57 protein-coding genes (1 of these 57 running past the window's edge) are annotated in these 57,350 nt (G+C 55.2%); 40 read left to right on the top strand and 17 right to left on the bottom strand.

Annotated elements, in window-relative coordinates; all coding sequences use genetic code 11:
- Positions 1-222: the 5' end (the start) of an oxygen-insensitive NADPH nitroreductase gene (nfsA, locus tag ABH899_RS24985; RefSeq protein WP_370001356.1), read on the bottom strand. The gene continues 513 nt to the left of window position 1, outside the view; only the first 222 of its 735 coding nucleotides appear in the window; the start codon lies at positions 220-222; the stop codon falls past the left edge of the window.
- A 212-nt stretch (positions 223-434) separates the two neighbouring features.
- Here nfsA and ABH899_RS24980 point away from each other — a divergent pair, with 212 nt between their 5' ends.
- The 3 genes from ABH899_RS24980 (at position 435) to ABH899_RS24970 (ending at position 3,142) form a co-directional block, all read left to right on the top strand.
- Positions 435-989, top strand: coding sequence for a hypothetical protein (locus ABH899_RS24980; protein ID WP_370001355.1), 555 nt, complete (start codon positions 435-437; stop codon positions 987-989).
- A gap of 202 nt (positions 990-1,191) precedes the next feature.
- A complete protein-coding gene (locus ABH899_RS24975) occupies positions 1,192-1,743 on the top strand; it encodes an RNA polymerase sigma factor (RefSeq protein ID WP_370001354.1) in 552 nt (183 codons plus the stop codon).
- Positions 1,730-3,142: an SH3 domain-containing protein gene (locus ABH899_RS24970; protein WP_370001353.1), complete on the top strand. Its 1,413-nt coding sequence runs from the start codon at positions 1,730-1,732 to the stop codon at positions 3,140-3,142. Before ABH899_RS24975 ends, ABH899_RS24970 begins: the two co-directional genes overlap by 14 nt.
- A 104-nt stretch (positions 3,143-3,246) precedes the next feature.
- On the opposite strand, the gene ABH899_RS24965 is transcribed toward ABH899_RS24970, so the two are convergent.
- Complete coding sequence (locus ABH899_RS24965; protein WP_370001352.1) at positions 3,247-3,888, bottom strand: cell wall hydrolase; 642 nt, start codon at positions 3,886-3,888, stop codon at positions 3,247-3,249.
- Positions 3,889-4,359: 471 nt separating this feature from the next.
- On the opposite strand from ABH899_RS24965, the gene ABH899_RS24960 reads away from it, so the two are divergent.
- On the top strand, positions 4,360-6,696 hold the full coding sequence (locus tag ABH899_RS24960; RefSeq protein ID WP_370001351.1) for an ATP-dependent helicase: 2,337 nt from the start codon (positions 4,360-4,362) through the stop codon (positions 6,694-6,696).
- Between the two features lie 245 nt (positions 6,697-6,941).
- Here ABH899_RS24960 and ABH899_RS24955 read toward each other — a convergent pair whose 3' ends face one another.
- Positions 6,942-7,448 carry a cupin domain-containing protein gene (locus ABH899_RS24955; RefSeq protein WP_218231448.1) on the bottom strand — a complete coding sequence of 169 codons (507 nt, stop codon included), beginning with the start codon at positions 7,446-7,448 and terminating at the stop codon, positions 6,942-6,944.
- Between the two features lie 219 nt (positions 7,449-7,667).
- Positions 7,668-8,387, bottom strand: coding sequence for a 3-ketoacyl-ACP reductase (locus ABH899_RS24950; RefSeq protein WP_370001350.1), 720 nt, complete (start codon positions 8,385-8,387; stop codon positions 7,668-7,670).
- 218 nt (positions 8,388-8,605) lie between these two features.
- On the opposite strand from ABH899_RS24950, the gene ABH899_RS24945 reads away from it, so the two are divergent.
- Entirely contained in the window at positions 8,606-9,451 is an 846-nt protein-coding gene (locus ABH899_RS24945) for a glycosyltransferase family 2 protein (RefSeq protein ID WP_370001349.1), read from the top strand.
- A gap of 78 nt (positions 9,452-9,529) precedes the next feature.
- Positions 9,530-12,682, top strand: coding sequence for an NTTRR-F1 domain (locus ABH899_RS24940; protein WP_370001348.1), 3,153 nt, complete (start codon positions 9,530-9,532; stop codon positions 12,680-12,682).
- Between the two features lie 153 nt (positions 12,683-12,835).
- On the opposite strand, the gene ABH899_RS24935 is transcribed toward ABH899_RS24940, so the two are convergent.
- Positions 12,836-14,233 (bottom strand): hypothetical protein, encoded by a 1,398-nt coding sequence (locus ABH899_RS24935; RefSeq protein ID WP_370001347.1) that lies wholly within the window; start codon positions 14,231-14,233, stop codon positions 12,836-12,838.
- A gap of 187 nt (positions 14,234-14,420) precedes the next feature.
- On the opposite strand from ABH899_RS24935, the gene gcvH reads away from it, so the two are divergent.
- Positions 14,421-14,813, top strand: a complete 393-nt coding sequence (gene gcvH / locus ABH899_RS24930; RefSeq protein ID WP_009673270.1) for a glycine cleavage system protein GcvH — start codon at positions 14,421-14,423, stop codon at positions 14,811-14,813.
- Between the two features lie 191 nt (positions 14,814-15,004).
- Here the strand turns inward: gcvH and ABH899_RS24925 are convergent, their stop codons facing one another.
- Positions 15,005-15,448, bottom strand: a complete 444-nt coding sequence (locus tag ABH899_RS24925; RefSeq protein WP_370001346.1) for a helix-hairpin-helix domain-containing protein — start codon at positions 15,446-15,448, stop codon at positions 15,005-15,007.
- 329 nt (positions 15,449-15,777) lie between these two features.
- Positions 15,778-16,941, bottom strand: coding sequence for a glycosyltransferase family 4 protein (locus ABH899_RS24920; RefSeq protein ID WP_370001345.1), 1,164 nt, complete (start codon positions 16,939-16,941; stop codon positions 15,778-15,780).
- 311 nt (positions 16,942-17,252) lie between these two features.
- On the opposite strand from ABH899_RS24920, the gene ABH899_RS24915 reads away from it, so the two are divergent.
- Together ABH899_RS24915 and panD are read left to right on the top strand one after the other, a co-directional pair.
- A complete protein-coding gene (locus ABH899_RS24915) occupies positions 17,253-17,996 on the top strand; it encodes a YheC/YheD family protein (RefSeq protein ID WP_370001344.1) in 744 nt (247 codons plus the stop codon).
- A gap of 25 nt (positions 17,997-18,021) precedes the next feature.
- A complete protein-coding gene (gene panD, locus ABH899_RS24910; RefSeq protein WP_370001343.1) occupies positions 18,022-18,414 on the top strand; it encodes an aspartate 1-decarboxylase in 393 nt (130 codons plus the stop codon).
- 82 nt (positions 18,415-18,496) lie between these two features.
- On the opposite strand, the gene ABH899_RS24905 is transcribed toward panD, so the two are convergent.
- Positions 18,497-19,396, bottom strand: coding sequence for a manganese catalase family protein (locus ABH899_RS24905; RefSeq protein ID WP_370001342.1), 900 nt, complete (start codon positions 19,394-19,396; stop codon positions 18,497-18,499).
- A gap of 158 nt (positions 19,397-19,554) precedes the next feature.
- Here ABH899_RS24905 and solA point away from each other — a divergent pair, with 158 nt between their 5' ends.
- From solA to hisJ, 4 genes are all read left to right on the top strand, one after another.
- Positions 19,555-20,685 (top strand): N-methyl-L-tryptophan oxidase, encoded by a 1,131-nt coding sequence (gene solA, locus ABH899_RS24900; protein WP_370001341.1) that lies wholly within the window; start codon positions 19,555-19,557, stop codon positions 20,683-20,685.
- Positions 20,686-20,812: 127 nt separating this feature from the next.
- The gene (locus ABH899_RS24895; protein ID WP_009673287.1) at positions 20,813-20,998 is read left to right on the top strand and encodes a KGG domain-containing protein; all 186 of its coding nucleotides are present in this window, start codon (positions 20,813-20,815) and stop codon (positions 20,996-20,998) included.
- Between the two features lie 234 nt (positions 20,999-21,232).
- Positions 21,233-21,724, top strand: a complete 492-nt coding sequence (locus ABH899_RS24890) for a FixH family protein (protein ID WP_370001340.1) — start codon at positions 21,233-21,235, stop codon at positions 21,722-21,724.
- Positions 21,725-21,886: 162 nt separating this feature from the next.
- The gene (hisJ, locus tag ABH899_RS24885; RefSeq protein ID WP_218231459.1) at positions 21,887-22,723 is read left to right on the top strand and encodes a histidinol-phosphatase HisJ; all 837 of its coding nucleotides are present in this window, start codon (positions 21,887-21,889) and stop codon (positions 22,721-22,723) included.
- 251 nt (positions 22,724-22,974) lie between these two features.
- Here the strand turns inward: hisJ and ABH899_RS24880 are convergent, their stop codons facing one another.
- Positions 22,975-23,316 (bottom strand): LSm family protein, encoded by a 342-nt coding sequence (locus ABH899_RS24880; RefSeq protein ID WP_370001339.1) that lies wholly within the window; start codon positions 23,314-23,316, stop codon positions 22,975-22,977.
- A gap of 328 nt (positions 23,317-23,644) precedes the next feature.
- Between ABH899_RS24880 and ABH899_RS24875 the strand changes: the two genes are divergently transcribed.
- Positions 23,645-24,190: a GNAT family N-acetyltransferase gene (locus ABH899_RS24875; RefSeq protein ID WP_218231461.1), complete on the top strand. Its 546-nt coding sequence runs from the start codon at positions 23,645-23,647 to the stop codon at positions 24,188-24,190.
- 103 nt (positions 24,191-24,293) lie between these two features.
- On the top strand, positions 24,294-24,983 hold the full coding sequence (locus ABH899_RS24870; RefSeq protein WP_009673288.1) for a copper homeostasis protein CutC: 690 nt from the start codon (positions 24,294-24,296) through the stop codon (positions 24,981-24,983).
- Between the two features lie 642 nt (positions 24,984-25,625).
- On the opposite strand, the gene ABH899_RS24865 is transcribed toward ABH899_RS24870, so the two are convergent.
- On the bottom strand, positions 25,626-26,798 hold the full coding sequence (locus ABH899_RS24865) for a glycosyltransferase family 2 protein (protein ID WP_370001338.1): 1,173 nt from the start codon (positions 26,796-26,798) through the stop codon (positions 25,626-25,628).
- Between the two features lie 283 nt (positions 26,799-27,081).
- Here ABH899_RS24865 and yyaC point away from each other — a divergent pair, with 283 nt between their 5' ends.
- The 6 genes from yyaC (at position 27,082) to ABH899_RS24835 (ending at position 33,001) form a co-directional block, all read left to right on the top strand.
- On the top strand, positions 27,082-27,660 hold the full coding sequence (gene yyaC / locus ABH899_RS24860) for a spore protease YyaC (RefSeq protein ID WP_218231463.1): 579 nt from the start codon (positions 27,082-27,084) through the stop codon (positions 27,658-27,660).
- Positions 27,661-27,995: 335 nt separating this feature from the next.
- A complete protein-coding gene (locus ABH899_RS24855) occupies positions 27,996-29,816 on the top strand; it encodes an ABC transporter ATP-binding protein (protein ID WP_370001337.1) in 1,821 nt (606 codons plus the stop codon).
- A gap of 90 nt (positions 29,817-29,906) precedes the next feature.
- Positions 29,907-30,362: a hypothetical protein gene (locus ABH899_RS24850; protein WP_009673267.1), complete on the top strand. Its 456-nt coding sequence runs from the start codon at positions 29,907-29,909 to the stop codon at positions 30,360-30,362.
- Between the two features lie 119 nt (positions 30,363-30,481).
- Positions 30,482-30,766, top strand: coding sequence for a hypothetical protein (locus tag ABH899_RS24845; RefSeq protein WP_218231466.1), 285 nt, complete (start codon positions 30,482-30,484; stop codon positions 30,764-30,766).
- Positions 30,767-30,935: 169 nt separating this feature from the next.
- Positions 30,936-31,997: a copper amine oxidase N-terminal domain-containing protein gene (locus ABH899_RS24840; RefSeq protein ID WP_370001336.1), complete on the top strand. Its 1,062-nt coding sequence runs from the start codon at positions 30,936-30,938 to the stop codon at positions 31,995-31,997.
- Between the two features lie 290 nt (positions 31,998-32,287).
- Complete coding sequence (locus ABH899_RS24835) at positions 32,288-33,001, top strand: winged helix-turn-helix domain-containing protein (protein ID WP_370001335.1); 714 nt, start codon at positions 32,288-32,290, stop codon at positions 32,999-33,001.
- A 74-nt stretch (positions 33,002-33,075) separates the two neighbouring features.
- Here ABH899_RS24835 and ABH899_RS24830 read toward each other — a convergent pair whose 3' ends face one another.
- Positions 33,076-34,209 (bottom strand): amidase domain-containing protein, encoded by a 1,134-nt coding sequence (locus ABH899_RS24830; RefSeq protein ID WP_370001334.1) that lies wholly within the window; start codon positions 34,207-34,209, stop codon positions 33,076-33,078.
- 332 nt (positions 34,210-34,541) lie between these two features.
- Positions 34,542-35,783 carry a DUF2167 domain-containing protein gene (locus ABH899_RS24825; RefSeq protein WP_370001333.1) on the bottom strand — a complete coding sequence of 414 codons (1,242 nt, stop codon included), beginning with the start codon at positions 35,781-35,783 and terminating at the stop codon, positions 34,542-34,544.
- Between the two features lie 178 nt (positions 35,784-35,961).
- Between ABH899_RS24825 and ABH899_RS24820 the strand changes: the two genes are divergently transcribed.
- Both ABH899_RS24820 and ABH899_RS24815 read left to right on the top strand, forming a co-directional pair.
- Positions 35,962-36,243: an antibiotic biosynthesis monooxygenase family protein gene (locus tag ABH899_RS24820; protein WP_009673274.1), complete on the top strand. Its 282-nt coding sequence runs from the start codon at positions 35,962-35,964 to the stop codon at positions 36,241-36,243.
- A gap of 187 nt (positions 36,244-36,430) precedes the next feature.
- The gene (locus ABH899_RS24815; RefSeq protein ID WP_370001332.1) at positions 36,431-37,090 is read left to right on the top strand and encodes an NAD(P)H-binding protein; all 660 of its coding nucleotides are present in this window, start codon (positions 36,431-36,433) and stop codon (positions 37,088-37,090) included.
- Between the two features lie 77 nt (positions 37,091-37,167).
- Here ABH899_RS24815 and ABH899_RS24810 read toward each other — a convergent pair whose 3' ends face one another.
- The 4 genes from ABH899_RS24810 to ABH899_RS24795 form a co-directional block, all read right to left on the bottom strand.
- Positions 37,168-37,935 (bottom strand): TSUP family transporter, encoded by a 768-nt coding sequence (locus tag ABH899_RS24810; protein ID WP_370001331.1) that lies wholly within the window; start codon positions 37,933-37,935, stop codon positions 37,168-37,170.
- Between the two features lie 90 nt (positions 37,936-38,025).
- A complete protein-coding gene (locus tag ABH899_RS24805) occupies positions 38,026-38,958 on the bottom strand; it encodes a polysaccharide deacetylase family protein (RefSeq protein ID WP_370001330.1) in 933 nt (310 codons plus the stop codon).
- Positions 38,959-39,091: 133 nt separating this feature from the next.
- Positions 39,092-39,406 carry a hypothetical protein gene (locus tag ABH899_RS24800; RefSeq protein ID WP_009673285.1) on the bottom strand — a complete coding sequence of 105 codons (315 nt, stop codon included), beginning with the start codon at positions 39,404-39,406 and terminating at the stop codon, positions 39,092-39,094.
- A gap of 181 nt (positions 39,407-39,587) precedes the next feature.
- Complete coding sequence (locus tag ABH899_RS24795) at positions 39,588-40,043, bottom strand: cupredoxin domain-containing protein (RefSeq protein WP_370001329.1); 456 nt, start codon at positions 40,041-40,043, stop codon at positions 39,588-39,590.
- A 348-nt stretch (positions 40,044-40,391) separates the two neighbouring features.
- Between ABH899_RS24795 and uptA the strand changes: the two genes are divergently transcribed.
- From uptA to ABH899_RS24715, 16 genes are all read left to right on the top strand, one after another.
- The gene (uptA, locus tag ABH899_RS24790) at positions 40,392-40,985 is read left to right on the top strand and encodes an undecaprenyl phosphate transporter UptA (RefSeq protein ID WP_016423572.1); all 594 of its coding nucleotides are present in this window, start codon (positions 40,392-40,394) and stop codon (positions 40,983-40,985) included.
- A 32-nt stretch (positions 40,986-41,017) separates the two neighbouring features.
- Positions 41,018-41,584 (top strand): thioredoxin family protein, encoded by a 567-nt coding sequence (locus ABH899_RS24785; protein WP_009671385.1) that lies wholly within the window; start codon positions 41,018-41,020, stop codon positions 41,582-41,584.
- A 14-nt stretch (positions 41,585-41,598) separates the two neighbouring features.
- Positions 41,599-42,222: an MBL fold metallo-hydrolase gene (locus ABH899_RS24780; RefSeq protein WP_370001328.1), complete on the top strand. Its 624-nt coding sequence runs from the start codon at positions 41,599-41,601 to the stop codon at positions 42,220-42,222.
- A gap of 296 nt (positions 42,223-42,518) precedes the next feature.
- Entirely contained in the window at positions 42,519-42,893 is a 375-nt protein-coding gene (locus ABH899_RS24775; RefSeq protein ID WP_370001327.1) for a hypothetical protein, read from the top strand.
- Positions 42,894-43,419: 526 nt separating this feature from the next.
- Positions 43,420-44,616 (top strand): M24 family metallopeptidase, encoded by a 1,197-nt coding sequence (locus ABH899_RS24770; protein ID WP_370001326.1) that lies wholly within the window; start codon positions 43,420-43,422, stop codon positions 44,614-44,616.
- A 222-nt stretch (positions 44,617-44,838) separates the two neighbouring features.
- A complete protein-coding gene (locus tag ABH899_RS24765; RefSeq protein WP_009671386.1) occupies positions 44,839-45,216 on the top strand; it encodes a hypothetical protein in 378 nt (125 codons plus the stop codon).
- A gap of 251 nt (positions 45,217-45,467) precedes the next feature.
- On the top strand, positions 45,468-45,755 hold the full coding sequence (gene gatC, locus ABH899_RS24760) for an Asp-tRNA(Asn)/Glu-tRNA(Gln) amidotransferase subunit GatC (RefSeq protein ID WP_042234499.1): 288 nt from the start codon (positions 45,468-45,470) through the stop codon (positions 45,753-45,755).
- A 66-nt stretch (positions 45,756-45,821) separates the two neighbouring features.
- A complete protein-coding gene (gene gatA / locus ABH899_RS24755) occupies positions 45,822-47,279 on the top strand; it encodes an Asp-tRNA(Asn)/Glu-tRNA(Gln) amidotransferase subunit GatA (RefSeq protein WP_009671389.1) in 1,458 nt (485 codons plus the stop codon).
- Between the two features lie 21 nt (positions 47,280-47,300).
- Positions 47,301-48,749 carry an Asp-tRNA(Asn)/Glu-tRNA(Gln) amidotransferase subunit GatB gene (gene gatB / locus ABH899_RS24750; protein ID WP_370001325.1) on the top strand — a complete coding sequence of 483 codons (1,449 nt, stop codon included), beginning with the start codon at positions 47,301-47,303 and terminating at the stop codon, positions 48,747-48,749.
- 105 nt (positions 48,750-48,854) lie between these two features.
- Entirely contained in the window at positions 48,855-49,331 is a 477-nt protein-coding gene (locus tag ABH899_RS24745; RefSeq protein WP_370001324.1) for a GNAT family N-acetyltransferase, read from the top strand.
- 54 nt (positions 49,332-49,385) lie between these two features.
- Complete coding sequence (locus ABH899_RS24740; protein WP_370001323.1) at positions 49,386-50,078, top strand: MgtC/SapB family protein; 693 nt, start codon at positions 49,386-49,388, stop codon at positions 50,076-50,078.
- Positions 50,079-50,229: 151 nt separating this feature from the next.
- Positions 50,230-50,841 (top strand): RNA polymerase sigma factor, encoded by a 612-nt coding sequence (locus ABH899_RS24735; RefSeq protein WP_009671396.1) that lies wholly within the window; start codon positions 50,230-50,232, stop codon positions 50,839-50,841.
- 320 nt (positions 50,842-51,161) lie between these two features.
- Positions 51,162-51,791 (top strand): hypothetical protein, encoded by a 630-nt coding sequence (locus ABH899_RS24730; RefSeq protein WP_016423569.1) that lies wholly within the window; start codon positions 51,162-51,164, stop codon positions 51,789-51,791.
- A gap of 5 nt (positions 51,792-51,796) precedes the next feature.
- Positions 51,797-53,026, top strand: coding sequence for a DUF4097 family beta strand repeat-containing protein (locus ABH899_RS24725; RefSeq protein ID WP_370001322.1), 1,230 nt, complete (start codon positions 51,797-51,799; stop codon positions 53,024-53,026).
- A gap of 121 nt (positions 53,027-53,147) precedes the next feature.
- Positions 53,148-53,582, top strand: coding sequence for a Fur family transcriptional regulator (locus ABH899_RS24720; protein ID WP_370001321.1), 435 nt, complete (start codon positions 53,148-53,150; stop codon positions 53,580-53,582).
- A gap of 111 nt (positions 53,583-53,693) precedes the next feature.
- On the top strand, positions 53,694-55,397 hold the full coding sequence (locus ABH899_RS24715; protein ID WP_370001320.1) for a glycosyl hydrolase family 18 protein: 1,704 nt from the start codon (positions 53,694-53,696) through the stop codon (positions 55,395-55,397).
- A 126-nt stretch (positions 55,398-55,523) separates the two neighbouring features.
- Here the strand turns inward: ABH899_RS24715 and ABH899_RS24710 are convergent, their stop codons facing one another.
- Positions 55,524-55,937: a DUF2614 family zinc ribbon-containing protein gene (locus tag ABH899_RS24710; protein WP_370001319.1), complete on the bottom strand. Its 414-nt coding sequence runs from the start codon at positions 55,935-55,937 to the stop codon at positions 55,524-55,526.
- Positions 55,938-56,348: 411 nt separating this feature from the next.
- Here ABH899_RS24710 and ABH899_RS24705 point away from each other — a divergent pair, with 411 nt between their 5' ends.
- Entirely contained in the window at positions 56,349-56,936 is a 588-nt protein-coding gene (locus tag ABH899_RS24705; RefSeq protein ID WP_370001318.1) for a hypothetical protein, read from the top strand.
- The last annotated feature ends 414 nt before the right edge of the window (positions 56,937-57,350 follow it).

Raw genomic sequence — 57,350 nt, 5'->3', positions numbered from 1 at the left:
TCCGCACTGCTCGACGTAGGCCTGATTGCCGGCGAGCCGGGCCAGTTCTTTTTTCAGCGCGGGATCGGTGGCGGCAATGATGGTGTAGGCCTGAACGCTGCTTGAAGTCGAGGCCAATTGTGCGGAAGCGACAATCGCTTGCAGTTGGTCCCCGGGAATCGGATCGGGTTTGAACTTGCGGATAGAGCGGTGCCGGGTCAGCAGATCGATAACGGAATTCATGGGCGTAATCTCCTTTTTTTCAGAGCATAAGATAAATGTTGATCGGGGTGTTACAGTTAGTTCTATTATAGGCGAAAACTTGGTAAGATCGTACTTTTAGCAGGAAATATAAGGGAGCTTCAAAAACCGGGAAGGACGGCCGCAAAACAGCGGTGAGTGCCGGAGGGCCAAGTGTGGCGGAACCGGAAGTTAAAAGACGCAGGGGGCCGAATATGGACGAACGGATAGAACGGACCGAACGGGATGTTGTCCCGCCGATTCCCGGGAAAAATTCGCTGAAAAAGCGGGCTTTTATAAAGCAGAGCGCTTTTGTGCTGCCGCTTGTCGCGGCGCTGTCCGCATGCAGTGTGACCCACAGCGTGGAAACGGATACCATCCGGGCTGCCGCCAAGTCGATGAAGAAGAACCTGAAAGGGTATAAAGGGCTCTACTGTACGTTTACCCGGCCTGATGTAACCTGCAGAGTGGACTGGAAAGGGGAGCCGGACCCGGAAACGCATGCTGCCGTGATGGCCGCCGTGAAGGCGTTCGTCACGCCCGGGCATATGCGGGAAATTGCCCGCAGTGTGAACTGGAAACTGGAAATTTCCGAATTCCATTTACTCCTCAATACGGATGACAATAAGGCGGACGCGGAGTATGCCTATTCAGCCCGTTATTACAAAACGTCGGATGCGAGCGACGATTCCGAAGCCAACATAGACGCTTACAGAACCTGGACGGAAGACGGCACGCAGGCCGTTCCTCTTGAAAACGGATCTGACTGAAACGGCTGCCTCCCGGCGGCTTTTTTTGCGGTTCGGCGGATAGGAACGGTCAAGCTGTATAGGGGTGACCATCGTTACGCAGCGTCACACCGGGCACTGTGAAGCTGCGCGGGTCCGAACGATCAGGACTTTTTCAAATAAACTTTCCGGATCGGGAACGGTTCCGCCGTTTCTGTTGTCTAATTGGGTGGGGGTGAAGGCGTTGGGGGCTCAGCAGGGAAACGAAGAGGGAAAAAGAAAACCGGCAAAAGAACATTTTCGGACGTTGATGCTGGATTACGGACAGGACGTGTGGAACTACGCCTTCTTTCTGACCGGACGCAGGGAAATGGCGGATGATATTTCGCAGGATGTTTTTTTGAGTGTCTTCCGCCACCTGAATACGTTCGAAGGGAAAGCTTCCGTCAAAACGTGGCTGTTCGCGATAACCCGGAATACGGCGCGCAACCATATGCGGACGGCTTTCATGCGCAGAGTGATTCTGGTCGGCCGCGCGCGGCCCGGGAGCAGCCATCCGTCGGCGGAGAGCGAAGTGATGGAGGCGGCTTTCACGGACGAGATCTGGGAAATCGTGATGAAGCTTCCCACCAAATTCAGGGAAGTGCTCGTGCTGGATGCCAAATACGAGATGACGATGGGGGAAATCGCCCTGGTGCTCGGCGTGTCGGAGGGAACCGTGAAATCACGGCTGTCGCGGGCCCGCAAAAAAATGTCGGAAGCATGGAAGGAGGAATCTGCTTATGAACGGGCCTAAGCCGGAATGGTACGACAAGCTGAAATCGGGACCTTTTACAAGAAAAACCTTCACAATGGACGATATCTACAGCATCGAGCAAAAGGCGGCGGAATCCGCACCGGGCGGCCGTATACGGAAGCTGGTTATCCGCAAAAGAAGGAGAACGCTGCCCGTACTGGCGGCTGTGCTTTTGTGCCTGGCGGCAGCGGCGTTCCTGTTCCACGGAGAGTTGGTCCCCGCTGTAACCAAGGCATGGCCCGGAATTGTGAAGCCGACGGAGCCGCCGCAGGCGACAATTCCTCCTTTGCAGCAGGAAACGGGGCCGTTCTATCTCAAAGGAGACGCGACAGCCGTGTCCGAGCCGGAGGCTTTCGGCGATGAGGAAACGGATGCGACAGTAAATTCCGAGAACCCCATTACGGTTCTGGAGAAGCGGAACGGGTTCGTAAAAATCGGCGAGAAGCGCTGGATTCCGGAATGGTATTTGAACAAAGACGCGGACAAGCGGCTTAAGGAAGTGCGGCTGAGCCAATTTTTGAGGGAAAGGCCCGTCGTGACGATGACGGCGCCCTATTACGGTGTTATTGTGCAGGGTGTCAACTTTTCGCTGTATCCCGGAGAACCGAAGCCTTCCGGTGGCGTTTTGAAGTACGGCAGAGTGGTTCAAGTCATAAGAGACTACAGGGATTGGGTTTGCGTAAATGTATTCTCCTATGACGGCCGCGAATATGCGGGGGATAAGTGGGTGCCCAAAGAGAACGTGGGAGTCTATGATTCTTCCGTTGCACAAGAAGGATTACTCAAAAAAAGGGTCGAGGCTTTGTCCCCCTCCGATACGGCGGCCTACCTGGTCCCGGGCGCAAGAGTTGTGATCGAAGGGGAGACGGACGGGCTTTACATGATCCGTTCTCAAAGCACTTATACGGCAAAAATCAATAAATCGGATTTTCTCCCGAATCCGTTCCTGGGGCTGGACCGCAAGGAAGACACAGACCCTCAGTGGTACTTCACCCAGGAAGAAATGGTGGACCGCTACGGAAACTTCGCCAAAACCCGAACCGACGACCTGCTCAAAGGTCTGGAGCCGATCGATATTTTCCGCTATTATATCCTGGCTTCGGAAAAAGGGGACTGGGAAACGGTTTATGCCCTTCTGATAAAGGGCAGCGATTACGCGACGCCGAGCTGGGAGAAATACCTGGCCGATATCGGCAGGGAACCGGATGCGGATAAACAGGCGAAACAGAAATGGGACGCCTTGCGGAAGGACTACACGCTGTACCAGGAAATCAGCGGGGATTCTGCCTATATTGTCATGACGAAGCGGGGCTCCGGTTCACCGGAGGACAAACAAGCGTTCAGCCTGACCCGCCACAAAGCGGGCATTTGGAAAGTGAGCTGGCTGCCCATGCAGTAAAGCCGGATATAAAGGAAAGAGCCAACTTTGCGTGGTCGGGGCAAAGTTGGCTTTTTAGCGTGCGGGGACCTGTGTAGGTGATGCCCTGTAGGATTAAAGCTCGATCAGTTCGTGAAGACGTGGTTCCCGATCACGGCCGTTTTCGGACGCGACTTGCTCCAGGACGAAGTGGCGACGTCCGGATTGTAGTAAAACAGTGCGCCCCCGGTCGGGTCGGAGCCGTTCAAGGCGGCGCGTGCCGCTTTGTAAGCCGTTTCGTTAGGCTTCAGCCCGTACTGGCCGTCACGGACGGCTGAAAACTGTCCCGGCTGGTGAATGACGCCCGGAATGGAATCCGGGAACTGGTTGGACTGTACGCGGTTGATGACGACGGCGCCGATCGCAACCTGCCCCTGGTAGGACTCGCCTCGGGCCTCGGAATAAATGATGCGCGCCATCTGCTCCAGAGCGTTCTGCTTCGGCACGGCCGCTTTTTCCAGCTTGCCGAGGGTCTTCGAGTCGGCTTCGCCGTCGACGGGAAGGCCGTAAGCGCGCTGGAATTTTTTCACGGACTCCGCGGTTTTCATTCCGTAGTAGCCGGTGACGCCCGCGTCGAAGTAACCGAGCGCGTCAAGCCGCTCCTGAAGATTCAGAACGTGCTCGCTCTGGGTTCCCGTGGCCAGGGACATGGCCGAGGCCGAAGGGGCCGCGCTGACAAGGCCGATGGCGCATGCGGCGGCAGATAATAATATAGGCATTTTTTTCATGGTTAAAGGAAAACCTCCTCTTGTTTTTATGACCACGTTTTGTGTACGTGCGATAGGGACTTAAGGGCCTACGATGGTCATCAAAAGCTTCCGCCCACGCTTATCGGCGGCTGCAGGGGAGTGACAGGGGCCGACTCGATTCCGGCTCGTCCTTTATACTGTTCGGGGAGCCCCGCCGAATTGTTGCCGTAGGAACGAAAAAAATGGATAGGCGATCCAGTTTTAAAAAGAAAGAGACCCACAGCAACGGGCTGCGGGTCTTAAGATTTATTTATTAAAAGGGGGTCGAGTTTTAGTATAGAGCTTTTATATTAAAGGAAGATGAAAACTGGATTGCAGTTATGTTACAAATTGTTATCGGAGTGTATTCTCATCGCCCGCGGAATGGTATAGTTCTAGAAGAGCTTTGCAACAACGCTTGCACAGAGCAGCTTAGAGGACAAAAAAGACAGAATTTGAAGGTGAACGGTTTTGAGTCAGGCCCCTTTTTACACCGTGCCTCCGGGTACGGGTCACACGAACATTCCGCAAGCCGTCATGGCTTCCGCACATACAAGCAGGGAACTGGTCCCCGACGGAGACCGGGACGCTTTTTACTTCCGCCGCCTGGAGGCACAGGGCATAGCCCTGAACGAGCCGCAGATCCGGGCGGTGAGACACTTCGAAGGACCGCTGCTGACGCTGGCGGGCGCCGGCTCGGGTAAAACGTCCGTGCTCGTCTGCCGGACGGGGTATTTGCTCGCGGTGCGGCAAATCCGGGCGGCGAGCATTTTACTTGTCACTTTTTCCAGCAAAGCCGCAGCCGAAATGAGAGAACGCATCGCCGCACTGCCGGGAATAACGGCCCAGGAAGCTTCTCGGCTTCAAGCGCGGACGTTTCACTCTTTTTTTCTGCGGGTCATAAGGAGCCAGGGCGTCCAAGAAGAGATTTTTAACGAGACGCGCAGGCAGCACATCTTGCTCAAGCAGATTATGCGGGAGCTGGGCATTCCCGATACGTATCAGCCCGAAACGCTTCTGACGCTGCTTTCCTCCTATAAAATGAACCGGACGGAGCTTCAGGACCTGCCGCAGCAAACGAAGGAAGAAAAAGAAATCCGGAGCATTCTGATCCGCTATGAAGAGTGGAAGCGGGCCAACGCCAAAATCGACTTCGACGACGTGCTTCTCCGGGCATACCGTATGCTGAAGGAGAACGAGAGTCTGCTGCGCTCGCTTCAAAATCGTTTCCAGTATGTCATGGTGGACGAGTTTCAGGACACGAACGGCATCCAGTACGAGCTTATCCGCATGATTGCGTCGCCGCAGAATCATTTGATGGTGGTGGGGGATGACGATCAGACGATTTATTCGTTTAACGGGGCGCGGAGCGAATTTATTCTCCATTTTGAAAAAGAGTTCCCGCCCGCCAAGGTGATCACGCTCGCGATTAATTACCGCTCGGGGGCATCCATCGTCGGGCTCGGGAACGAAATCATCCGGCACAACAAGATGCGGCGGGTGAAGACGCTGAAAGCCGCGAACGCAGGCAGTGCCCGGCCCCAGTATATCCGCCCGCTGACGACCGACGAGGAGGCGGAAATCGTCCTCTCGCGTATCCGGCGGGATGTGGAGCAGGGGAGGCGGAGTTACGGGGATTTCGCCGTGCTCTACCGCTCCGCAAGCAACAACCGCGCTCTGTTGGAGCAGCTCGTTCTGCGGGAAATCCCCTACATCGACTATGGTGACGGGCAGCTGCTGTACGAGCATTGGCTCATTAAGCCCGTTCTGGATCATATGCGCCTGTCTTTGAACCGCCGCGACTTCGAGGCGATGGAAGGGGTGCTGCCTTCTCTGTACATCAACCGGGAGCACGGGATGGCGTATATCCGCCAGCAGGAGGCCCGGCAGCCGAAGAAAGGGCCGCTGGTCCATTTGCTGTCCATGCCGGACAAGAAGGATTTCCAGATAGAGAAGATCCAGACTAGGCTGGAACTGATCCGGGAGCTGAAAAAGCTGAAGCCGTTAGACGCGATCCGCAAAATGCGCGTGCATTTCTACGACGCCTACGTCGAGACGGACGGGCGGAAGCAGCCGACCCAGCACAAGGAGATGCTCAAAGAGATGCTGGACGAGCTGGAAACGTCGGCGGAACGATTCCGCACCACGGCCGAGTTCGTCCTGTTCGTGGACGATGTGTTGTCCCGGAGCAGGCAGAGCGGCCGCCATCTCTCCGAGGAGCAGGGCAATCGGGTCGCGTTGATGACCATTCACCGGTCCAAAGGATTGGAGTTTCCGGTGGTCGTCCTGATCGGAGCGTGCGAGGGCAGTCTGCCACACAGCTCCGTACTGGACCCGAAAGCAGCGGACAGCGCCGCCGATCTCGAAGAGGAACGGCGCCTCGCCTACGTGGCCGTGACCCGGGCCCGCGAGGAGCTCATCGTAAGCTCGCCTTCCCTGTACCGGGGAAGAAAGGCGGGCGTCTCGCGGTTCGTCGTGTCCGCCTTTACGGGGCGGAGCGGCGATTCGCCGGCTTCCGGCCGCCGCGCGCAGCCGGCCTCCGGCAAGCGGACGGTGACGGCCGTGAGCCGCACCGCACCGGCGTCCGGCAGGGCACCGGAGCGAAGCGCACCGGCCGGGCCGGTACGCACGGAGACGGTGCCCGCGTGGCTCTGCACCGGGCCGGGCTGCAACGCCTGGGTGCGGATCGCCGCCGGCGAACCCGCCGCGGGCAAGGCATCCGGTGCGCCGGCCAAGGCCTGCCCGCTGTGCGGGGCGCCGATGACGGCGGGCCGCCGGGAAGCGGCCGTACGCACGGCCAGCCGTTGAGGGCGCTGGCCTGGAGCCCGCGGCGGGGGTGGGATGCCCGGCGGACCCGAAGCGCGAGTCCAAGGCCTGCCCGCTCTGCGGTCACCGTCCAAGCCGCTCGTACTCCGGGCGGGAATAGCTGACGGAGTACCGCCAGCGCGTCGCTAACGGCGTCTGCGACACTCCCGCAATCCAGCCGGAACCGCACATGCGCATACCACCCATAAAAAGAACGGACCGGCATCTCCATGCCCGGTCCGTTCTTTTTATGTCCACAAGCGGAGGAGCGGCCCCTCTTCACCGAAAACCGGATCGGTGTCCGGCACGGGAACGCTGCCGATCTTTTCCCGGGTGGCGGGGGTTACGCTCTCGCTCTCTTTGTGAAGATCGGGCTCCATGCCGCCCGGATAGGCCCCAACGATCTTGAAGTCGGGGCTACCCGACAGTTTTTTGTGCCCGGTGCCGGCAGGCAGCACGACCACATCGCCGGTCCTCAGCTCTACCTGCTCTCCATGCTCGCCGCCGAGCCGGACTACCGCGCTTCCGCTAATGACGCCAAGCACCTCATGCGCGTTGCTGTGGTAATGATGGTAATCGAACACCCCGTTGGTCCAGCTGTTCAGCCAGTTATGCCGGTTAAACAGCCTCTCCGTCTGCTCCGCATTTTCCGAGAAAACCCCCTTGTATAGAAGCACGGGCAAACGGGGGTGGTTCGGAATCGCGCCGTCTTCTTTGAAAAAGAATGTTTTCACGTCTACGTCCGCTGCGCTCATTTAAATCCCCCTCCCTAAATCAACCACGTCCAAATAAACTCTAGAAATTTTCGGGACTAAATTGTTGACCCTACATATAGTTAACCTTCCCGATATTTTTTTAATACGAGAAAATAAACCAAAAAACCTCCTCCGTTTTGGAACGGAAGAGGTTTTGCTGCGGATTCCGCTTTTGGGAGCTGCCCGGTCGAACTTCCGGAAAGGCCTTAAAACCGGCCGTTACTGAGGATTGGTTGTCCAGATTCCGGCAGTCTTGATGAATACGCGCGGAGGAAGCTTCAGCGTGGCGGTAATGAGCTCCGCTACGTCTTCCGGCTGCATCATCCGGTCTTCGTCGCCGATTTTGAGGCCCGCATTGCTCGCCAAATCGGTATTGACGGTGCTTGGCGTAAGCGCCGTGACACGGATGTTGGATTTGCGGACTTCCTGCATAAGCGACTCGGTCAGACCGAGAACCCCGAATTTGGAGGCGCAGTAAGCCGATCCGGTCGCAAAACCGCGTTCTCCGGCCGTAGAAGCCACATTAATGATAGTTCCGCTGTTTTGCTGGATCATGCCCGGCAGGACGGCACGCGTCACATAGTAGGTTCCCATGAGGTTGACCTGAATAATGCGCTCCCACTGCTCGGGGTCCATATCCGCCACCGTGCCGAATTGGGCGATTCCCGCATTGTTGATCAGAATATCGACATGGCCTAGCTCTCCGGTTAGGGAGGAGATAGCCTGCTGTACTTCGGACGGTTTCGAAATATCGGCGGAAGCATAGAAAACGTCGACTCCGTAAGTGCCGGAAAGCTCTTTCTTAAGGGCTTCCAGGTCCGCTGTGCTTCTGGCCAGAAGACCGAGGTTAACGCCTTCTTTGGCAAGCGCGGCGGCGGCCGCTTTGCCGATTCCTTTGCCGGCCCCGGTAATGATGGCCGTTTTGTTCTTAAGCTCCATGAGTGTCTCTCCTTTATTCCCTTGAGGGATCTTTGGTCTCTTAGCTAAGTTACCATAATAGTTACAGTTTATCAAAACCGGCCGAAACTATTTTCGGGTTAAAAAGAGGGCTTCTTTTCGGAAGCTCTTTTTTGTACGGATGTTTGTTTTTTTCAAGACCCAAACTGTCTCTTATCCACGCACATATTCTAGCAGGAATCCGAAAAAGGAGTGAGAGAATGGGAGCTTTAACTTCGATTATTATATTGACCCGGAACGGGCTGAAGCATACCCGGGCTTGTGTGGAAAGCGTGCAAAAGTACACGTCTTTGCCGTACGAATTTATTTTTGTGGATAACGGATCGACCGACGGGACTTTGGCTTATTTATCAACGGTCCGGAATGCTACCGTGCTTGCCAACTCTGTGAATAAAGGCTTTGCCGGGGGCTGCAACCAGGGAATCCGGGCGTCCAAGGGAGACTACCTGCTGCTCCTGAACAACGACGTCGTCGTTACGGAAAATTGGCTGGAAGGGCTGCGCGGCTGGCTCGATTGGGACCGGACCATCGGCATCGTCGGACCTGTTTCCTGCAATGTGGCGCCGATTCAGCGGATTCAGCCGGACCCTTATCAGACCATGGACGAGATGCAGCAGTTTGCGCGCAAGTGGAGAGAGCAAAACATAGGCATGGGATTTTATCCGCACCGGCTGATCGGTTTTTGCATGCTATTTCATAAAAAACTGATTGAAACCATCGGAGGATTCGATGAGCGATTTTACCCCGGCGGGTATGAAGATGACGATTTTTGCCTTCGTGCCCGGCTCAGCGGAAAAATTTTGTGGGCTGCCTGCGACGTTTACGTGCATCATCACGGTCACGCGACTTTTACGGCTAACGGACTCGCCTGGAACGAACAAGGCCTCTACAATGCGGAAATATTCCGGAATAAATGGAATTTGGAAGTTTCTGCGATCGAACTGGAAAAAACGGGTTACAATCCGAGCCTCATCGTCGAGAAGGTTAAAACCTTTTGCCCCGAAAAGCATTTCGTGCCGTTGGGTGAAGAAGACGGTTTGGCGTGAGCCCGAATTTTTTTACACAGGATAACTCTACAAACCAACTACGTTCGCAGTTCATAGATTAATAGAGGAGGTGAGGTTATGACCGTTTTATTTAACAATTTGATTCAAAACGGCGGCTTCGAGCTGGGAAGCATGGATGCCTGGGGAGCCTATAATGCCGTTGCGGTGAGTACAAATCCCAAGGTCGGCGCAAATGCTTGCCTATTGACCGGTGGAAATGTAGGAGCGGGGATCGTTCAGGCGGTTTTCGCTTTGCCGGGAGAAAGTTATGCGGTGTCCGCTTCTTTTGCCAAAACCGGCACCGGTACGAGTCCGCAAGTTAACGTAACGCTGGCTTACTACGATTCCTCGTATTTGTTCATTTCGAACGGAGTAGCTACCACGATCCAGCAGGGAACCCTTCCCGATGTGGCAACCGGATCCTGGAAAATGCTATATGAGGTGACCGGTGTGGTGCCTGCGAATGCGGCTTATGCCTCTTTGCTGGTGACTCTTTCGCCATTGCAAAATTCATCGAACGTGCTGCTGGACGAAGTGGTTGTCATGAATGCAAGCGCATCGGGCGTCACGGGTGCGACAGGGGCAACAGGCCCCGCGGGTCCGACCGGTCCGACTGGCCCGTCTGGAAGTACGGGAGCCACGGGAGCTGTAGGGGCGACAGGTCCTACAGGTGCGGCTGGGCCGACAGGGGGGACTGGTGCTACCGGGGCTGATGGAGCGACAGGAGCAACGGGAGCCGACGGAGCCACGGGTGCAACCGGAGCTGATGGAGCGACAGGAGCAACGGGGGCCGATGGAGCGACGGGTGCCACGGGAGCCGACGGAGCGACTGGTGCAACCGGAGCTGACGGAGCAACAGGTGCGACCGGAGCTGATGGAGCTACAGGAGCAACGGGAGCTGACGGAGCGACAGGTGCAACGGGAGCCGATGGAGCGACGGGTGCGACCGGGCCTACTGGAGCGACAGGAGCAACGGGAGCCGACGGAGCGACGGGTGCAACCGGGGCCGATGGAGCCACAGGTGCAACCGGGGCCGATGGAGCCACAGGTGCGACCGGGCCGACTGGAGCGACAGGAGCAACTGGGGTCGATGGAGTGACAGGTGCAACGGGAGCCGATGGAGCGACGGGTGCAACGGGAGCTGATGGAGCTACAGGTGCGACCGGGCCTACTGGAGCGACAGGTGCAACAGGAGCCGACGGAGCGACAGGTGCGACTGGAGCAGATGGAGCGACAGGTGCAACGGGAGCCGATGGAGCAACAGGTGCAACGGGAGCTGACGGAGTCACAGGAGCGACCGGAGCCGATGGGGCCACAGGAGCAACGGGAGCCGACGGAGTGACAGGTGTAACAGGAGCCGATGGAGTGACAGGTGCGACCGGACCGACTGGAGCGACAGGTGCAACCGGGGCTGATGGAACCACAGGAGCAACCGGGGCTGATGGAACTACAGGAGCAACCGGGGCTGATGGAACTACAGGAGCAACCGGGGCTGATGGAGCTACAGGAGCACCAGGAGCCGACGGAGTGACAGGAGCGACCGGAGTTGATGGAGCGACAGGTGCAACGGGAGCCGACGGAGCCACAGGAGCAACCGGAGCTGATGGAGCGACAGGAGCAACGGGGGCTGACGGAGCGACAGGTGCCACGGGAGCCGATGGAGTGACAGGTGCGACCGGAGCAGACGGAGCGACAGGAGCTGATGGAGCCACAGGAGCAACCGGGCCGACTGGAGCGACAGGAGCAACTGGGGCAGATGGAGTGACAGGAGCGACCGGAGCTGATGGAGCGACCGGGCCGACTGGAGCGACAGGAGCAACTGGGGCCGATGGAGCGACAGGTGCCACGGGAGCTAACGGAGCAACAGGTGCCACGGGAGCTGACGGAGTCACAGGAGCGACCGGAGCCGATGGAGCCACAGGAGCAACCGGAGCCGATGGAGTGACAGGAGCAACTGGAGCCGACGGAGCGACAGGAGCAACGGGGGCTGATGGAGCGACAGGAGCAACGGGGGCTGATGGAGCCACAGGAGCAACGGGAGCCGATGGAGCGACAGGAGCGACCGGAGCTGACGGAGCCACAGGTGCAACCGGGGCCGATGGAGCGACAGGAGCAACAGGAGCCGACGGAGTGACAGGTGCCACCGGAGCCGACGGAGCCACAGGAGCGACCGGGCCGACTGGAGCGACAGGAGCAACTGGGGCCGATGGAGCCACAGGAGCGACCGGGCCAACTGGTGCTACAGGAGCAACGGGAGCCGATGGAGCGACAGGTGCCACCGGAGCTGATGGAGCTACAGGAGCAACGGGAGCCGATGGAGCGACAGGTTCGACCGGAGCTGATGGAGCGACGGGTGCAACGGGAGCTGATGGAGCGACAGGAGCAACGGGAGCCGACGGAGCGACAGGTGCGACCGGGGCCGATGGAGCCACGGGTGCGACCGGGCCAACTGGAGCGACAGGAGCAACCGGGCCGACAGGAGCAACTGGGGCCGATGGAGCCACGGGTGCGACCGGAGCCGACGGAGCCACAGGAGCAACCGGAGCTGATGGAGCCACAGGAGCAACGGGAGCCGACGGAGCCACGGGTGCGACCGGGCCAACTGGTGCTACAGGAACAACGGGAGCCGATGGAGCGACAGGTGCCACCGGAGCCGACGGAGCCACAGGAGACACCGGGGCTGATGGAGCCACAGGAGCAACGGGAGCTGATGGAGCCACGGGTGCAACCGGAGCAACAGGAGCGACCGGAGCTGATGGAGCAACAGGAGCGACCGGACCGACTGGTGCCACAGGCGCCGATGGCGCAGCGGGAACCGGCCTCACCTCGTTTGCCAGCCGGAGAAATACGGGAGGGACATCGGTCACCGCAGGGGGACTGGTCCCGTTCAACACGGCCGGCGTCCAATACGGCACGGCTATTACGTTCAGTCCGGCTGCGCCGACGACGACTTTTCTGATCAACGAACCGGGCTATTACCGGGTAAGTTTTCTCATCTATACGGGAACGCTCAGTCTGCTGTCTTCGGTGGCCGCAAGTTTCAGCGGGACGGCAGTGCCGCAGCCGAGTGCCACGGTATTTTCACTGGCATTGGCGGGAGGCGTATTGACAGGCGATCTGCTCTTCCAGGCGGTAACGACGGGAAGCCTTACGGTTTCCGTGTCCGGTTTGACGTTAACGCTCAGCGGTACGGGAACGAACGCCCAGATCACGGTAGAAAAATTGGATTAACCCGCGTTCGCTTTCTTTTCGAGGCTCTCTGTCTTGCGGCAGAGAGTTTTTTTTCAGCACAAAAACCCTCGGAAGGAGAATGGGCTCGCCGCCTTTCTCCCTCTGAAGGTTCTGTTTTTACAGATAGACTTAGGGGTGTATACGGATATCTTTTTACTTATATTCCCCGATCAAATAGTTGTAAAAAGGCTCGTCGACCCAAAACCGGTAAGACTCAACCTTGGTAGCCGGGCTGATTTTGCGGATGCCCTCCGCAATGGCTTCAGGCTTGTCGGCCAGGGAAAAGGTTTGGGCATAGTAGTGGCCCTTAGTGATTTTATTGTTGGCAATGACTTTGTAATCCGGCAGCTCGGTCCGGGAATAATACAGCGGCTGCCACCAAGAATGAGCAATAAGGCCGCTCTGGTCTTCACTGTTCTTCTTGGCGTATTTCAGGACGATTTCCTGGAACCGGTCTTTTTGCCCGGCTGTCGCGAACTCGAATGAAAGGTCATACTCCTTGGCATAGGCTATGTAGTTCCCGTTGTCGATCTGCACAACTTTGTAATCGTCGGTTTGAACGGGCTCGCCCCATTCTTTCAAGTAAATAAAAGCGGAGGTTTTCGGCTCCAGTTGGACGCGGGCATCGATATTTTCACTGCGTAGGAGTCCGATGAGCTGAAGGGCGTGGTCAATTTCGCTGTGTCCGTATGTAAGGGAACGCGCGCTGTCAAAGTGAGGCGTATACCGGTCGTCTTTTACGTTGTAGCCGGTAATCAGATCGGCTTGCAGCGCTTTGTCCACGATGGTTTGCAGATCGGGCTGCTGGATCAGGTTCTGGACATTCCATGCGTCGCGTACCTTGCGGAGTATGTCGGGATCGGAGACCCGGCCCAGCTCATGCTTGTACAGGCCCTGCAGTTCCAGCACGCGTCCGAGCAAAATTTCCGCGTAAGAGGCGGGGGCAGGCTCGTTACGCTGAAAAGCGCCATGCAGTCCGGCGGGCAGAAGCTCCGTATCCGCGGCTGCGGCGAGTTCCTGGGCGGCCTGCGGCGTCAGCTGCGGGATTTCATCGTCCGCATGAAGCTTGGCGAGCGAACGTGCCGCTTTCTCGGCGGGATAGGTGTAGGCGAGCTCTTTTAAACCGGCTGCTTTCACGGCCATGTACACGGCAGTGCTCTGTGTAAGGGGCTGATCGCCATCGAGCCGGTCTTGGGTGAGGATTCCTTTTTCGTACAACGCCAGAGCGGATTTGTAATAGGGACTGCTTTCCTTAATGTCCTGAAAAGGATTCGGTTTGTCTGACGGCTCCAGGTTAAGAACAGCGGCCAGAGCCTTAACAAAGTCGCCCTTTGTCGGTGCGGACGGCAATGTATAGCCGAACTGGTCTTTCAAGAACTGCCGGTATTCCTCGGATATAAGGGTGGTTTGCTCCGCCGTCCGGAGAGCGGCAGCTGCCGGAACACTCGCTCCTTGTCCGTAAGCCGGGCCTGACCACACCGTTAGAAGCAGAGCGCCTGCGGCAAGGAGAGAGCCGAACCGGGTCGCGTTAAGCCGTATAGATGCGTTCATGGAATGAACCCCTTCCTTAAATTTATTTATTCCAATCAGAAAAGTAGGAATTTATCAGGATAGTATCACCCTTTAAATAAGCTGTCAATACAAGGAAAGAACTTTGCCCGCTCCCGGCTTGACTTCGCCGTTTTCATTCGGGTAAGCTAAATTTATTAACGGCAGTCAAAAGTGAGGCGGTAATAACGTGAGCGAAGTAAAATCCGGATTGTTATACTCCAAAGAACACGAATGGGTCGAAGTGCTTTCCGATACGAAAATCCGTGTAGGCATGACCCCTTTTGCACAAGAGCAGCTTGGCGACATTGTATTCGTCGAACTGCCGAAAACGGGCGCTTCCGTCAAAGCCGACGACATGCTGGGCAGTGTGGAATCGGTCAAAACGGTCTCCGACCTGATTAGTCCCGTTATCGGAACGGTCGCCCGAATCAACGATACTCTGGAAGAATCTCCGGAGCTGGTGAATACGGACCCTTACGGCGCAGGCTGGGTGGCCGAAATCGACATTTCCGGCAAAGAAGCCTTGGACGGGCTTATGACCGCCGATCAGTATCAGGCTTATATCGTTTCGGAGCAGTAATCGTTTGCCGCTCCGAGCTGCGGCACCCTGCCGGAAATTTCCGGCAGGATGCTTTTTTTGCAGGACGAGTGAATCCGCCCATAAAAAAATGTTCCGGTTCGTTTTCGAATCCGGAACTTCTTTTGCTGCTGCACGAGGCTTTTTGCCGGGGCACGCCTGACACGGTTAATTAAACTAATGTTTCCCGTTATTTAATCCGGCCTGTCGGCATATCCAAAAGCACTTCTGTAATTTTTCCTTTCCTCAGTAAAATCCCACCATTGCTTGTCGCTGCCAGGATTATTAGCATAAAATACAATAAATCTAAATTGATCCTCTACACATGGATCTATTCTCTCCATATATAACTCTTCCAATTTTTTGAATAAACTTGCACCATCTTTTTCTTTCAGCTCCTGCAATTCATAGTAACCCAGTTTAATTAAATCTTTTGCAAATGCCGGTCCAATTGAAGGCACACTTTGAAATTCGGACGCTGCCTTTAATTCTTTGGCTCTTAATTCCGATACCTTCATGATTAAACATAGGTCATTCACTGATATTTTGTGAATATCACTTAAAAGTATTTTGTTTTTTCTGAGTCCTTGCCGTTCTTGAACGGTTAATTCTAACTTTGGAGTTTTATTTAATCTCATTTTTGCTCCTTATAGAATTTTATATTTTAATGGGTGAGAAAGCTGAAGAGAATAACCGGTCGGACCATTCTCAACCTCATCAAATAGTACCATAAAGCTGGTTAAGCTGAGGAACAAATTGTATCGGCATTGTTGCCGTCAGCTTAACAAATAAGGAGCAGATGCCACCGGCAAGCTGCTCCTTATTTTGTTCCACAGTCGTTCTCTACCAGTGGAACTTATGTTAATGATTGCTGTTCATAAGTTGCTCCGCTTGTCGTTTATCGTTTACATAACTGTTTTCCCTCAATAATCATGCGTTTCCCAAGCATCCATACGCCATCCCGGCCTCAACGCCGCCTTTTGGAGGCGATCGTCTTCTCGATGGCTCTTTTCATCGCGTGTCCGGCGCGCGTCCATGTCCACCGGCTCATATCCCTGCGCCCCCGGAGCCCCTTCCGCCTGCATAACCCGGGGTGTTCGTAAGCGCGTCTCATTTGTTTTTTCAGAGAGCCGAGATCCGGCTCCGCCCAAAGCTGCCCCTTCTGGGCAAACAAGTGGCGGAAGGAGCGGGAGATCGCTTTCTTCATACCGGCTGCGGGCGGTTTCAGCTTATACGGGACGAGAAAGGAATTGGCCCTTGTCACAAAATCCATGTGACCGCCCCAGCCTGTCGCGATGACCGGAGTTCCGCTGGCCAGCGATTCCAGGAACGGCAGGCCGACGCCTTCTCCGCGCGTGGGAAGTACGAACGCATCGCCTGCGGTATAGACTCCCCGCACCGTACGGGGGTTGGTCGAGCCGGTCAGGAGATGAAGGGGGGCCGTCTTGTGCCGGATTCCCAGCTTTTTTTTGTAGGCCGCGATGCGGCCGCGGATCCATGCGCCCGATTCTTTCGAGCTGAATCCGCTCGTTTTGATCAGCAGCGCCGCGCGGTCCCTGGCGGAAAATTCCTCCCAGAAAGCCCTGAGCAGGGTTTCGGGATTTTTGCGGTGCTGGAAGGTGAAGACGGAGACGAACAGGAAGGCGCCCTTTTTTGTCACGGCCAGCTTCTTGTTCCGGGGATTAAACGCGCGGGAATCCACTCCGTGCGGAACGATGTATACGGGGACGCGGACCCCGCTTCTTCTCATGGCGATTCTGTTCTGCACGGACGGCACGCAAACGGCGTCGAACCGGTTGATGTTCGGGAGCCAGTTCCGGGGGATTTTCGTCGTCTCCCAGACCGCATTCAAGATGAGATAGTCGTACTTTTTTCTCGCTTGCGCGATATTCAGAGTATGCGGCAGGCGATGGTAAACCAGCACTTTCGGCTTCTTCCGGACCAGAGGCCTGCGGGCCAAGGCAAGCATGAGCCTTTTGGATGGGGTGGAGAGGGACGAACGCCTGCGCGCGGGGATTACTTTGACATGAACGCCCAACCGGTGCAGCGCAAGCACATATTCACGGCCGGCAGTTCCGATTCCGTTGTCGCCCAGCACGGGCCCGTTCCATATGACTTGATAATGACTCACCGTTATCCATCCTTTTTCACAAATTGGCAAAAAATTTCTTCATACGTTCTCTCTTTCTATAGAGGAGTTCCGCTTCGCTGTCCCCACCTGAAAAACATTACTTTAGTTTACGGAAGCCGTTCAGGCTTTGAAACGGATAAGAAACTATTTTGCCCTATCACTTGAAGGCTCTTTCCCGATCTTTGAAAAATAGGGTCGGCTGCACAGCGGCCGCTAGAACAGACGCCTTTTCCATCCGGTACCCGCTCTCATATATATAAGGAGCGGTCTATGAAAGAAAGTCTATCCGGATCGGAAAGGTGGCCGAAAGCATGGCGGTTCGCGCGAGGTTTAACAAGTGGTCCAAATACAAGTTTATGAGAAATGCCGCCGGGCTTGTCCCTCATCTGCCTGCAACGAGTCCGATGTCGGAACGTTCCTTCGGGGAAATGTCGGAGCGGTACGGCCGGGTCGTTGTCAAACCCGTTGGCGGGATGCAGGGGCAGGGCATTTTCCATGTGTCGTGCCTGCCCGACGGCCGGTACGAAGTGCAGCATGAAAACCGCAGGATCAAGCTGGCGGGCAGGAGGAAGACTTACGCTTTTCTGAGTAAGCAAATCGGTTCTCAAAGCTATATCGTCCAGCAGAGTATCGACCGGGCGACGGTCGGAGAGAGGGCTTTCGATCTGCGTATTATCGTTCAGCGGAAAAAAAATTCGCGCCGCTGGATTGTTACCGGGCGCGTGGCGAAAGTCGTGGGCAGCGGCTATTTCGTTTCGAACACATCCAGAAAAGGCAAGCTCCTGCTTCTGGACGAAGCGCTCGGCCGCTCTTCGCTTCACAGGCTGTCCCGGAAAGCGCTGCAGGAACGGATCGATGGGGTCGCTCTTGCATGCGCGAAGACGCTGACGGAACATTTTCCGAGGCAGGTCATCTACGGTATTGATATCGGGCTGGACAAGCGCGGAAATGTTTGGATTTTCGAAGGGAATTTGTATCCGGCCATGTCTCATTTCGTGAAGCTCAAAGACAAAACGATGTACCGCCGCATCAAGGCTTACGGCGAAGGCCAGTAAAGAACGAGGAAAGGGGACGCGGGGCATGTTCAGAACGATGATGAAATCCAAGCTCCACCGGGCCACCGTTACGGAGGCCAATCTGAACTATGTAGGAAGCATCACGATCGACGAAGATCTGATGGAGCTTGCGGACCTTCTGCCCAATGAAAAGGTTCAGATCGTGAACCTTAACAACGGATCTCGGATGGAGACGTATACGATAACGGGTCCCAGGGGATCGGGATGCGTCTGCCTGAACGGGGCGGCGGCAAGGCTTGTGCAGCCGGGCGATGTCGTCATCATTATTTCCTACGCGTTAATGAGCGAGGAAACGGCGGCGGACTACGTGCCCAAAGTGGTTATTTTGGAAGAAGGCAACAAAGTTGCGTGCGATCGTTATGTGGAAAAACACTCCACCGTGCCGGACCCTTCCTGACAGGTCCTCTTGGCGGCGCAGTTGAAAAAGATCCCGAAAATCCTTCCGGAGCAGTCTGCCGGAAGGGTCTTCGGGGTTGCCGTTATAACCCTGCTGAGCGCTGGAGGCGCTGGGCGATTTTCATGAAATCTTCCATGGAGATGCCGGGCGCAAATTCTTCGGGAACTTCTTCCAAATCCGGAACGGGACCGGTGTGCTCGGGTATTCCCTCGATGACTTCAAGAGGCTGACCGTCTTCGGGATGCTCGCCTTTCCATATGTAACGGATGTCCTGGTAGTCCGTATCGCTGAAAGTGTACAGCTTCCGGTGAATGCCCTGGGCTTCGAATTTACGCGTCGTTTCGAAAGCGCTGTTGCTGAGATTGGGCACCGGGAGCATTTTCGTGACGTCCACGCCCGTGGCCACCTCAAGAGCTTTAGCATAGGCCACAATGTGCACGCCTCCCCGGACGAGCAGATAGCCGATCATTTCCCGGGCGACGGGATGGCTGGTCATTTCGTAGACGCGCATTTTGTGCGTCCGGGCGCCGCACTCCAGAAAGAAATTGTGAAGCAGGTCGAGAATAAGATTGCCGCTGGTAAACACATAATCCCCGTTCCAGGGCTTGCCCATGGAATCGACGGGCAAGGAATTCTGAGCGGCGAAAATAAAATGCTGGGTATTCCGTTTGTCGACGGCATCCCGCATGGGGGTAGTATCGGGATCGCCCGGAAAGGTCGATCCCGTCAGCACCAGATTGATCGTATTGGCGACTAGCTCCACATGGCCGAATTCTTCCGCGGTAATGCTCGCCACCAGATCGTAAAAGGGCTTCAGTTTCTTTTTATTGCGGAAGTTAAAAGACTGGTACATATAATTGTTCAACGTGGACATTTCGCCGAAACGTCCCCCGAGGAGTTCCTGAACGGCGGCAGCGGCATTGGCGTCGGGTTTATCCGGCTTTGGCAGCTCGATGGCCAGACGGTTAAAGCGTTTAATCAAGACAGTTTCCTCCAAACCGCGTGATATAGGTAACGTTACGGTTAGACATATGTGGGACGGCTTGGTTAATATGCTCGGTCCTTGGCTGCGCATTGACACCTTCTCAAGCGGGGTGCTAACGTCAAGATAATGAAGAGCGAGGAAGGAGATACCGCCACATGCGCACCCGTTACGACGTGATCATTATCGGAGCCGGCTCGATGGGCCTGAGCGCCGGTTATCAGCTTGCATCAAGCGGCGTGCAGACGCTGCTCCTCGATGCGGGCAATCCCCCGCACGAGGAAGGCAGTCATCACGGGGAAACGAGGCTCATCCGCCATGCCTACGGCGGAGCCTCCGCGTACGTGCCCCTTGCGCTGCGCGCCCGGAAGCTGTGGGAAGAGCTGGAGCGCCTATCCGGCGAGACGCTGCTGCGGCCTACGGGCGTGCTGAACGTGAGCCGCGAAGAGACGGCCAACCACCGGAGCAAAATCGCCAACGCGCAGCGGTACGGCGTTCCGCTGGAAGAGCTCGATGCCGCCGAAATCCACCGGCGGTGGCCGGGCTTCTCCCTGCCGGAGGGCTGGAGCGGCCTCTACGAGCCGGACGGCGGGGTGCTGCTCAGCGAAACCTGCCTGCGCGTCTACCGGAGACTGGCGCTGGAAACGGGCGCGGAGCTGCTGACGGATACGCCCGTCCGGTCCGTGCGGCTGGACGGCGGCGAAGCGTCCGTGACGACACCGGCCGGAACCTTCACGTCCGGCCGTCTGATCGTCACGGCTGGAGCCGCGGCCGCAGGCATCCTGCCGGGCCGTTTGCTTCCCGTGACGGCAGTCCGCAAAACAGTGGCTTGGTTCCGGGCCGAAGGCGGGCTGTACCGGTCCCCCGGCTTTCCGGGCTTTACGGTCCATACGGGGCTGGGGGAATATTACGGGTTCCCCGACTTCGACGGTTCGGGAGTCAAGGTAGGCCGGCACGATGAGGGGATTCCCCTGAGTCCCGGAGAGCCGAAGCATCCGTTCGGGAGAACGGCAGCGGACGAGGAGGAGCTTCGCGCCTTTATGGAAGCGTACCTCCCGGGCGCCTCGGGTGCGCTGCTGAAGGGCAAGGTCTGCCTGTACGAACGTACGCCGGACGAGGATTTTATCATCGGACGGCTGCCCGGGCATCCGCATGTGAGCATTGCGGCGGGCTTTTCCGGACACGGGTTCAAATTCGCGAGTGTCGTGGGCGAAATTTTGCGGGATCTGACCGTCCATGGAAGGACTTCTCTGGATCTGACTCCTTTTTCGCCGGAGCGGTTCAATTGATTTTAACCAGTGAATTACCAGTTTTTCGTTTCGGAACCTCTCATTCGGGTAAGTAATAGACGTAGGCGGCAGTTAAACAAGACTTCCTAAGATGCCTGCAAATTTACCGTTTGAGGAGTGGATCATCATGGCTGACAAAATGTCTCGAGAAGAAGCAGGACGCAAAGGCGGAGAAGAAACCGCACGCACGCACGACAAAGATTTCTACCAGGAAATCGGACGTAAAGGCGGCGAATCCCGCGGAAACGACAGCGGCAGAAGCGATGGCAAGATGAGCCGTGAAGAAGCGGGAAGAAAAGGCGGACGCAGTTAAGACGATGAACGTGATCTCGACATATAAAAGGACTTGCAGCCCCCGGTTGTAAGTCCTTTTGCTGTGCGAATTAAGCCGGCTCGCGCCGGATTGTTCACGGAATCGTTACAAATAGGGCCCAGGTGAGCTATCCCTCTTTTGCAGGCATCCCGGTATAATAGGTTTGATTGATGGGAAAAGATGAAAGCAGCCGTAAAGGCATCAGGCCATGCGGTTTAGGGGGATTGAAGATAAATGACTGCACATAAACAGGAAAATTCCGCCGGTCGTTCCGGTTTGAAATTAACATTCAGGCGCAGGGGTGTCGGCACGGCCGTTCTTCTGCTGGTGCTGACAGCGGCGCTTGCCGGCTGCGGTTCGGGAGGCGGCGGACATGAAGGGCACGGAGGTCAAGGCGCGGGCCAAGGGACGCTGGATACGCTGAATCCGATCGAAGCCAAAGTGAAGCTGCCGGCGGAACCGGTCAAAAAAGGGACGGAAGCGGCGGTTGAAGTCACCGTCACCCAGGATGGCAAGCCGGTGAACGATGCGGACGAGGTTCTTTTCGAAGTATGGAAAGAAGGCGCCCCGGACGACAAGCATGAGAAGATTAAAGGAACCCACGGCAAGGACGGCTTGTATACCTTGAAGAAGAAATTCGACGAGCCGGGAACGTATCTGATTATTTCCCACGTCACGGCCAGAACGATGCACACGATGCCGCAGGTGAAGCTCCAGGTGGAATAGCCCGGCATCGGGTATCCTTATGCTTCCCGATGCAAGCGGGCGGGTCCGGATGGAAATCATCCGGGCTTTTTTGCCGATAAGAAGCCCGGCGTTGCCGTGCTAACCGGGCCGCGCTATACTCAAGTCAGACAAGCCGCAGAGACTGAGGAGGATAAGTACGCCATGACATTCAAATGGGACGGTCATACGCACACGAAGTTTTGCTATCACGGAAATCCCGCCGAGGAACCGGCATACTTGGACCGGGCGATAGAGCTCGGCTTCGAACGCTACACCATCAGCGAGCACCCGCCGCTGCCGGATAAGTGGATCGACAACCCCCGGCTCATGGCGGAACTGGCCATGCCGATGGAGGAGCTGCCGGACTATTTGGCCTATGCCGAAGAGATGAAAGCGAGATATGCCGGCAGGATCGAAGTGACCGTGGGCCTCGAGATGGATTACCTGTACGGCAGGGAAGACTTCTCCGACGCGCTGCTGGATCAGTACGGAAGCCGGCTCGAGGACGTCGTCGTATCCGTCCATTATCTTCCCGGAGCGGGCGGCATGCGCTGCATCGACTTCTCCGCGGACGACTTCCGGGAGGGCTTGCTCGCCCATTACGGGAGTATGGACGCGGTAGCCGAAGAGTACTACAACCACGTCGAGAAAGCGATCGAGTGGGCGGCCGGGCTGCCTATGCGCAAGCGCCTCGGTCACGTGCAGCTGATCGAGAAGTTCCGCGAAGCGCTTCCGCCGATCAGCCCGGAACTGATCGAGCGCAGGCTGACCGCGCTGCTGCCCAAACTCCAGGAGGCGGGCGTCGGCATCGACGTGAACGTCGCCGGTCTGCGGGTGCCTACCTGCGGGCAAACCTATGTGCCGCGGTGGTTTCTTGCCGCTTGCGCGAACCGGGGCATTCCGCTGATTTACGGCTCCGATACGCATAAACCGGAGCACGTGGGAGCGGACTGGGCCTGGTTTGAGACCGCTTTCGGCGCGAGCCGCGCGGAAAGCTGAGAGAAGCGGCCCTGTGAAGCGGCGCACGGAGCGGCCGCTCGAAAGCCGCGTAAAGCACCTGAGGCCGTAGGGGAAGTTCGCCCTTACGGCCTCAAATCCGCGGCGGGAAGCCGCCGGAGCCGGAAAGCACCGCCAAGGGAGGCCGCGTCAAACGGGCCGTTTCCGGAGGCGGTGCTTTTTGCGCAGCGGGCGGCTTCTTCGCGCTGTAAGGACGCGGGGAGAAACACCCGCGTCCGCCGCTGACTCTTGTTCTACATCAATAGAACAAGAGTCAGCAGATCGAACAGGGCCAGCGTGAGGATCGTCTCGTTGCTCGGAGCGGGGGGAAAGAATCCCCTTTCCGCGAATTCATCAGGCGGCTGCCCGTATGGACCTGTTCTTCCATATCCGTTAACATGGCCGGAAATATACCCCTGCCCGTATCCCGTGTCAGGGCCGTAGCCGTACCCCTGGCCGCCGGATACTTTCAGCCGGACATAATTCGGGTCCACTCCGATAATCATCCCGTCATAAGTGCGGCCCGATTTGGTCTGTACCCGGACGTGACGGTTCATATACGATTTGCACAAACAATAAAAATCCTCTTTGTACATGGCTGGAATCCCTCTGTTTTCCGTTCTCTTCCCTTCAGCTTATGTGCGGACGCCCTGCCGGGCGTGGGCATTCGGCCTGTTTTGGGCGCTCCGCTCGCGGCGGGAGATACATCCGGAAGGCGAAAGCCCCATACAATGGAGCAGGAAGCCAAAGAGAGGAGGCGAAGAGCGGTCATGGCCGCGATCAAAACCAATTCCGAACAGACCGGGGCTGCTTGCCCGGCTTTTAGACAGGCAGGAGTCGCCCTTGGGGGACTCCTGTCTTTTTTCTTGACAAGAAGAGGTACAGCCCCTAAAGTAGATGGAAATTTACAGGAGGGACGCCGAGATGAGAATATGTCAGGTCGACGAAGAAATCAGTCTGGAATTATTGGAGCTTAAGCATGCGGAAGCCTTGTTCCGCCTGACGGACGACAACCGGGAGCAGCTCGGACAGTGGCTGTTCTGGGCATACGACACGAAAGAAGTCGGGGATTCCGTCGCATTTATCCAGTCTACATTGCACGCGTTCGCAGAAGGCAAATCGCTGGCCGCCGCCATCATGGTCCGGGGAGAACTGGCCGGGGTCATTGATTATCACGCGCTGGTTCCCGCTCACGGAAGGGCCGAAATCGGGTACTGGCTCGGTAAGGCTCATCAGGGCCGGGGAATTATGACCCGTGCGTGCCGGGCGTTCATCGGATACGGGTGGTCCGAAAAGAACCTCAACCGCATAGTCATTATGGCGGATATCGAGAACGCGGCAAGCCGGGCTGTTCCGCAGCGGCTCGGTTTTACGCTTGAAGGCGTGATGAGAGAATGGGAGGTTAAGGAGAGCGGCAAGCGCGACATGGCTCTCTATTCCATCCTCCGCAGAGAATGGACGGAAAATTGAATTTTTTGGATGAAAAGAAGAATCCGGGCCGTTCCCGTGATAAAATAAGAGTCGACCGGCGCTTTTGTGCCCGATGACTAGAACGGATCAGGAGGAGATTTTTATGTTATTGGAAGTGATCGCAACAACAGTCGGCGACGCAATCGCGGCCGAACAGGCCGGGGCGGACAGGCTGGAACTGGTGACCGGCATGAAAGAGGGCGGATTGACTCCGAGCGCGGGCCTTATCGAGGGCACGGTGCGGAGCGTGAAAATTCCTTCCGCCGTCATGGTGCGGCCTCACAGCAAATCGTTTGTTTACGACGCGGACGATGTGCGCGCTATGCGTAGAGATATCCGGCTTATCCGCGAAACCGGCGCCGCCGGTATCGTGATCGGTACGCTTACCCCGCAGAACGAGATCGACGTTCCGGTGCTGGAAGCGCTGCTGGAGGAAGCCGGCGGGCTGGAAGTGGTGTTTCACCGGGCGTTCGACGCCGTGCCGGATCAGATTGCGGCTTTCCGACAGCTCTCCGGCTACAAGCAGATCACTCGCATTCTGACATCGGGCGGCAAGCCGAGCGCGCTGGATGCCGTAGACCGGATGAAGGAGCTGGTGGAGCTCAGCCGCGATTCTCATATCACGATATTGGCCGGCAGCGGACTGAATGCGGAATCGCTTGAATCTTTCGTAAAAGACACCGGCGTGACGGAAGTCCACTTCGGCGGCGCCGTCCGCGGTCCCAAAGGCGTGGAAGACGATATCGCCGCCGAGAAAATCCGGGAGATCCGTGACATACTGGCGCGTTGTTAGTGGACAGGCTCTCCGATACGGATGGGGGCACAAGGCTGACGGGGCGGCTTCCCGGAGATGACACCGAACGACCCCGGACGGCCTGACAGCAGGAGCTGCTGCGCATTATTCCGCGGCTCTTGAAGCGGCCCATACTAACAGGCCGGTTTTTCCTTCGCGGGAGAAACCGGCCTGTTTGCCGGGCGCGGCCGCCGGACTGCCCTTGAGTGTCAAACGCCGGGTACATGGGTTTGGCTTTCCGTCATGGGGCGCCCCCAGCGGGCTCGGGATTTGCACGCCAGTTGGCGGAACTTTCTTCCACCGCCCGTAATACGGGTAGGCAAAAAAGGCTGTCCCACTGAAAGTGAGGCAGCCTTTTTTGCATATTCGATCATGGGGGTACGAACTGGGGTAAGCCGGGCAGCTGTTGCAGGAAGACCGAATCGTCGTCTTTAGCCTGCTTTCCTATTTACGGCTGGATGTTTGTGTAAGCCGTAAGCAGACTGACCGTAAGGAGCAGCGCGCCAAAGGCGTACTTGTACATTCTTGTCGGCACAGTGGACATGGAAGACTCTCCTCCTCTTTTTTATTCCTCTTCATTATACAATAAACAAAATGCTTCAGTTGTAAACATTCTGTAATGGTTTCTTTCACAATTGATCTTTATTTCATTTTTTTAAGGTCCGTCAAGGAATAAAACGTCTCGCGCCAGTAGACGCCGCCTTGTTTGAGCGCCAGTCCCACGGACCGGACAAGCACGTAGACAAGCACGGCTGCGCTCGCCGGAATGGCGAGGGTATCGAGGCCCGGTGAACCTGCCATCATCCGGATCTGCTTCCGGTAAAGGGCCGTCATGATAAGCACGCTGGCCAGATGGACGAGACTGCGCCAATCGCCGTAGAGCAGCATGCCGAGCCAAGGAAACGTAAACAGGAGGAGCTGGCCCGCTCCGGCCGCCGCCGCTAAAGAAACTTTGTAGCCGAAACCGGAGAACAGATTTTTCTCCAGTCCCCGGACGGCCGCTCTCATGCTCGGATACCACTCGACCTGCAGCCTGCTCCGCCCCGATGCGAGGCGCTGGCGGAGACCGGCCAGCTTCACCCGCGCGCCGAGCTGGAGGTCGTCGTCCGGCCGGAGGGCGATCGCTTCGTGCGTTCCGATCGCTTCATAGGCCCGCCGGTGAATGAGATTGAACGCGCCGATGCCCGTGCCGCCTTTCCGCTCCCCGTCCAGATTCGCGCGCCAAGGGCGCGTGAACAGGCTTAGCGAGAAGAGGAAGTGGCGGATGAAGCTGCGCAGCCAGAACGTGGGCGCCGTCATGCGGGGCGTGAGCGTCAGATGGTCCGCATGCTCGCTCAGCGCAAAGCCGACCGCTTCCCGGACCGTGTCCGGGTGAAAGCGGATATCGGCGTCGGTAAAGAGCAGCCACTGACCGCGGGCCTGCCGGTAGCCCTGATAGAGGGCGTGGTTTTTGCCGAGCCATCCGTCCGGCAGGCGCGTCACGTGGATCACCCGCACGGGGATATGGATATCCCCGCGCTCCTCGGACCACCGTTTGAGCTCGTCCAGCGTGCGTCCGGTACCGTCCTGCGAGCGGTCGTTTACGACAATCAGCTCCAGCCGAGGATAGGTTTGCGCGAGCAGATGCCTCAGCGTATCGCGAATTGTCGTTTCTTCCTCTTTGGCGGCGATAATAACCGAGACGAGAGGCGGGGGATCGGGCAGCGGACCGGAAGGGGGCAGTTCGCGGAACAGCCTTGCACCCCGCAGGTGATCGGCCAGCATGGCCAGCCAGTAGAGCAGGATAAGCAGAGCGAATATTCCGGCTATGGACATGAGCGGCCTCCTTGTGGAACAATAATAGGGAACTAGGGGAAGAGCGCTGTCCGTGATTTTATAAACAGGCCTCTTCCTTGAAAAGTGGAGAATAACCGGTTGTACGCGGAAAGCACGACAGGAAAACCGGCTTTTTCTTGCCGGTTGTCTGGCCGTTTTTGTCCGGGTGAGCACAGCACCGTGTATTTGCAGGTCCATCAGCTCAGCACATCTTGGAACCGGGACATAGCAGCTAGTCTTAACGATTTGTCAAAACAGCGTATCAAAGAAAGGAGGCCTTCGCATGGACCATTCCCGGAACGACGCGGAAGCCGCAAGCCTTGCCAAACCACCGGCTTCCAAAGCCTCCAAAGACGGCTACTGGAAAAAAGTATCCGGAAGACAGCTTCCCGCCTTCCTTTCGGAAATCCGGGAAGAAGCGGGCGCCGCGCTTCCGTGCGTGTTCGTGTGCATCGGCACCGACCGCTCGACCGGAGACGCGCTCGGCCCGCTCGTCGGCTCCATGCTGGCCGAAGCCGGTTACAGCGTCATCGGCACCCTGGAGCATCCCTGCGATGCGAGCAATCTTGTGCAGCGGTTGGAGGAAATCCCGTCGGGAGCCCCGGTCGTCGGCATCGACGCGTGTCTGGGACAGCCATCTTCCGTCGGGCTGTACCAGGTGTCGAACCGGCCGATCTTCCCGGGCAAGTCGCTCGGCAAGAACCTTCCGCTCGTCGGCGACTACACCGTCGCCGCGATCGTGAACGCCGACGGCCCCCGGCAGTACGCCGTCTTGCAGACGACCTCGCTGAACCGGGTGATCGGCATGGCGAGGGAAATCGCCGCAGCCGTTCAAGCGGCGTTCCCCCCGGTCCGCGCTTAGGCCGTCTGTTCGGCGGCGGATCGCTGCGCGAACTCCCGCACCCGCTAGGCGCGGCACACCGTGGCCCTGCTTAAGCGGCGGCTGTGCGGCGCTTTGCGCGCCCGCCCGGTGTGCCAGGCGGAACGACAGCTGCTTCCCGGGAGCCCGCAGTGTGTAGTCTCCGGCGCGAGACCGCTTAAGTATGCTTTTATTATACATTTGCTTCCGCTATGTTGCGAAGCCTGCGTCCCTGAGTCCGCCCGATGAAACACGCGGACAACCAGCCGCAGGCTTGTATGCTTTTGTAAACTTTTTAACCCGCACACACGAATAAAACAGGGAGATGAACCATACACATGAGAAACGGATTTGGCGGAGGACTGGGCGAACGAAACGGGGGAAGAATGCCCAAAGCGACCCTCAAAGAAGTATCCCTGCGCCGCATCTTGGGACTGTTCCGGCCTTACCGGGGTCAATTGACCGTAATCGTCCTGCTGGCTCTCGGAGGAGCCGTACTCGGCCTCGTTCCTCCGCTCGTTATGAAAGAGATCATTGACACCGCCATCCCGCAGCAGAGCTTCCGGCTCCTTGCCGTCTTCGCCGTTCTGCTTGTCGCTCTGCCGCTGCTCAGCGGCATGCTCGGAGTGGCGCAGAATCACTTGAACACCAAAGTCGCCCAGGGTGTCATGCGGGATCTGCGGATGACCCTTTTCCGCAATCTCCAGCGGCAGTCCATGTCCTTCTTTACCGCAGCCCGGGCCGGCGAAGTGGTCCAGAGGCTGACGGAGGACATCCAGGCGGTCCAGACTGTCGTCACCAGCCTCGTCGTGTCGTCGATTACCCAGATCGTCATCGTCATCACGACCGTCGGCATCCTCTTCGCCCTCGACTGGCACCTGGCCATCGTGGCGCTCATCATCCTGCCCGCCTTCATTTTGCCGGTACGCAAAGTCTCCGGCGTCCGCAAGCGCCTGCGCGGAGAAACGCAAAAAGTCCGCGCCGATATGTCGGCGCAGCTCGGTGAGATTTTCGGCGTCTCCGGCGCTATGCTCACCCGGATTTTTACGCGCGAGAAAGAGCAGGAAGAGCGGTTCGGCGGAATGAACCAGCAAGTTATGGATCTGGAGCTCCGTCTCAATCTGATCGGCCGCTGGTATATGATGTTTCTCGGGGTGCTGGGCCCGCTCGGCACCGCGGTCATATATATGTACGGAGGCTACTCCGTCATTCAGGGAAGTATGAGCATAGGCGGTATCGTGGCCTTTGCGGCCTATCTCGGACGGCTGTACAGTCCTGTCGGGACGCTGCTTAATCTGCATGTGGAGGTGGCGACCGCGCTAGGCGTCTTCCAGCGTATTTTCGATTATCAGGATATGAAAGCCGAAGTGGAGGAGGCGGAAGGGGCAGCCGAGCTCCCTCCGGTGCGCGGAAGCATAGCGGTGCGCGATGTTTCATTTGCCTACTCACCGGGTAATACGGTTCTATCCGATATTTCCTTCCAAGCGGAAGCGGGTGAAGTTGTCGCACTGGTCGGTCCCAGCGGAGCGGGCAAATCGACCCTTATCAGTCTGATGGCAAGACTCCATGATCCGACGGAGGGCAGCGTAGAGATAGACGGATTCGATGTGAAAAAGGTTAGTCTGTCGTCGCTCCGCCGTCAGATTGCCTACGTTACGCAGGAATCGTTCCTCTTTCATGCCACCGTGCGGGAAAACCTGCTCTTCGCCAAAGAAGACGCTACGGAAGAAGATCTTGTCCATGCTTGCCGCCAAGCGTATATTTACGACTTTGTGCAGTCTCTGCCGCAGGGCTTCGACACCATGGTCGGAGAACGCGGGCACCGGCTTTCGGGCGGTGAAAGGCAGCGTCTGGCAATCGCCAGAGCCCTGCTCAAAAATCCGCGCATCCTGATTCTGGACGAAGCGACTTCCCACCTGGATTCGGAATCCGAAGCATTCGTTCAGGCTGCCTTGGAGCAGCTGATGAAAGACCGGACGACGCTGGTCATTGCCCACCGCCTCTCGACGATTCTCCATGCGGACCGCATCCTGGTTCTGCAGAAAGGAAGGATCGTGGAGTCCGGCACCCACAAGGAAATGATGGAAGTTGACGGTCTCTACGCACGTCTGTACCGGACGCAGTTTCGCGGACAGACAAATGACACGACGGCCCCTTGAATCTAAACAAAGAACACCGATGGTTCCAATCGGATATTTCGGAGTACGGCGGAGATGCGTACTGTAACGAATTCAAAGGAGGAATTTCCAATGAAGGAGTTCAGTAAGACGCTGGCAACGATGACGAGGCCCTTTTCATTTGTTCACAAGACGTTAAGCGAGTTTGGTTTCGTGCGTCCTCGTACCCACGAAAACCAATTATATGTCACCACCTTTGCGGATTCCATTACGCAACGTGTCTATACGCTGGCCATACCCACCCGGCTTCTGGAGAACGGGCATACGGAAGTGTATCTCGGCCACACCCGTTTCGAAACGGAAGAGCTGCCGCCTTCCCGTGTCGTCGAAGCGGCCATTTGCCGGATGAAAGAGCTTGCCGATTATTTGAACCAGCCGAACAAACGCCCTCATACCGTCGAGACGGCAAGCAACGGGTACATGGCGACGGATTCTTACGATATCCGCAGGCTGGGCAACGAAATGAAAAAAATGAAAACCAACAGCGAGTTGAAGCAAACCGGACTGATTCCCGATCCCATTCAGTAGCTCTCATAGAAAGGGTCAGGAGGCCCCGCTGCGGCGCGGGTCTTTTCGGGTTCCGCTTTTTCTTTTTCCGGCGGCTTCGGCTCCGCTGTTCTCATATACGAACAAAAGGAGCGTTGACGATGACACCGATTCATCATATAAACTACCGGAACGACCATAATGAGGTGTACTGCTGCCTGAGAAATAAAGTCGTGGAGTTGGACGACCGGCAGAAGAACGATTTCTGCAGCGGCTGCCAGATGTTTGCGGGCTTTGCGGGAGGCAAAGGTGTGGAATGCGAGTGGGAGGACATGAGGGACGTGCCGAACCCGATGCAGGTGCTCGACCCCATGAAGGAGTTTATCAGCAACCAGATCCGCAAGATCGAGCTGGACGATCCGACCGTTATGGCACATGGAAATTAAGCCCTATAAAGTGTGTATGCCAACAAGGTATATACACTTTTTTTATTTTTTTCGCCTTAAATACCCAGTTCATTCCTTATAAATTTGTATGTTTATGCAACAATTATGCATGATTTACGTCTGAAAAGAAGTAAGTCACTTTCATCACATACAGAAGGGAAAGAACAGCATGAACAATGGAATGAAAAAAGGACTGGCCGTTCTGGCCGTATCCATGGCTATGACCACGGGGGCAGCATACGCTTCGCCGGCTGTCGTAACGAAAGCGGACAACATCGTCCCGATCAGCGCGGAAGTGTCGCAGTCCGTACAAGTGACCGTTAACAATCAGGTTCTGGATGCCGAAGGATATGTGAAAGCGGGAGCCAAGGAAGCGATGATTCCTCTTCGCGCCGTGGCCGAAGCGATCGGCATGGAACTGAAATGGAACCAGGAGGATTACTCCGTCGAACTTTCCAAAGACCGCATCTGGACGCGCGTAAAAACCGGTGAAGACCGTTATGTGCTGAACAAAATGTACAAGCCGCTCGGCACCGCTCCAGAGCTGATAGACAGCAAGCTGTACGTGCCGGTTTCGTTTGCCAGCGAAATTCTTCATGGAACCGTAAACGCTCAGGGCAAGTCCGTTTCCATTTCTTTTGACGAAAAGAAGGAGAACGTGATGACAAAAGGCGTTGTAACGTCCATCCGCAATGCGGACGGCTATAAAGCGGTGCAAATTCAGGGCTTCGGCACGGCGGGACTCGTTCTCAACGTGGGCGACGACACTGTATTTGCCACTGACAAGGGAGACAAGCTTACGTTCGATCAGCTTGCGCTCGGTCAAATCGTCGAAGCGGAGCACTCCATGGTCATGACAATGAGTCTGCCGCCTCAAACGCCTACATACAAGATTACCGTGTCCGGTTACTCGGCGGATGCCGAGAAGCTGCTCGGAACCTCCGGTACCGTGGAAGAAGTGCGCACGGGTGATGACGGCAGCCAAAGCTTGACCATCAAAGGTCAAGGGCTCACCGAGCAGTCCCAGAGCGAAATTGTGCTGCGTCTTTCCGATGCGACGGAAGTCATCAATAAAGAAGGCGCCAAAGCGGACAAAAAAGCGCTCGTTAAAGGCGCGAAAGTCATCGGCTTCTACAACGGCGCCATGACGAAAAGCCTGCCTCCTATCGGCGGAGCGGTGAAGATCGTCGTAGACGTCGAGCCGGAAGCGGCTGCAGCCCAAGCGGAGTAAGAGAAATTAGGCGGACTCCGGCTGCGCAAGGGCCGCTGAAACGGCCGGCCCTGCATCGGCATTAAGAAAGGCAGTTCCCGTTCCCAAACGGGGGCTGCCTTTTTTATATTCAGGTATAATCTTTCTTTTTTTATTTATGAAAAGGAATTATTTTTTAAAAATAATTGAAAATATTTCCTGGTTCTGGTATCTATAGGATAAGACTATCCTTCCAAGTTTACCGGGTTAACCGCTAACGCCGCTGAAAACTTAGCTTGTTTCATAAACTACGCAAGGGGGAGGCTCCGCTGATGACAATCGCGATCTATACAGATGACCCGGATATGGCCCATGTGCTTTCTTATTTTTTTAACGAAACGGTTTGTTCCGTTCACGCGAGATCTGAACTCGGCGGCCTCCCGGGACCGGGCAGCGGGCAGGCGATACTGGCTGTGGGCAGCCCGGACGAGAAAGACTGGTTCCGGCTTAAGCGTTCCGTCAAACTGGGAACAACGACTTACTTGATGATCCGTGAACCTATGACCCCGCTGGAAACGGTCTATGCCAAAGAAATCGGCGTGAGAGAAATATTGATGGACCCCGTTGCCCGTCTTAAAAGCAAGGCCGCCGAAACGCCGGATAAACTGATCTCTGTCCTGGTCTGCCCGGGACTGTACGAAGCGGCGGCCGGTTCCGAGCTGGTCTACATCGGGGAAGGGACCTACTTTCATCCAAAACAGTTCTGTATCAAATACGGCAGTACAAGGACCGAGCTTTCGGAGAAAGAAGCGGCGCTGCTTACGTTCTTTGTGGAGAACGAAGGGATTGTCGTGACCAAGCACACCATTGCGGAAAAGCTCTGGGGCGGGTACATCCAGCCGGACGGAATCTCCAAGGTGATCGCCCGAATGAAGAACAAGCTGGGGCCCGCCCGCGAATTGATTTCCTCCCGGCAGCTGGGCGGATTTATGTATGTCAAAGAGCGGGAGACAGCGGAGTACGCCGTTACCCGGCTCCTAAAATAAACCCCCTGTCCCGCTTGTATACGGGATAGGGGGTGGTATCGGCCGCCGCCGGCTGTTCGCCTCGGGTACAGCTGTTATTTTAAATACGCGGATTTAATATAGTAGAACTCATATTCCGAAGCGGAGAAGTTGGCAAAGGATGCTTTAAGTCTGTCATTGGTGTGAGCGCTGAACTGCATCGTGACCGTATCGTTGGCTACCACGAACATAACGTGCGAGTAGTTTAAGGCGCTGATGAAGCCGCCTGCGGGAGTCGTCGCTTTGGTGGTCTTGTAGAAATAGCCTTTCGTATCCACCATATACTGCTTCAAACCGTTGGAGATGTTACGGCCCGTGTTCACCCAGGCGAGGCTTTCCGGTTTCCAGGTGCTGTCCTTCGGGATGCCGCCGGCATAGATCGATTGAGAAACGTAGTTGGCGCAGTCGACACCGCCGTTTTCGGTATGTTTGGCATAGTTCGGGTTCCATTTGCTCGTGTCGTAGCCGGACGCGTTCGTTGTGTTCGAGGTCCATTTGTTGGCATAATCCCTGGCGGCAATCCTGTCGTAGGTGACGGCGGCAAGCGGCTGGACCAGCGAAGCTTCTGCAGGGCTCTTGACGAGGAAGCTTTTGTTGGTCGTTACGGCTTCCGTAACAAACTCTTCGCCGTTTTCGATCATGTTGGACTCATTGGAAGGAATAAAATAATCCGCGGGAATCCAGTCGACCAGTCCGTTAAGAAATTCCATATTGGCGTTCTTGAGGTCCGGGCTGCCGTTCACGATAGGAGCCGTAATCCGGAACGAATCGTTCTGGTCCGTGGAAGTCCCGATATATTCCTGCAGATCTTTCATCCGGTCGTTGACGACCTGCTCCGCATCCGTGGAGCTTGCGTCTTTGCGCAGCTTCAAGACGTTAAGCTTGCTTTTCAATCCTTTCACGTAGGGCAGCTCATCGACCGATTTCGCTTTGAGCGTTTTATTCAAGGAAATGTTCACGCGGGCCGTCAACCGGTTGTCTTTAACCGAGTAATCCGAAGTGGATAATTGAATGGAGTTAATTGTGTAGTAGGGCGTATAAGCTTTCTTGACAAAATTTTCGACTTCCTTTTGAACGGCCTTCTGATAAAGGTCGTCTTTGACGCCTCCGGGGGACGTCTGGGCAAATGCCGAAGTCGTCGTAAAAGCGGAAATCACGAGCAGAGAAGTGACCATTTTTTTAAGCTTCATAAATAAATTCCCTCCTAAATTAGTGGATTTAATGACGGCATGTTCCGTCAGAAAAATAAAGCGCTTTCGGTTTTGTGCGTTTTGTATGTTCTGTACGTTCACCTCCGCTTGAATCGGAAACCTCGGTAAATCCTTTACACTATTAAAGATATACCGGGCGGAGTATCCGGGATATAGCCAGAACGGGGATGCCGGACCGGCATTTCGGGGACAAACCGGGGGCATACCGCGGACATGGCTCCGTTTTCCGGATAGAAAAAAAGGCAGCTCCCGTCCTCGAACGGGAACTGCCTTTGGATGAATCTGCACCGCGCGGTGAACACAGCCGCAGGCTACTTGCTCTTGTCCGGATCTTCCGGCCGGTCGGGCTTACGGAGGGAATCCTCCTCCGTAAGAGGTGTGCGGCCGGTTCCGGACTCGGAAGCGGGAGCCGCCTCGGAGCGGGAATGCTCCGGCTCCAGCGCCGGGTCAGCCCCGGAGCCGCCGTGAGTCCTGGCGTCTGCGGGGGCACCCGGGTCCGCCGGAGCTTCGCCGCCGGACAGCATGCGCACCGCCGGGCGCCCGCTTTCGCCGGCAGGCTGCTGCTGCGCCGCCGTCTCCTCCGAAGGCCCGGGAGCGGTGGCCGCGTCCTGCGTCGTCGCATCGGCCGCGGGGCCGTCGCTTCCGGCTGCCGTCAGCTCGGCCGCTCTCGCTTCGGCGGCACGCGCCTCCGCGGCCTGCTCTGCGGCGGCCGCTTTCTTTTTCTTGCCGCGGAGGAACCGCCACAAGGCAGCGAGGGCGGCGACAAGAATGACGCCGAACTTTTTCAGGAAGACGAGCAGCAGTCCGATCAGTCCGACCTTTTTGGCGACCGCAAGACCCGCGCCCCCGAGGATCAGGCCCGACAGACCGTACTCGGCCAGCTTGTCCGTTTTGGAGTTGTAATCCTCGTACCGTTCTCCGGCCTTAACCTGCAGCTTCGGCAGGATGGAGGTGGTCAGCACCTTACGGTCCGCAGCGAGATTTTTCGGGTCGGTCACGAGAACGACGGAAATCACACCCTTCCGGGTAAGTACGTTGACGTTGTAGTTGACGAATTTTTCGTTATTGGAATCGTGTCCAAGAAGGGACCAGGAAAGGCTATGTATGTCGTTGTCGTAAAAGGGCTTCACATCCCAGCCGTCGACGAACAGGCGGTTGGATACATCTCTTTTTTTATTCGCTTCTTCCGTTCCGGTCTTGTAACTTTCAAGGAGCTCGTTCGCATCGATTTTGTCTTTCTCGTCATCTTTGACGTGACCGGTGTCCTCGTATTCGAAAATAACCGCCCAGTTTTGATTTTCATCCTTCGGGAAAACGGAACCGATTTCACGGTTGTTCACGTGGGAATCGTTTTGCTGTTCAAACTTTTTGGTATCGGTATCATTCAGAAACACAAAATTTTTGTCCAGATCCAGCTCGGCGATTTGACCGAGTCCCACTTTTTTCGGACCTTCCACCCAGTTCAAGGTTTCTTCAGCCGAGGCCGGAGCCGTCCACAAAGAGACACAGAGGGCTGCGCCGGTTAGTAAGGTAATTAACTTCGGAAGCTTCAAAATTTTCTCTCCTTTGTTTTTAAATAGTTATTTATTAAATATCGCTTATTATATATCGTATTAATTATTTTACAAGACAAATAATGGTTATAATCTCTGTTTATTTGTTTCTCCGCTCTCAATGGTCTACACTATACATAAGGTTTCGTACTCTAATTAAGAAATGAGGATGTCCAAGATGTACATTGCCGTAAATACCATTGAAGTTCCCAATCCTCCGCAAATGGTCGAAATGTTCCGCAAACAGGCGCCTAACATGAAAGAACTCCAAGGCTTTCTCGGATTGGAAGTCTGGACCGACGAACAGGCGATTAAAGTGATCACGAAGTGGGAGAATAAAGAAGCGTTCGAGGCATATACCCAAAGCGAGGTTTTCAAACGTTCACACGGCGGCCATGGAGGCCAAGAGATGAAACCGAAAGCGCGTCTTTCGTATTTCGAAGGCGAGACGCTCATCTAGGGAAGGCTTCCGAAACTTTAACGTACATTCATTCGTTTATAGGATAACGGCCCCGCTTCGGGGCTGTTTATATTTGTAGAGGCGCCGTTTGCTTAATTCCGCGTTTAAAGGGATGAGAAACCGCCAATTGGTAAAATCTACAGGTGTTTAACCCGTTTTTACGTTTTTAAACCAGGAGTGCTGCTTAATGAAAAAAACTGCCATAATAGCCGGCGCGTCGGGACTGGTAGGCAGAGAGTTGATCTCTGTCCTTATCGCCGATCCCGGTTACGAGAAAATTATCGTCTTGGTCCGCACGCGAATCGAGGGACGGGACAGTGAAAGCAAGTTTCATCAAATCGTGACGGATTGGAGCCCGGAGCAGCTGGAGCAAGATTTACGCGGAGAATTGAAGCAGGCGGATGTGTTTTGCGCGCTGGGCACCACGATTAAGAAAGCCGGGACACAGGAACAGTTCCGCGAGGTCGATTATGAATACCCGATGATTCTGGGCAACCTGGCGAAGAAGTACGGGGCCCGCCAATTTCTTGTCGTTTCCGCCATGGGAGCGAAGCGGGATTCGAAATTTTTTTACAGCCGGGTCAAAGGAGATCTGGAACACGGTTTATCCAAATTGGGACTTCGTACACTGCGAATATTCAGACCTTCCCTCCTTTTGGGAGACAGAGAGGAATTCCGTTTCGGCGAGAAAGCGGGAGCCGTTGCCGCGAAAGCCTTCTCTTTCCTGATGGCGGGGGGTCTTCGTAAATACAGGCCGATACCGGCTCAGCGGGTCGCTGCGGGAATGGCGGAGGCTGCCAAGCAGAAACCGGAAAGTATCCGCATCTACGAATCGCATCAAATTTAACGCGAAAGAGCCTGCCAGTTCACGATTGAACGGTCAGGCTCTTTTTGTTTGCTTGCATGCTGCACGGAAGGCCGTCGTCAGGACATGATCAGCGTCCATAACTGTTTGCCGATCAACACCGTGGTCATGATCAGAAATAGCGGCTTGACGAAGGAAGCTCCTTTGCGGATGGCAAAACGGGTTCCCGCAAGCGCGCCTCCGATCATGGCGATCCCCATTGGGATTCCGTATGCGAGACTTACGGAATCCATCAGGAAGAAGGTGACCAGCGCACCGATATTGCTGGCGAAATTAAGCACTTTCGAATTGGCGGATGCTCCCACGAAATCAAAACCGAGCAGCAGAAACAGAAAAATAAGGAACGAGCCCGTTCCGGGGCCGAAGAAGCCGTCGTAAAAGCCGATAACGAAAGCTCCGGCCGCCAGCCAGAACCTGCTCCGGGACGTAAGGCCGCTGAAGGTGGACGCCGCTCCCCAATTTTTTTTGAGCAAAGTGTAGACCGTCACGGCAATGAGCAGCACCACGACCAGCGGTTTAAGAAACTCGGACGGTATCCGGTGTACCAGCAGCGCGCCGAGCATCGAACCGACCAAGGACAGCGGAAAAAGCGCCGCGGCCAGCCGAAAATGGATTTTTCCGGAGAGCAGGAACGAAGTCATGCTAGTCAGCGAGCACATCGTTCCCGCCAGCTTGTTGGTTCCGAGAACGAGCGCCGGCGGAAGGCCCGTAAACAGCAGGGCCGGAACCGTAATAAGACCGCCCCCGCCGACAACCGAATCCACGAAAGCGGCCAAAAACCCGGTCACAATCAGAAAAAGCAGCATTTCCCAGCTTAAAGCTTCCATTACGTAAAGCCACCGTCCTCCAACCCGTGATCCCTTTTCCCAATTGTACATCGGAAGAAGGAAGGAGGACAGATGAAATCGCGGGACCGCTTATTTCGTTTTGGAACCGGAAGGTTTGCTTACTCCGCTGGTTGATCCGCGCAGTTTCAGAAGCTCCGATACCGTGACAAAATGATAACCCCGCTTCGACAGCTCGGGCAGAATTTTACGGATCGCATCGACCGTGTTCGAAGAACCTTGGACATGATCGTGGAACAGGACAATGTCACCCTCGCGGGCGTTGTTCAGCACCTTGTTCACGACCCGGTTCACACCGGGAGCTTTCCAGTCTTCCGTGTCCTGGTGCCAGGACCATAGAATAGGCAGACACCCTTCCGCCAGAGAGACATGAACAAGCCTTTCATGGTAATAGCCGCCCGGCGGGCGGAACAGGACGGGTGCCGTTCCGTTGATGGATTTGATCACCTTCTGCGTCGCCGCGATCTCGCTGCGGATGCTTTCCGTGGACCGGTTGTTGGTCAGAAAAGGGTGGCTGTACGTATGATTGCCGATCTCATGCCCCTCGGCCGCCTCTCGTTTGATCAGTTCGGGAAACCTCTCGGCTCTTTTTCCGACTACGAAAAACGTGGCTTTCGCCCCGTACTTTTTCAGCTCGTCCAAAATTTGCACCGTCTGTACCGGGTCCGGCCCGTCGTCGAACGTCAGTGCAATCACTTTGCCTGCGGACGGGACCTCCCAGACGATTTCTCCGCGCTGTTCGTAATAATCCCGATCCCGGGGTTTGGCGGCAGCGGCGTGCGGATCTTTCTCCGCCGGTATCGAAGCCGGTGAAGCGGTTGAACGGTGCCGCAGCCCGTTCACGGCTTCCGCTCGGGGTGCGGAAACGCTTAACCCGCTTGAGACGTGAGACCCGCCGGATGCGAGCGCGGGAGCGGGGGCCAGGGTGAAGAAGACGCAAATGGCGCAGGCCGCAGCCGTCCGCCGTAAGGGGAGGGCCTTGACAGACCCGGAAATCTTGATCATGCTGACTGATCCTCCTGTCGGTTTACATATCGGATAAGGGTTAGCCTGCCCTTACATCTCCATTTCATCCGGCTTCCCGGAGGCTGTTCAGCAAAAAAAAGCCGGTTCCGCAAGCGCGGTCCGGCGTTCATTCTTATCCCCCGTAAGCGCTGCGGAACGCTTTGGACAGCGTATCGGCGTTCACGTCCCACAGGACGGCTATCTCGGGGGCGACATGTTCCTCCCACCAGTCCGCCTGGACTTTGCGGTTATCCGAATGCTCCACGATGAACGCGATGTGCTGGGCTACTTTCCGGGTATATATCTTCTCCGCTTCCTCGATTTTTTCCGGGGAGATATACATTTTCAGCCGTTTGACGGTTCGGTAAAGCTCGCGGCTGCACGAACGGCGTATTCCCCTGGCGCTCGGAATTTGCGGCTTGTGCTTCTCGTTGGTTTTATTCTTCAACCGGATCGCCTCCTTACTCTGTTTCAGTGTATGCGGCTGACCTGCCGGAAGTGAGGAGGAAAGGAAGGGGAAGAAGCCGGAAGAGCGAAGGGAAGACGGAATAAACGGAAAAAAATTGGTGGTGACGGAGCCGGGCAGCGATGCAAGAAACAATAAAAAAAAGGAAGCCTGAGGCTTCCTGTCAGTCGATGACATTGATATAGGCGATCATCGGGCCGCTGTGGGTGATATCCGTGTGGGTCGTGCAGATGAGCCGGTAGGTTCCCGTTTTTTCCGCTTTGAAGCTGACGACCGTTTCTTTGCCTTTTTTTACTTCGCCTTTGATGTTCAGACCTTCGATAATAAAAGGATGGCTCGCTCCGTTGACTCCGTAAATGCTGAGCCGGATATTCTCGCCTTTGCGCACGACAATCGTGCCGGGGTCCCAGCGGTAAGCTTCGATTTCTTTGCCGTTATCCAGCTTCGTGGAAAATTCTCCGGTAACGAGCTGGATCGTCCGTTCCGAAGCCGTGGCAGGCTCCGCCGCCGTAGACAAGATTTGTGGATTCCGCAAAAACAGGACTGCCGCGAACGCTACGCAAAGAAATCCGAGAAACATGACGAAGTGATATTTTTTGAGCACAAAAGATTTGAACATGAACCTTCCCCCCAGACCAGTTTGTACACTATATGCACGGGCCTGTCAGCTCATGATGAAAATAACCGGACAAGTAAAAGTTGTCCGCGGGGTCCGTCAGTTTCATCCGTTTGGTTCGGCTTTTACACTTCCTTCCGGATGAGCAGGGTTCTTTGCCGGTTCGAGCGGATAGGAGACATTTCTTTATCGGCTCCCCGCGAAAGGGCTTCATCGTCTCCTTTACACGGCCCGGCCGCATTGTTAAGTGGTTGACGGCCTTTCTCTATGGTAGAATAGGGGAGATTCTATTAGAAGAAAGCGCGGGAAGACCCGCGAATCGACAATCATGCTGGGGAAAGTAGGTTGGAGATGGGAGAGTTTATTCATTCGCTTTTGGTATTTTTTGAAGGCCTCGGGTACTGGGGGGTTATGCTCGGACTGATGATCGAGGTTATTCCGAGTGAAATCGTACTTTCGTATGCGGGCTATCTGGTAGCCAAAGGCGAGATCGGTTTTGCAGGCGCCGTCTTTTTCGGCACCGTGGGTGGCGTCATCGCCCAGATTTTCGTCTACTGGGTCGGCCGTTACGGCGGACGTCCTATTTTGGAAAGGTACGGCAAATACATATTCATCAATAAGCATCACATCGACGTTGCGGAGACCTGGTTCAACAAATACGGAACAGGCGTTATTTTTACGGCCCGTTTCATACCGGTCGTCCGGCATGCGATCTCGGTACCGGCGGGGCTTGCCAAAATGCCTCTGGGACTGTTTACGTTCTATACGACGTTGGCGGTTATTCCGTGGTCCATGCTGTTCGTCTATCTCGGGATGACCCTGAAAGACAATTGGGAGAGCATCGACGACATTGCAGGCAAATACACAGTTCCAATTCTAATCGCAGCTATCGGTCTTATGATCATTTATCTGGTAGCCAAAAAAATGCGGGCAAAGCGTAAATAACGCAGTTTGCCGTCAAAGAAGGGATGGATTTTATGAGCACCAACTTATCCGCCGTCATCGGCAAAGGCTTAACGCCGCAGCAGTTCATCGACAGCATGCAGCGCAACCAGGAAGCGTTTCTTGACTGGTACGGGAAGTTTCAGTGGGAGACAGAGGACGACCGGGAATTTTTCGAATCCCTGAACAACCGGGACGACCTGCGCTGCGTCATCATCGCGGCCGAGTGGTGCGGCGACGTCGTGCGCAACATCCCGGTCGTATTCAAGGCGCTGGAAAACAGCGGAATACCGGTAGAAGTCCTCATTATGGAAGAACATACCGATGTTATGGACCAGTTCCTGACTTTCGGCGGACGCTCCATTCCGGTCGTTATTATCACGGATACGGGCGGCCACGTGCTTGGCAAATGGGGTCCCCGTCCTGAACGGGTACAGGCTGTCATGAAAGCCTTCAAAGAAGGAAATCCGGACCGCGAAGCGCCCGATTACAACGATAAAATCCAGGCGGTACGCGCGGAAATGCTCCGCCAGTACGGCGAAGGTGTCGGCTATCAGTCCGTCATCGTAAGCGAGCTCCGCGAGCTGCTTTCCACGTTCTGACAGGAGGGGTACGCATGATCCGCATCGAAACTTTTAAGCTCGGCCCCATGGAGACGAACGCTTACCTGCTGACCGACGAAAGCGGGCAGAAGGGCGTTGTCATCGACCCCGGCATGAAACCGGGACCGCTGCTCAAGCGCATTAAGGACATGGAGATCGAAGCCATTCTGCTCACGCATGCTCATCTCGATCATATCGGAGGCGTGCAGGAGCTCCGGGAGCTGAAGAAGTGCCCGGTCTATCTTCACGATGCCGAGAGCGACTGGCTGGGCAGCCCTAAGCTGAACGGCTCCGCGCGCTGGCCGGACGTTACCGACCCGATTGTGGTCGAGCCGGCGGAGTACGCGCTTGACGAAGGACAGGTGCTCGAATTTTTCGGCACCAAGATCAAAGTGCTTCACACCCCGGGCCACTCGCCGGGCAGCGTCAGCCTCCTGTTCGACAACCACCTGATCGGCGGAGATGTGCTGTTCCGTCTGTCCGTGGGCCGTACGGACCTTCCCGGCGGCGATTGGAACACGCTGCTCGATTCCATTCACGGCAAGTTTTTTGAGCTTGGCGACGACGTGACGGTTTACCCGGGCCACGGCCCCAAGACGACGATCGGCTACGAAAAACAGAACAATCCTTATATTTAAGGGCAGTAAACCTTTACCGCCCCAAAAAGCCTCCGGAATGCAAGCCGGGCGAATTCCTTTTTTGCTGATAGCGCGTCCTTCGGGACATCCGCTGCAGCGGACGGGCATTCGCCGGTACAAGGCATCCGGAGGCTTTTTCGCATGAAAAACGCCTAATTTCAAGGGGCTGGGTATATACCGTGTTCCGCATGGGAAAGGACCCATAGACTGTTGGTGTAAGGCTGTAAGCCTACTTTCCGAATTCCGCACAAGGTAATTTAAAATACGGAACGGTAACATACAGGAGGGAATAACCCATGGAACATGTTAAAAAAACGTACACCGGTCCCGTCTACACGCCCAAACAGACGGGTCCCATGCCGCAAGCTGTAATACCTCAGCCCATGCCGATGCCGGCACCGATGCCCGTACAACCGACTCCGCTGCCTTATCCCGGTCCCTTGCCGTCGCCGGTCATTCAAATGCCGTCTATACCTATCGTAAATCAGGTGTATGTAGCGAACTATAAGCCGCATCATCCACATCATCCACATCATCCACATCATCCCGTCTGCCATCCGGTCAAACCGATCGCGAAGAAATGCTGGTCCGACAATTCCGCCTATATCCTCGTCCTTTTCATTCTTCTCGTTATCATTTCAAGCAGTTTCGGTTACGCCAAAAAATGTTAATTCGGAGGTTTTCCGCAAGGAACGCCTGAGTAAGAGCAATCTTTCAGAATCCGAATGCGAAAGCGTGCGGGTTCTTTTTTTTGGCGGAATATCTACGCCCCGAAGCACCGGCTAAGAAATACCGGACTGACTTGCGATAAAAAGCTTGCCTGTACGGTATAAATGTGATATTTTGGAAAAAGAAGACACGAAACGAATAGATTTGTTTGCGAAGAACGCAAACTTTCGGCAGAAGCCGCGAGTTTGCGTTTTTTAGTTTCGTTTTGTGAATTTCATAAACCTCATGCTTCAAAATGCCCGCTTGAAGCGGTGCTTCGGGCAGTTCCCCGTTTTAACCTCGCCATTCGCTTCATTCCCTCGCTGCATAATGCGCTTCATCGGTTCGGTTTAAAGGCTGCATGAATTCATTTCTGCAGCCCCGGACCAGCCTCGCATCATTCGTTTGGCCGCTCGAAATCTGTTTGCGCCTCCTCGCCGGAGCGGGGTATGATGACGGTATAAGAACCGTAAGAAGGGATGGATATTAATGAACAAAACGGATCATCCGTATGCGGAAAGACAGCAGCGGCTGCAGAAGGCGATGCAGGCCGGCGGTATCGACGGCTTCCTGGTAAACCATCATGTGGACTTGTACTATTTTAACGGCTCCATGCAAAACGGGTATTTGTTCGTTCCCGCCGAGGGCAATCCGCTGTTCGTTGTGCGCCGCAGCATCACGAGAGCGCAGCAGGAGTCGCTCGCGGAGGTGGAGGAACTCGGCTCCCTCCGTACGCTCAAAGACCGGCTCGCCCAGCGCTATCCCGGCGTGTTCGCTTCGGACAAAGAGCCCGTCATCGCCACGGAGTTCGACGTGCTTCCCGTCCAGCAGTTCCAGCGGCTGGAGGGGGCTTTTCCCGGCGTGAAGTGGAGAGACGGCTCGCTGCTCGTCAAAGAGCTGCGGATGATCAAGTCCGCCGATGAAATCGCGCTCATCCGCAAGGCCGCGGGCGTTATCGACCGGACGCTGGAGAAGGCGCTCGCCGGTATCCGCGAAGGGATGCCCGAGTTCGAGCTGATGAGCCTCATCGAGCGGGAGAATCGCCTCCAAGGCCATCTCGGGCTCATGCGTATGCGCGCGTATAACTCCGAGCTCATTACGGGCTGCGTGGCGGCAGGGGCGGCTGCGGCCGAGCCGACTTATTTTGACGGTCCTGCAGGCGGCAGGGGGCTCAGCCCGGCAAGTCCGCAAAGTGCGGGGAGCCGGCCCATCGGCCGTAACGAGCCTATTCTTATCGATATCGGCTGCAACATCGAGGGCTATGTGATCGACCAGACGCGTACCGCGGTGATCGGCGCTTTGCCGGAAGAGCTTCGGCACGCTTACGAAATTTCGGAGAAAATTTTGAAGGAAGCCGAAGCGATGATGAAGCCGGGGACCGTTGCGGAGCATCTCTACCTGCAATCGCTGGACACGGCGTCTGCCGAAGGACTGGGCGGCCATTTTATGGGGTACGGCATGGATCAGGTTAAGTTTCTCGGACACGGAATTGGTCTGGAAATCGATGAGTTTCCGGTGTTGGCCAAAGGGTTTAAATACAAGCTCGAGCCCGGCATGGTCATCGCCGTGGAGCCGAAATTCACATTCCCCGGACAGGGTGTTGTCGGGATCGAGAATACATATGCCATTACGGAAACCGGATTCGAGAAGCTTACCGTATCCCGGGAGGGCGTTCTGGTTCTCTGACAATAGCTCGCGCTCGCAGCGGCTGTTCAACCGGAGGTCAATAAAAACTCCCCCAAACCGTCCGGAAAACAGGGAGACGTTTATGGACAGCGTACTCTTTTTTTAGTACGATGTTACTAATCCATGCTAGATTCGAAAGTAGAGTTTATGCTTTCCGCATCGCTTTAAGAGAATCGGAACAGGGCATCTCAGCCCGCTCTGCATGGGAAAGGGGGAATCCGGATGCTGTCTTTGGGAGCGCGCGTGATCATTGTGGAGGACCGGCTCGAACAGAATCTGCCGATCGGCGATTACGCCTACATCATCGCTTATGACCGCAACAACGACAACTTGTTCGACTACGTCATCCGAGTGCCGAAGCTGAATAAACATTTTTTCGTGCCCGCCTCAGATATCGAACTGGAAGAAGTCCTGCTTCGTCAGGAAGTCGACCGTTTGGAGAAGGAAGCCTTGATCGATTTCGCGCTGGCGACGCGCAACGAAGAACTGTTTAACCGAGTGATGAACGGCGAACCGGTTGAAATCGTTGCAGAGAAGAGCAAAGAAGTTCAAAGCGCCGAGGATTTCATCAAACAGGTGAACCTTCGGGCTTGGATATAGATGATCGTTTGAAGAGCTTCGGGGCTTGTTTCCCGTACAAAAGATTGCAAATAGAGCCTTTCCGTCTTAGGTGACCCGGGAGAGGCTCTTTTTGCGATCTGACTTTTGCATTCCCGCGATTACCGAAAAACCGCAAAATTCCGCTTATTTCTGCGTTTTCGGCCGGGAATCAATTGAGATCAAAAAATAACTAGGCTATAATAGGTAGAATGAATTTGGCGTGTACATACAAAGAGAGGTGCGAATCGTCTGTGAGCATTACTATTAAGGATGTCGAACACGTGGCCAAGCTGGCCCGCCTTGATCTTTCTGCCGAAGAGAAGGAACAGTTTACGGAACAGCTTAACGCTATTTTGAAATACGCCGAACAGCTTGGAAAGCTGGATACGGAACATGTGGAGCCGACGAGTCATGCGATGTCCGTCAAGAACGTGACGCGGGAGGATGAAGTCCGTCCGTCCCTGCCTTTGGACAAAGTGATGCTGAACGCTCCGGAAGAAGAAGACGGGCAGTTCAAAGTGCCCGCCGTTATGGAGTAATACGAACGTTTAACCAGACCTTGGAGTTTGCACGGTTGTCTGTTATTTGAAGGGAGGCACCTTACGTTGTCGCTATTTGAGTTGAGATTACAAGAATTACATACACAACTGCTGGATAAAAAAGTATCCGTCACGGAGCTGGTCGATCAGTCTTACCGGCGGATCGCCGAAGTGGACGGCAAAGTAAAAGCGTTCCTCAAGCTCGATGAAGAAAACGCCCGCCGCTCTGCGAAAGCGCTGGACGAGCAAATTGCCGCGGGAGAATCCCGGGGAATCCTGTTCGGTCTGCCTGCAGGCATCAAGGATAACATCGTGACCGAAGGCGTCACGACCACGTGCGCGAGCAAGTTCCTGTCGAACTACACGCCCGTGTACGACGCGACTGTGATGCGCAAGCTGAAGGAAGCCCAGGCGCTTCCCGTCGGCAAGCTGAATATGGACGAGTTCGCCATGGGCGGCTCCAACGAGAACTCCGCGTTCCACGCGACACGCAATCCGTGGGATCTGGATCGCGTGCCCGGCGGTTCCAGCGGCGGCTCTGCGGCTTCCGTGGCTGCCGGCGAGGTGTATTTCTCGCTGGGCTCCGACACCGGCGGCTCGATCCGCCAGCCGGCCGCATACTGCGGCGTGGTCGGCCTGAAGCCGACCTACGGGCTCGTGTCCCGGTTCGGACTAGTCGCGTTCGCCTCTTCGCTGGACCAGATCGGTCCGCTCACGAAGAACGTCGAAGACTCCGCTTACGTCCTGCAGTCGATTGCGGGCCACGATCCGCAGGACTCCACGTCGGCGAACGTGGAGATTCCCGATTACGTCTCCGCATTGACCGGCGACGTCAAAGGGCTCCGCATCGCGGTGCCGAAGGAATACCTGGGTGCCGGCGTCGATCCTCAGGTGAAGGAGAAGATCCAGGAAGCCCTCCGCGTGCTGGAAGGTCTGGGAGCGGTAGTCGAGGAAGTTTCCCTGCCGCATTCCGAGTATGCCGTTGCGGCATACTATCTGCTCGCTTCATCGGAAGCGTCCTCCAACCTCGCGCGTTACGACGGCGTCCGCTACGGCATACGTACGGACAACGCGAACAACCTGCTGGAAATGTACCATATGTCCAGAAGCGAAGGATTCGGTCCGGAAGTGAAACGCCGGATCATGCTTGGGACTTACGCGCTCAGCTCCGGCTATTATGATGCCTATTATCTGAAGGCGCAGAAAGTCCGCACGCTGATCAAGCAGGATTTTGATCAAGTTTTCGCAAACTACGATGTCGTGATCGGCCCTACGGCTCCTACGACGGCGTTCCGTCTGGGAGAGCAGGTAGGCGACCCGCTTACGATGTATTTGAACGATATTTTGACCATCCCGGTCAACCTGGCAGGTATTCCGGCCATCAGCGTACCGTGTGGTCTGGCCTCTGGCCTGCCTGTAGGACTGCAGATTATCGGGAAGGCGCTGGACGAGTCCACCGTGCTGCGCGTAGCTCACGCTTTCGAGCAGAACACCGATCATCACAAGCAGCGTCCGCAGCTATAACGCGTAACAGGAGGGATCTTTTTGTCAGCGACTGAAACGAAATACGAAACCGTGATCGGGCTTGAAGTTCACGTTGAACTGCATACAAATTCCAAAATCTTCTGCGGCTGCTCCACCTCGTTCGGCGCGCCTCCGAACACGCATACGTGCCCGGTCTGTCTCGGGCATCCGGGCGTTCTGCCGGTACTTAACCGGCAGGCTGTCGAATATGCGATGAAAGCCGCCATGGCTTTGAACTGCGAGATCGCGGACGTGACGAAATTCGACCGCAAAAACTATTTCTATCCGGATTCGCCCAAGGCGTACCAGATCTCCCAGTTCGACAAGCCGATCGGCGAGAACGGCTGGATCGACATTGAAGTGGGCGGGGAGACGAAACGTATCGGCATTACCCGGCTGCATCTGGAAGAAGATGCGGGCAAGCTGACTCACGTCGACGGCGGTTACGCTTCGCTGGTTGACTTCAACCGGGTCGGAACGCCTCTGGTCGAGATCGTCTCCGAGCCGGATCTCCGCTCTCCGGAAGAGGCGCGCGCGTATCTGGAGAAGCTTCGCGCCATCATGCTTTACTGCGACGTTTCGGACGTCAAGATGGAAGAAGGTTCTCTGCGCTGCGATGCCAACATCTCTATCCGTCCGGTAGGCCGAGAGAAATTCGGCACACGCGCCGAGCTTAAGAACATGAACTCCTTCCGCGGCGTACAGCGCGGTCTCGAATATGAAGAAATCCGCCAGGCGGAAGTCCTGAACGGCGGGGGCGAGGTCGTCCAGGAAACGCGCCGCTGGGACGAAGGCCAGGGCAAAACCCTTTCCATGCGGGGCAAGGAAGAATCTCATGATTACCGCTATTTCCCGGATCCGGATCTCGTGAACCTGCATATCGATGCCGCCTGGAAAGAGCGCGTAAAATCGTCGATTCCGGAGCTTCCGGATGCCCGTAAAGCACGCTACGTAAGCGAGTACGGACTTCCGAGCTACGATGCCGAGGTGATTACCGCTTCCATGAAGATGGCCGATTTCTTCGAGGAAAGCCTGAAATATACGTCCGACGCGAAGGCCGTTTCCAACTGGATCATGGGTGACCTTCTCGGGTATCTCAATGCCGGCGGACTGGATTTCGGCGAGATCCGAATAACCGGTCAAGGACTCGGTGAAATGATCGGTCTGATCGAAAAAGGCACCATTTCCAACAAAATCGCCAAAACCGTTTTTAAAGAAATGATCGAAAGCGGCAAAGCGCCGCAACAGATTGTCGAAGAGAAGGGCCTCGTTCAGATCAGTGACGAAGGCGCCATCAAATCCGTTGTCGAGCAGGTTGTGGCAGGCAATCCGCAATCCGTAGCCGATTATAAAGCGGGCAAAGAGAAGGCGGTCGGCTTCCTCGTCGGCCAGGTTATGAAGGAAACGAAGGGCAAAGCCAATCCCAGCTTGGTCAACAAGCTCATCGTGGAGACTTTGCAGGCGCAATAAGCCGAACAGCGAAACCATTTTAGGCACATCGAACGGCATGTCCATCAGGATATGCCGTTTTTTTACAACAGGTAGGGCGTAAACGGGCATGAGGAGATGAAAACGATGATGAGACAAATCCCCCTGGACGATGTTCAAGCCGTGCTGGAGCTGCTTGCTTTGCAGACAGCCGCTTATCTTGTAGAGGCCGGACTAATCGGGTACAAAGACATTCCGCCCCTGAGGGACAGCCCGTTAACCCTGCGGTGTTCCAAAGAGACGTTTACGGGGTATTATGTCAGTGACCGGGAGGAGGGGCGGGAAGAACTCACGGGCGCAGTCGCTTGGGAAGAAAATGGAACAGAGCTGACGATTACGCGGATGATGGTTCACCCCCGTCATTTCCGCCAGGGAATCGCTTCCGCACTGATTCGTCATGCAATCGCGTCAAACCCGCAGGCGGTCAGATTTGTCGTGTCTACGGGAGAAGCCAATCTGCCCGCTGTCCGCCTCTATGAAAAGTTCGGTTTTCACCGTACCGGCAAACGTACGATTGCCCCTTCCGTCGCTTTGGTGACATTTGAGAAAATCCAAGGCATATAATGAGGGGAAGCTGGGACACATCAGCACGAAAAGAAGAGGAGCGTGGGAACGAACTTGAATGATCCTTGGGTAATCGGGCAGTTCGATTTAACGATTAGACTGATTTTGGCTTTGGTGCTTGGAGGATTGATCGGCTTCGAACGGGAGCTGAGCAACCAGGCGGCCGGATTCCGGACGCATATCCTGGTCTGTGTCGGTTCCGCTTTGATCATGCTGCTCTCCATCTATGGATTCAGCGCGTTTTCCAAAGAGCTGACTGTTCGTATGGACCCCTCCCGGCTTGCGGCGCAAGTTGTCAGCGGCATCGGTTTCCTTGGCGCCGGAACGATCATACGCAACGGCTTTTCCGTTTCCGGACTTACGACGGCAGCTTCGCTTTGGGTCGTTGCGGCAATCGGTCTCGCTGCGGGAGCCGGTTTTTATTACGCGGCCATCTTATCCACGATCATGGTCATTCTTTCTCTGTGGATTTTAAATAAAATCGAGCACAAATATTTCGGCGCCAAGAAACGCCATCTGATCCGGGTTCATGCGCTGGACCGGCCCGGCAATCTCGGTAAAATCTCCGACATCCTCGAAAAGAATAAAGTGGAGATACGCAAATTCGGTGTGAATGAAGAAGAAAAAGATGAGCGGCAGACGGTTATGATCTATCTGAATGTTATCATACCGGATTACCACCTGGTTCCTCTCTTGCTGGATGATATCCGTCATCTGGACGGCGTGGTGGGGGTAACCATGGAATAAGTAGAAGTGTCAAGCGGGGCGAGGTGGCCCTGCTTTTTCTTTTTTTTATCCGGTTTGAAGGGGGAATCTTTTTAGTATCGTCAAAAGATATGTAAATCGGATGTTAAGCGCGTTATAGTAAAGAGGGCACAAGAGAAAGGGCGGTGAAGCAATGGAGCACCTGACAGACGAACAGTTGGTGGAGCAGATCAACCGGGGGGAGGCGGAAGCTTACCGCGTATTGGTTGATCGGCACAAAAGCTACGTGTATACGCTGATTTACCGCATGGTGAACCATCGCGAAACCGCCGAAGACTTGTCCCAGGAAGTGTTTTTGAAGCTGTACCGCTCTTTATCCCATTTCAGAGGGGAGAGCAAATTCACGACTTGGTTGTACCGGATGACCGTTAACCTCGTTACGGATTACCGCCGTGCCCAGCGCAGGCGTCCTGTAGTTCCCTTGCTCGACAAGCTCAAGACCTGGTTGGCCGACCGCAGGACCGAGCCCGAACAGCAGGCGATCCGTCATGAAGAGAGCGACTCCGTCCACCGGTTGATCGCCGAAATGCCGGAGAAATACAAACTGGTGATGTATCTTTATCACTTCAAACAGTTGTCGTACCAGGAAATATCGGATGTGACCGATCTTCCCCTGAAGACGATCGAGACGCGCTTATACCGCGGCAAAGCCATGCTTAAAGAAAAATGGTTGGAGGTGTATCCAGATGCCCGAACGAACGCCCAGACGTCCCAGTCAGCCCCGGCTTCACGCGCTTCACAATAGCCCGGAACTTCCGCCCGCACTCCAAGCCGAACTAAACGGCATGAAGCTGCTCCAACCTTCCGCCAATTTCACCGACCGGGTGATGAAGGATGTTGCCGCGGGGAATACCGTGCCTGGATTTCGACCCTTAGCGCCGAAGAAACGAAGGCATTCGGAACTTGTCAATCTTTTTGTCGCCACAGCGGCTACTTATATATTTATCAACTCCGGTCTTTTGAAACTTTTGAATTCGCATGTGGCCGAATGGTCCGAATTCGTCCAACATTTGTCCAACAGAATAGGATAACGTGCATGACGATCATGCAGCAAGGAGGTACGGAATGTCTCAACAATTTTCTTACACCCCAGGAGGCTCGCCCGAGATGGATGACTTGAAAGATCCGCACTTTTATGAGGAGCAGCAGCGGAATTATCCGCCCGGCCCCCCTTACGGCGTGCCGCCATATCCCCCGTATTTTCAACAGCCGCCCAAGAAGAAATGGCTGGCTATGCTTCTTTCCCTGATGATGCCGGGAACCGGCCAATTTTATGTGGGGATGATGCAGCGCGGATTGTTTATCATGATGCTCGTCATTATGGATATTTTCGCGATTGTGCTTTTCGCAACCCGGGATGAAGGAACGAACGTGGCCATGATCACGCTGTTTTCGCTCATTCTGCCGGTCATTTACTTCTACAACATATTCGAAGCCTTGCAGCTTACGGATATCGTAAACCGGCGCCGTTTTTACGGAGAATCCGAGGAATTGACCGATCCTCTGCAAAAACTGGCTAAAGGCGGAAACTTGGGTATCCTGCTGATTGCGGCAGGCGGATTCCTTTTTCTGGCCAGCAGCAAACCGGTTTGGCTGGAATCGTTCTTTAAGCTGTTCGGTTCTTATTTCGGAGCCATCGTTCTGATTGTCGGCGGAATTGCTCTTTTTGTCTGGGAAACGAAAAGAAAACAATAGATCGGGTGATCGGATTGATTAAAGCGGGCAGATTTACGGCGGCGGTGCTGTTTGTCACAGTTGGCGTATCCATGCTTCTGGACCGGGCCGCAGGCACCCATATGTTGGGGCAACTGATAAGCTGGTGGCCCCTTTTGTTCGTGGCCGCAGGGCTGGAACTGATTTTGCTGCAATTCCTGTCCAATTCCCGGGAAGCGGCTGTCAAACTGGACCCGGTGGCCATTTTCTTCTCGGTGGTTATCTGCGCCGTTGTCGCCGGTTCCCAGGGATTCAGCCAGGGGCTGCTGTCCGGGTTTAACCTCAAGGTCGGTGCGCTGCAGAGCCGGAGCTTTGACAAGGAACCGGCGGAGTTCATCCTGACTCCCGCGGTAACCCACGTTCACGCAATCAACACGAACGGCCGCATTGAGCTGGCTGCTGGAGACGGGGATGCCGTCCGGATACAGGCAACGGTCTGGGTGAACGACGACGATGAGCAAGAAGCCCGCAAAATCGCGGATGCTTCGTATGTCGAGCAGAGCATTCAAGGGACTGAATTAACGCTTAAAGCGGTCGGGGAAGAATATACGAAGGCCTGGTTTGTCAAAAATAAAGCGAGAATAGACATTACCGTTACGCTGCCGCGTACAGCGTCTCTGGATTATCTGGCCGAAACGGAGAATGGTGCCGTTCACGCGGCGGGTCTCCGGACCCTCAACCTGTTTTCCGCTCATACGAGCAACGGTTCGGTGGAATTAACCGATATCCAGGGTCATGTAGAAGCGGTTACGGCAAACGGCAAAATCAGCGTCAGCTCCATCTCGGGAGCCGTCAAGGCGCAAACCGTCAACGGCGAGGTCGTTATCCGGGAAACCGGAGCGGGGGTTCATGCTGCCGCCTCTAATGGCAAAGTCACCCTTTCCTCGGTGAAGGGAGACGCGGTGGCGCGCACCGATAACGGGAGCGTTAAAATCAAAGATGTCTCCGGACGGATTCAAGCGGAGACCGAGAACGGATCGGTACGGCTCGAATCCGCCGAAATGGCCGGAGATTGGCAGGCCAGCACCAATAACGGCCGGATTACGATCCGCCTCCCCGGGGAAGCGGGCTTTAAGGTTCAAGGTTCCGCGAGGGTGCTTCATACGGGGCTCCCGGTCCGGCTGGAGGAGGAGAAACTGAGCGGTACCGTGGGAAGCGGTGAACATAACCTTGCGATCCGGACGGATGGCGAGATTTCCCTGGAAACCGTAAATTAAACGCATCACGCCTTCATCAGGCGTTGACAAGTGCAATTTCTCACACGTACAATAGAATAAAGGTTGTATCTGTGTCCATCGAGTACACAGTACTGCCCCTTACTAACAGGTGGTGAGAATCATGTCCGAACATTTGGAAGAAGCGCTTGCCAAACTTAAAACGACAGGTGTTCGCATGACTCCGCAGCGGTACGCGATTTTGACGTACTTGTTCGATTCCTTCAACCACCCTACGGCTGATGAGATTTACAAGGCGTTGGAATCCAAATTTCCGAATATGAGCGTGGCCACGGTTTACAACAACCTGAAAGTGTTCATAGACGCGGGGTTAGTACGGGAATTGACTTACGGGGACGATTCCAGCCGTTTCGATGCCGATCTGTCCGATCATTATCATGCCCGCTGCCAAGTCTGCGGCAAGATATCCGATTTTGATTACTCGCCCATCGTTGATGTTGAGCACGTTGCCGCTCAGCAAACCGGCTTTAGGGTAGGCGGACACCGGCTTGAAGTCGTCGGGCTTTGTCCGGACTGTGCAGGAAAGGCGACGCATTGATTCGTCGTTCTCAAACTTCCAAACACGTTATTACGCGAACGTATTAGCCGCTCTTCGTTATCGGGCGTGCCGATACGTTTTTCTTTTTTCTGAAAGGATGTGCAGAAGCTTTTGAAGCAGCCCTACATGCGCGGCTCGAAGCGCAAAAAGAGCCGGTTCCGTTCTTTTATACTCTTGCTTATCGTATTGGCGGCCATCGCTTACCTGGTCATGAACCGGCTGCCAAATACCAATCAGATAACGCCATTTTACGCTAAACTGGACAAGCCGGTCTTCTATCAGGGGGAAGCTTACGAAAGCTCCGCCTTGGGGTCCAAAGAGGCCATGAAACTCCCCTTGGGACTCATAGCCGAGTGGATCGATCCGGCTGTCCGCAGCGAGGCTTCCGGCAATTCCGTTATTTTGACGACGGAACAGGCCGTAGTGCGGCTTCAGGCCGACAAAGCCACCGCGTCCCGGAACCTCAAAGAAATCCCCCTTGTATCGCCGATGACAAAGCAGGAAAAAGAGTTCTACGTACCTGTTTCCGTCCTTAAGGAGCTGTACGGTATACAACTCAGGGAGGATGAGGTAACCGGCGCCGTATCGCTTTTTAATCCCGGGGAGAAGATACGCTGGGGGACTTTTCGCGGAAAAGAAGGAGGCGAGCTGCGCAGCGGCAGCTCGATTCGTAATCCGATCACGGGCAGCTTGGGGGATGGCGAGCGTGTCATGATTTGGGGCGAACAGAACGGCTGGTACAAAGTTCAGCAGACCGGCGGACGTGCCGGTTTCGTTAAGGCTTCTCTTGTGACGGAAGAAAAAGGAGAGGTGATTCCCGAATTTCAACCTCCCGCCGCGAAGCCGCGATGGAAACCCCAAGGCAAGCTCAATATGACATGGGAACATGTCGTTACGGCAACGCCCAAAACGGCCTCCATTCCTGAGATGCCCGGCCTCAATGTCGTGAGTCCTACCTGGTTTCATCTCGCTGACGAGAAGGGGACCATCAAGAATCAGGCCGACCCCGATTACATCAAATGGGCGAACGGCCGCAATTACCAGATCTGGGCCCTTTTCGACAACTCTTTTGAACCGAAAATGACGGGCAAGGCGCTGGAAAGCTACGAAACCCGGCTGAACATGATCAACCAGCTTCTGTCTTTTGCTAAACAGTATAATTTGCAGGGCATCAATATTGATTTTGAGAACATGAACAAATCGGACGGGCCTAATCTGGTCCAATTCGTGAGAGAAATGGCTCCGCTGCTCCATGAGCGGGGATTGATTCTGTCAATCGATGTGACGGCAAAATCGGGCAGCGATGCCTGGAGCCGCGTATATGACCGACCCGCACTGGCCGCTGCCGTGGACTATATGATGCTCATGGCCTATGACGAGCACTGGGCATCGAGTCCGAAGTCGGGCTCAGTCGCGTCTCTCCCGTGGGTGGAGCGTTCTCTCAAGCAGATTCTGGATGAAGACAAAATACCGCCTTCCAAACTTGTGTTGGGCATTCCTTTTTATACGCGCATATGGACCGAGGAACAGAAGGATGACGGTACCAAAGTCAGCTCGAAGGCTGTATTTATGGAGAAACCTCGCAAGATTATACAGGAGAAAGGCCTGACACCCGAATTCCGTGAAGACACCGGGCAAAATTACGTCGAATACAAAGAAGACGGAAAACTCAACCGGATCTGGCTGGAGGACGAAACGTCCGTTAAAGCCCGTCTGGAGATTGTGAGTAAATACAAATTGGCGGGGGTCGCTTCCTGGCGGCGCGGTTTTGAAGAACCGGCCATATGGAAGGTCATAGCCGATGCCCTGCAGTAGGATGGGGCCGCTCAGCCTTATCCTGGGAAAGACTGAATCCAGGCAAGTTTAAAATTTGGCTCGCCCGAAATCATTAAATTTCTACAAAAAAAGCTGTCATCCGTAATGGATGGCAGCTTTTTTACATTAATGTTTAGATGAGTCGATTGCGGACGGGGTGGCGCCGGTTTCCGGCTTGCGGATATTTCCTTCATCCGCGATTTCGGCTTCCGCGGGTGCCATCGAAGGGTCGACCGTCAAAATCGTTTTGCAGAACATGCAGCGGTCTGTTTTACCGATCATCTTCGTTCTTTTGCCGCACTCAGGGCAATCGAGCGCCACGGCGGAGGTTGACATCATGCCCGCCCAGAAGTAAATGGCCATACTTCCGAGCATGCTGATCATCCCGAGAATCAAGAAGATGACGGCAATAATTCGCCCGACGGCGCCCCAGTCGAACACGACTCCGGCCAGGCCGATGATCATAATAAGCATGCCGCCCATGGTCAGCAGCAGACCCCATAAGCGGAATTCATTGATTTTACTTGATTTTAAAAGCAACGGTGTTCCCCTCTTTCTACAGGCATTTTCGGAATTAAAACACAATTCGTTCTCATGTAAGCAGGAAACGGCGGAGGAAAGTAGAATTACTTTTCTAACGAACGAATGATGGCTTCGGAGACCCTGCGAATACTCTTGCGAGGAGGTTATCTTAGCGTGTATTTCCCGGACTCCGTTACAGCGTGGTAATTCGTTTCGCTATCCGCAGCAGGTTGCTTTCATCACAGAAGGATGTGCGATCCTTCTGCTGGTTTACTACCAATCATCCGGACACTTACAACTCCATACATCATTATATAGAAGACAATCATCGTATACAAGGAAGATGGTTGAATTCGTCCGTACTTGAACAGGGCTGCTGCAGCGATTAGATCGAATATCGTTAACGGTCTTTTGAAAGGGGAGATCCAATTGGATCGTCAATTGTACTTGGAAGACTCTCGGGAGCGTACGCATTCTCTGCCGGAAGAGCTGCGCGACCGTCAGCTGCTGTCGGAATTCTCGCTTTTTCTGAACAAGTATTTGAAGAGCAAATCCTACATACTCGAGGAACATCTGCTCGACGCTTACCAGAACGTGCTGGAAGCTTTGAAACACTGGGCGCGCATTGTCATCATCGAAGAGGGGGAAACTGTCCAGGAAGCGGTCTGGAATCAGGTTCGTCCAATAAACAGCGGCGTATACAAATTGTATGAAGAGCTGACCACGAGCAAGGAAACGCTGAAACAAAGAATCCAGCTTGTCCTTCTGGCATGCGAATTTTCGGTCATGTCCAAAATGGAGCGCTGCTGCAAGCCGCTCATCCAGCGTCTGGACTCGAGGCCGGAGCCGTGGAGTGCAGATGAACTTCTGGAGCAGCCCGAGATTACAATTCTGGGAAACAATCTTCAGCAGCTTCTTAATAAACTCGTCAAAAAAACATTGGTCAAAGAAGTGGCTGTTCCTGCGGACGCGGAATGTTCACAGCTCTTACTGAGGTATACGTTGTTCAAAAATTAACTTCAACCGAAACGGGTTGAGGAAGTCAGGCGGCCCTTAAAGGCTGTCTTTTTCTTTTTTGAAGCTTCAAAACCCTTGATAAATAAGTCGTTAGGATCAGTAATGTTTTTCCAATATGCAAAAGGGTTGACTTCATAATAGGTTTCATGGTAAATTAATTTTCGCCCCTTCGGAAGGCAAGTTGCTAACAAAGGACAAGCCGCTAACAACGAACGGAGCGCTCGAAAAAAAGTGCTTGCATTACTAAGTCCAAATGTGGTATAGTAGTCAAGTCGCCGCCAAACGAGGTAAAGCGACAAAGTACGATAATAACTTACAAATTGTCCTTTGAAAACTGAACAACGAGTGATTGAAGCGTCTCAAGTAATTGAGACATTAATGAGAAGAAATTCTCGTCAGCAACGAATTTTTGAG

The sequence above is a fragment of the Paenibacillus sp. RC84 genome, assembly GCF_041260495.1.
GTDB lineage: Bacteria > Bacillota > Bacilli > Paenibacillales > NBRC-103111 > Paenibacillus_F.
This window is presented reverse-complemented; position numbering and strand designations above follow the sequence as displayed.

Excerpts from the sequence above, each read along its gene's own strand:
- ABH899_RS24840 (WP_370001336.1), top strand. The coding sequence starts at position 30,936 with ATGAACAATGGAATGAAAAAAGGACTGGCCGTTCTGGCCGTATCCATG.
- panD (WP_370001343.1), top strand. The coding sequence starts at position 18,022 with ATGTTCAGAACGATGATGAAATCCAAGCTCCACCGGGCCACCGTTACG.
- ABH899_RS24780 (WP_370001328.1), top strand. The coding sequence starts at position 41,599 with ATGATCCGCATCGAAACTTTTAAGCTCGGCCCCATGGAGACGAACGCT.
- ABH899_RS24890 (WP_370001340.1), top strand. The coding sequence starts at position 21,233 with ATGACTGCACATAAACAGGAAAATTCCGCCGGTCGTTCCGGTTTGAAA.
- ABH899_RS24850 (WP_009673267.1), top strand. The coding sequence starts at position 29,907 with ATGAAGGAGTTCAGTAAGACGCTGGCAACGATGACGAGGCCCTTTTCA.
- ABH899_RS24965 (WP_370001352.1), bottom strand. The coding sequence starts at position 3,888 with ATGAAAAAAATGCCTATATTATTATCTGCCGCCGCATGCGCCATCGGC.
- ABH899_RS24730 (WP_016423569.1), top strand. The coding sequence starts at position 51,162 with ATGTCTCAACAATTTTCTTACACCCCAGGAGGCTCGCCCGAGATGGAT.
- ABH899_RS24810 (WP_370001331.1), bottom strand. The coding sequence starts at position 37,935 with ATGGAAGCTTTAAGCTGGGAAATGCTGCTTTTTCTGATTGTGACCGGG.
- ABH899_RS24770 (WP_370001326.1), top strand. The coding sequence starts at position 43,420 with ATGAACAAAACGGATCATCCGTATGCGGAAAGACAGCAGCGGCTGCAG.
- uptA (WP_016423572.1), top strand. The coding sequence starts at position 40,392 with ATGGGAGAGTTTATTCATTCGCTTTTGGTATTTTTTGAAGGCCTCGGG.
- ABH899_RS24940 (WP_370001348.1), top strand. The coding sequence starts at position 9,530 with ATGACCGTTTTATTTAACAATTTGATTCAAAACGGCGGCTTCGAGCTG.
- ABH899_RS24855 (WP_370001337.1), top strand. The coding sequence starts at position 27,996 with ATGAGAAACGGATTTGGCGGAGGACTGGGCGAACGAAACGGGGGAAGA.
- ABH899_RS24895 (WP_009673287.1), top strand. The coding sequence starts at position 20,813 with ATGGCTGACAAAATGTCTCGAGAAGAAGCAGGACGCAAAGGCGGAGAA.
- ABH899_RS24980 (WP_370001355.1), top strand. The coding sequence starts at position 435 with ATGGACGAACGGATAGAACGGACCGAACGGGATGTTGTCCCGCCGATT.
- yyaC (WP_218231463.1), top strand. The coding sequence starts at position 27,082 with ATGGACCATTCCCGGAACGACGCGGAAGCCGCAAGCCTTGCCAAACCA.
- ABH899_RS24765 (WP_009671386.1), top strand. The coding sequence starts at position 44,839 with ATGCTGTCTTTGGGAGCGCGCGTGATCATTGTGGAGGACCGGCTCGAA.
- ABH899_RS24795 (WP_370001329.1), bottom strand. The coding sequence starts at position 40,043 with ATGTTCAAATCTTTTGTGCTCAAAAAATATCACTTCGTCATGTTTCTC.
- ABH899_RS24950 (WP_370001350.1), bottom strand. The coding sequence starts at position 8,387 with ATGGAGCTTAAGAACAAAACGGCCATCATTACCGGGGCCGGCAAAGGA.
- ABH899_RS24815 (WP_370001332.1), top strand. The coding sequence starts at position 36,431 with ATGAAAAAAACTGCCATAATAGCCGGCGCGTCGGGACTGGTAGGCAGA.
- ABH899_RS24820 (WP_009673274.1), top strand. The coding sequence starts at position 35,962 with ATGTACATTGCCGTAAATACCATTGAAGTTCCCAATCCTCCGCAAATG.
- ABH899_RS24830 (WP_370001334.1), bottom strand. The coding sequence starts at position 34,209 with ATGAAGCTTAAAAAAATGGTCACTTCTCTGCTCGTGATTTCCGCTTTT.
- ABH899_RS24805 (WP_370001330.1), bottom strand. The coding sequence starts at position 38,958 with ATGATCAAGATTTCCGGGTCTGTCAAGGCCCTCCCCTTACGGCGGACG.
- ABH899_RS24875 (WP_218231461.1), top strand. The coding sequence starts at position 23,645 with ATGAGAATATGTCAGGTCGACGAAGAAATCAGTCTGGAATTATTGGAG.
- ABH899_RS24775 (WP_370001327.1), top strand. The coding sequence starts at position 42,519 with ATGGAACATGTTAAAAAAACGTACACCGGTCCCGTCTACACGCCCAAA.
- ABH899_RS24955 (WP_218231448.1), bottom strand. The coding sequence starts at position 7,448 with ATGAGCGCAGCGGACGTAGACGTGAAAACATTCTTTTTCAAAGAAGAC.
- ABH899_RS24835 (WP_370001335.1), top strand. The coding sequence starts at position 32,288 with ATGACAATCGCGATCTATACAGATGACCCGGATATGGCCCATGTGCTT.
- ABH899_RS24735 (WP_009671396.1), top strand. The coding sequence starts at position 50,230 with ATGGAGCACCTGACAGACGAACAGTTGGTGGAGCAGATCAACCGGGGG.
- ABH899_RS24915 (WP_370001344.1), top strand. The coding sequence starts at position 17,253 with ATGGCGGTTCGCGCGAGGTTTAACAAGTGGTCCAAATACAAGTTTATG.
- ABH899_RS24970 (WP_370001353.1), top strand. The coding sequence starts at position 1,730 with ATGAACGGGCCTAAGCCGGAATGGTACGACAAGCTGAAATCGGGACCT.
- ABH899_RS24945 (WP_370001349.1), top strand. The coding sequence starts at position 8,606 with ATGGGAGCTTTAACTTCGATTATTATATTGACCCGGAACGGGCTGAAG.
- ABH899_RS24925 (WP_370001346.1), bottom strand. The coding sequence starts at position 15,448 with ATGAGATTAAATAAAACTCCAAAGTTAGAATTAACCGTTCAAGAACGG.
- ABH899_RS24935 (WP_370001347.1), bottom strand. The coding sequence starts at position 14,233 with ATGAACGCATCTATACGGCTTAACGCGACCCGGTTCGGCTCTCTCCTT.
- ABH899_RS24785 (WP_009671385.1), top strand. The coding sequence starts at position 41,018 with ATGAGCACCAACTTATCCGCCGTCATCGGCAAAGGCTTAACGCCGCAG.
- hisJ (WP_218231459.1), top strand. The coding sequence starts at position 21,887 with ATGACATTCAAATGGGACGGTCATACGCACACGAAGTTTTGCTATCAC.
- ABH899_RS24720 (WP_370001321.1), top strand. The coding sequence starts at position 53,148 with ATGTCCGAACATTTGGAAGAAGCGCTTGCCAAACTTAAAACGACAGGT.
- ABH899_RS24745 (WP_370001324.1), top strand. The coding sequence starts at position 48,855 with ATGATGAGACAAATCCCCCTGGACGATGTTCAAGCCGTGCTGGAGCTG.
- ABH899_RS24845 (WP_218231466.1), top strand. The coding sequence starts at position 30,482 with ATGACACCGATTCATCATATAAACTACCGGAACGACCATAATGAGGTG.
- solA (WP_370001341.1), top strand. The coding sequence starts at position 19,555 with ATGCGCACCCGTTACGACGTGATCATTATCGGAGCCGGCTCGATGGGC.
- ABH899_RS24880 (WP_370001339.1), bottom strand. The coding sequence starts at position 23,316 with ATGTACAAAGAGGATTTTTATTGTTTGTGCAAATCGTATATGAACCGT.
- ABH899_RS24865 (WP_370001338.1), bottom strand. The coding sequence starts at position 26,798 with ATGTCCATAGCCGGAATATTCGCTCTGCTTATCCTGCTCTACTGGCTG.
- ABH899_RS24870 (WP_009673288.1), top strand. The coding sequence starts at position 24,294 with ATGTTATTGGAAGTGATCGCAACAACAGTCGGCGACGCAATCGCGGCC.